This window comes from Streptosporangium sp. NPDC006930 (assembly GCF_040635605.1).
Taxonomy (GTDB): Bacteria; Actinomycetota; Actinomycetes; order Streptosporangiales; family Streptosporangiaceae; genus Streptosporangium.
This window is the reverse complement of record NZ_JBEYID010000026.1, coordinates 56678-113926: the sequence shown is the minus strand read 5'-3', so window position 1 is coordinate 113926 and position 57249 is coordinate 56678. Positions and strand designations below refer to the sequence as shown.

51 protein-coding genes (2 of these 51 only partly in view) are annotated in these 57249 nt (G+C 70.2%); 26 read left to right on the top strand and 25 right to left on the bottom strand.

Features of this window, described 5'->3' with window-relative positions; all coding sequences use genetic code 11:
- The 12 genes from ABZ664_RS33690 to ABZ664_RS33635 all read left to right on the top strand — a co-directional run.
- Positions 1 to 939, top strand: partial view of a beta-ketoacyl synthase N-terminal-like domain-containing protein gene (locus ABZ664_RS33690; RefSeq protein ID WP_362519239.1) — the end only. Its footprint begins 2181 nt before the window's first position; only the last 939 of its 3120 coding nucleotides appear in the window; its start codon lies beyond the left edge, outside the window; the stop codon is at positions 937 to 939.
- Positions 936 to 2855: an HAD-IIIC family phosphatase gene (locus tag ABZ664_RS33685; RefSeq protein ID WP_362519233.1), complete on the top strand. Its 1920-nt coding sequence runs from the start codon at positions 936 to 938 to the stop codon at positions 2853 to 2855. The genes ABZ664_RS33690 and ABZ664_RS33685 overlap by 4 nt, the downstream gene beginning before the upstream one ends.
- 76 nt (positions 2856 to 2931) lie before the next feature.
- Positions 2932 to 3918, top strand: coding sequence for an LLM class flavin-dependent oxidoreductase (locus ABZ664_RS33680; protein WP_362519228.1), 987 nt, complete (start codon positions 2932 to 2934; stop codon positions 3916 to 3918).
- A 143-nt stretch (positions 3919 to 4061) separates the two neighbouring features.
- Entirely contained in the window at positions 4062 to 5720 is a 1659-nt protein-coding gene (locus tag ABZ664_RS33675) for an ABC transporter substrate-binding protein (protein ID WP_362519226.1), read from the top strand.
- The gene (locus ABZ664_RS33670; RefSeq protein WP_362519223.1) at positions 5705 to 6706 is read left to right on the top strand and encodes an ABC transporter permease; all 1002 of its coding nucleotides are present in this window, start codon (positions 5705 to 5707) and stop codon (positions 6704 to 6706) included. Before ABZ664_RS33675 ends, ABZ664_RS33670 begins: the two co-directional genes overlap by 16 nt.
- Entirely contained in the window at positions 6703 to 7503 is an 801-nt protein-coding gene (locus tag ABZ664_RS33665; protein WP_362519220.1) for an ABC transporter permease, read from the top strand. The genes ABZ664_RS33670 and ABZ664_RS33665 overlap by 4 nt, the downstream gene beginning before the upstream one ends.
- Positions 7500 to 9182 carry an ABC transporter ATP-binding protein gene (locus ABZ664_RS33660; RefSeq protein ID WP_362519215.1) on the top strand — a complete coding sequence of 561 codons (1683 nt, stop codon included), beginning with the start codon at positions 7500 to 7502 and terminating at the stop codon, positions 9180 to 9182. Before ABZ664_RS33665 ends, ABZ664_RS33660 begins: the two co-directional genes overlap by 4 nt.
- Before the next feature lie 116 nt (positions 9183 to 9298).
- Entirely contained in the window at positions 9299 to 10486 is a 1188-nt protein-coding gene (locus ABZ664_RS33655; protein WP_362519210.1) for a cytochrome P450, read from the top strand.
- 6 nt (positions 10487 to 10492) lie between these two features.
- Complete coding sequence (locus ABZ664_RS33650) at positions 10493 to 10699, top strand: ferredoxin (protein ID WP_350950126.1); 207 nt, start codon at positions 10493 to 10495, stop codon at positions 10697 to 10699.
- A 57-nt stretch (positions 10700 to 10756) separates the two neighbouring features.
- Positions 10757 to 11926 (top strand): acyltransferase, encoded by a 1170-nt coding sequence (locus ABZ664_RS33645; protein WP_362519207.1) that lies wholly within the window; start codon positions 10757 to 10759, stop codon positions 11924 to 11926.
- Positions 11927 to 11944: 18 nt separating this feature from the next.
- Complete coding sequence (locus ABZ664_RS33640; protein WP_362519205.1) at positions 11945 to 12937, top strand: cytochrome P450; 993 nt, start codon at positions 11945 to 11947, stop codon at positions 12935 to 12937.
- An 11-nt stretch (positions 12938 to 12948) separates the two neighbouring features.
- Positions 12949 to 13167, top strand: a complete 219-nt coding sequence (locus tag ABZ664_RS33635) for a ferredoxin (protein WP_362519202.1) — start codon at positions 12949 to 12951, stop codon at positions 13165 to 13167.
- A gap of 75 nt (positions 13168 to 13242) precedes the next feature.
- Here ABZ664_RS33635 and ABZ664_RS33630 read toward each other — a convergent pair whose 3' ends face one another.
- The 4 genes from ABZ664_RS33630 to ABZ664_RS33615 form a co-directional block, all read right to left on the bottom strand.
- A complete protein-coding gene (locus tag ABZ664_RS33630; protein ID WP_362519199.1) occupies positions 13243 to 14241 on the bottom strand; it encodes an aldo/keto reductase in 999 nt (332 codons plus the stop codon).
- A 17-nt stretch (positions 14242 to 14258) separates the two neighbouring features.
- Complete coding sequence (locus ABZ664_RS33625; RefSeq protein ID WP_362519196.1) at positions 14259 to 14807, bottom strand: hypothetical protein; 549 nt, start codon at positions 14805 to 14807, stop codon at positions 14259 to 14261.
- 87 nt (positions 14808 to 14894) lie between these two features.
- Positions 14895 to 17615 carry a LuxR C-terminal-related transcriptional regulator gene (locus ABZ664_RS33620; RefSeq protein WP_362519193.1) on the bottom strand — a complete coding sequence of 907 codons (2721 nt, stop codon included), beginning with the start codon at positions 17613 to 17615 and terminating at the stop codon, positions 14895 to 14897.
- Positions 17616 to 17913: 298 nt separating this feature from the next.
- Positions 17914 to 18510, bottom strand: coding sequence for a TetR/AcrR family transcriptional regulator (locus ABZ664_RS33615; RefSeq protein WP_362519190.1), 597 nt, complete (start codon positions 18508 to 18510; stop codon positions 17914 to 17916).
- A gap of 136 nt (positions 18511 to 18646) precedes the next feature.
- On the opposite strand from ABZ664_RS33615, the gene ABZ664_RS33610 reads away from it, so the two are divergent.
- Entirely contained in the window at positions 18647 to 20068 is a 1422-nt protein-coding gene (locus tag ABZ664_RS33610; RefSeq protein ID WP_362519187.1) for an MFS transporter, read from the top strand.
- A 51-nt stretch (positions 20069 to 20119) separates the two neighbouring features.
- On the opposite strand, the gene ABZ664_RS33605 is transcribed toward ABZ664_RS33610, so the two are convergent.
- The 3 genes from ABZ664_RS33605 to ABZ664_RS33595 form a co-directional block, all read right to left on the bottom strand.
- Positions 20120 to 20878 carry an AfsR/SARP family transcriptional regulator gene (locus ABZ664_RS33605; protein ID WP_362519184.1) on the bottom strand — a complete coding sequence of 253 codons (759 nt, stop codon included), beginning with the start codon at positions 20876 to 20878 and terminating at the stop codon, positions 20120 to 20122.
- Positions 20879 to 21167: 289 nt separating this feature from the next.
- Complete coding sequence (gene rox, locus ABZ664_RS33600) at positions 21168 to 22592, bottom strand: rifampin monooxygenase (RefSeq protein WP_362519181.1); 1425 nt, start codon at positions 22590 to 22592, stop codon at positions 21168 to 21170.
- A 529-nt stretch (positions 22593 to 23121) separates the two neighbouring features.
- Entirely contained in the window at positions 23122 to 24156 is a 1035-nt protein-coding gene (locus tag ABZ664_RS33595; protein WP_362519178.1) for a LacI family DNA-binding transcriptional regulator, read from the bottom strand.
- 293 nt (positions 24157 to 24449) lie between these two features.
- Here ABZ664_RS33595 and ABZ664_RS33590 point away from each other — a divergent pair, with 293 nt between their 5' ends.
- The 4 genes from ABZ664_RS33590 to ABZ664_RS33575 all read left to right on the top strand — a co-directional run bounded on the left by ABZ664_RS33590 (position 24450) and on the right by ABZ664_RS33575 (position 29402).
- Positions 24450 to 25715, top strand: a complete 1266-nt coding sequence (locus tag ABZ664_RS33590) for an extracellular solute-binding protein (protein ID WP_362519175.1) — start codon at positions 24450 to 24452, stop codon at positions 25713 to 25715.
- Positions 25716 to 25743: 28 nt separating this feature from the next.
- Complete coding sequence (locus tag ABZ664_RS33585) at positions 25744 to 26724, top strand: sugar ABC transporter permease (RefSeq protein WP_362519172.1); 981 nt, start codon at positions 25744 to 25746, stop codon at positions 26722 to 26724.
- Positions 26721 to 27539, top strand: coding sequence for a carbohydrate ABC transporter permease (locus ABZ664_RS33580; RefSeq protein WP_362519169.1), 819 nt, complete (start codon positions 26721 to 26723; stop codon positions 27537 to 27539). Before ABZ664_RS33585 ends, ABZ664_RS33580 begins: the two co-directional genes overlap by 4 nt.
- 105 nt (positions 27540 to 27644) lie before the next feature.
- Positions 27645 to 29402, top strand: coding sequence for a trehalase family glycosidase (locus tag ABZ664_RS33575; RefSeq protein WP_362519166.1), 1758 nt, complete (start codon positions 27645 to 27647; stop codon positions 29400 to 29402).
- Positions 29403 to 29467: 65 nt separating this feature from the next.
- Here ABZ664_RS33575 and ABZ664_RS33570 read toward each other — a convergent pair whose 3' ends face one another.
- Positions 29468 to 30244 carry an alpha/beta hydrolase gene (locus ABZ664_RS33570; RefSeq protein ID WP_362519163.1) on the bottom strand — a complete coding sequence of 259 codons (777 nt, stop codon included), beginning with the start codon at positions 30242 to 30244 and terminating at the stop codon, positions 29468 to 29470.
- 57 nt (positions 30245 to 30301) lie between these two features.
- On the opposite strand from ABZ664_RS33570, the gene ABZ664_RS33565 reads away from it, so the two are divergent.
- Positions 30302 to 30775, top strand: coding sequence for a MarR family transcriptional regulator (locus ABZ664_RS33565; protein ID WP_362519160.1), 474 nt, complete (start codon positions 30302 to 30304; stop codon positions 30773 to 30775).
- Between the two features lie 107 nt (positions 30776 to 30882).
- Here the strand turns inward: ABZ664_RS33565 and ABZ664_RS33560 are convergent, their stop codons facing one another.
- Positions 30883 to 31899, bottom strand: coding sequence for a LacI family DNA-binding transcriptional regulator (locus tag ABZ664_RS33560; RefSeq protein ID WP_362519156.1), 1017 nt, complete (start codon positions 31897 to 31899; stop codon positions 30883 to 30885).
- Positions 31900 to 32563: 664 nt separating this feature from the next.
- A complete protein-coding gene (locus ABZ664_RS33555) occupies positions 32564 to 33028 on the bottom strand; it encodes a hypothetical protein (protein WP_362519152.1) in 465 nt (154 codons plus the stop codon).
- A gap of 170 nt (positions 33029 to 33198) precedes the next feature.
- Between ABZ664_RS33555 and ABZ664_RS33550 the strand changes: the two genes are divergently transcribed.
- Both ABZ664_RS33550 and ligA read left to right on the top strand, forming a co-directional pair.
- Positions 33199 to 33513: a helix-turn-helix domain-containing protein gene (locus ABZ664_RS33550; protein ID WP_362519147.1), complete on the top strand. Its 315-nt coding sequence runs from the start codon at positions 33199 to 33201 to the stop codon at positions 33511 to 33513.
- A 111-nt stretch (positions 33514 to 33624) separates the two neighbouring features.
- Positions 33625 to 35736 carry an NAD-dependent DNA ligase LigA gene (gene ligA, locus ABZ664_RS33545; RefSeq protein ID WP_362519144.1) on the top strand — a complete coding sequence of 704 codons (2112 nt, stop codon included), beginning with the start codon at positions 33625 to 33627 and terminating at the stop codon, positions 35734 to 35736.
- A gap of 93 nt (positions 35737 to 35829) precedes the next feature.
- Here the strand turns inward: ligA and ABZ664_RS33540 are convergent, their stop codons facing one another.
- From ABZ664_RS33540 to ABZ664_RS33530, 3 genes are read right to left on the bottom strand one after another with little or no spacing between them, the layout of a single operon-like run.
- Positions 35830 to 36831, bottom strand: coding sequence for a HEAT repeat domain-containing protein (locus tag ABZ664_RS33540; RefSeq protein ID WP_362519141.1), 1002 nt, complete (start codon positions 36829 to 36831; stop codon positions 35830 to 35832).
- A 7-nt stretch (positions 36832 to 36838) separates the two neighbouring features.
- Positions 36839 to 37507 (bottom strand): HEAT repeat domain-containing protein, encoded by a 669-nt coding sequence (locus ABZ664_RS33535; protein WP_362519136.1) that lies wholly within the window; start codon positions 37505 to 37507, stop codon positions 36839 to 36841.
- A 58-nt stretch (positions 37508 to 37565) separates the two neighbouring features.
- Positions 37566 to 38081 carry a MarR family transcriptional regulator gene (locus ABZ664_RS33530; protein WP_362519132.1) on the bottom strand — a complete coding sequence of 172 codons (516 nt, stop codon included), beginning with the start codon at positions 38079 to 38081 and terminating at the stop codon, positions 37566 to 37568.
- Between the two features lie 228 nt (positions 38082 to 38309).
- Between ABZ664_RS33530 and ABZ664_RS33525 the strand changes: the two genes are divergently transcribed.
- Entirely contained in the window at positions 38310 to 39662 is a 1353-nt protein-coding gene (locus ABZ664_RS33525; RefSeq protein WP_362519129.1) for a PHB depolymerase family esterase, read from the top strand.
- Here the strand turns inward: ABZ664_RS33525 and ABZ664_RS33520 are convergent.
- On the bottom strand, positions 39652 to 40518 hold the full coding sequence (locus tag ABZ664_RS33520) for a PaaX family transcriptional regulator C-terminal domain-containing protein (protein WP_362519125.1): 867 nt from the start codon (positions 40516 to 40518) through the stop codon (positions 39652 to 39654). The two genes, ABZ664_RS33525 and ABZ664_RS33520, sit on opposite strands and share 11 nt — an antisense overlap.
- A 39-nt stretch (positions 40519 to 40557) precedes the next feature.
- Here ABZ664_RS33520 and ABZ664_RS33515 point away from each other — a divergent pair, with 39 nt between their 5' ends.
- From ABZ664_RS33515 to ABZ664_RS33505, 3 genes are all read left to right on the top strand, one after another.
- On the top strand, positions 40558 to 41424 hold the full coding sequence (locus tag ABZ664_RS33515; RefSeq protein WP_362519122.1) for an amidohydrolase family protein: 867 nt from the start codon (positions 40558 to 40560) through the stop codon (positions 41422 to 41424).
- 91 nt (positions 41425 to 41515) lie between these two features.
- Positions 41516 to 42847, top strand: a complete 1332-nt coding sequence (locus ABZ664_RS33510) for an MFS transporter (protein ID WP_362519118.1) — start codon at positions 41516 to 41518, stop codon at positions 42845 to 42847.
- Entirely contained in the window at positions 42840 to 44354 is a 1515-nt protein-coding gene (locus ABZ664_RS33505) for a long-chain fatty acid--CoA ligase (protein WP_362519115.1), read from the top strand. Before ABZ664_RS33510 ends, ABZ664_RS33505 begins: the two co-directional genes overlap by 8 nt.
- A gap of 26 nt (positions 44355 to 44380) precedes the next feature.
- Here the strand turns inward: ABZ664_RS33505 and ABZ664_RS33500 are convergent, their stop codons facing one another.
- Together ABZ664_RS33500 and ABZ664_RS33495 are read right to left on the bottom strand one after the other, a co-directional pair.
- Positions 44381 to 45139, bottom strand: a complete 759-nt coding sequence (locus ABZ664_RS33500) for a sulfite exporter TauE/SafE family protein (protein WP_362519112.1) — start codon at positions 45137 to 45139, stop codon at positions 44381 to 44383.
- Between the two features lie 91 nt (positions 45140 to 45230).
- The gene (locus tag ABZ664_RS33495) at positions 45231 to 45671 is read right to left on the bottom strand and encodes a MarR family transcriptional regulator (RefSeq protein ID WP_362519109.1); all 441 of its coding nucleotides are present in this window, start codon (positions 45669 to 45671) and stop codon (positions 45231 to 45233) included.
- A gap of 258 nt (positions 45672 to 45929) precedes the next feature.
- Here ABZ664_RS33495 and ABZ664_RS33490 point away from each other — a divergent pair, with 258 nt between their 5' ends.
- On the top strand, positions 45930 to 47009 hold the full coding sequence (locus ABZ664_RS33490) for an epoxide hydrolase family protein (protein ID WP_362519106.1): 1080 nt from the start codon (positions 45930 to 45932) through the stop codon (positions 47007 to 47009).
- A gap of 78 nt (positions 47010 to 47087) precedes the next feature.
- On the opposite strand, the gene ABZ664_RS33485 is transcribed toward ABZ664_RS33490, so the two are convergent.
- Positions 47088 to 48650, bottom strand: coding sequence for an FAD-dependent oxidoreductase (locus ABZ664_RS33485; protein WP_362519104.1), 1563 nt, complete (start codon positions 48648 to 48650; stop codon positions 47088 to 47090).
- Between the two features lie 103 nt (positions 48651 to 48753).
- Between ABZ664_RS33485 and ABZ664_RS33480 the strand changes: the two genes are divergently transcribed.
- Positions 48754 to 49407: a helix-turn-helix domain-containing protein gene (locus tag ABZ664_RS33480; protein ID WP_362519101.1), complete on the top strand. Its 654-nt coding sequence runs from the start codon at positions 48754 to 48756 to the stop codon at positions 49405 to 49407.
- 55 nt (positions 49408 to 49462) lie between these two features.
- Here the strand turns inward: ABZ664_RS33480 and ABZ664_RS33475 are convergent, their stop codons facing one another.
- The 8 genes from ABZ664_RS33475 to ABZ664_RS33440 all read right to left on the bottom strand — a co-directional run.
- Entirely contained in the window at positions 49463 to 50914 is a 1452-nt protein-coding gene (locus ABZ664_RS33475; protein ID WP_362519098.1) for an amidase, read from the bottom strand.
- Positions 50915 to 51681: 767 nt separating this feature from the next.
- Complete coding sequence (locus ABZ664_RS33470; RefSeq protein ID WP_362519095.1) at positions 51682 to 52623, bottom strand: hypothetical protein; 942 nt, start codon at positions 52621 to 52623, stop codon at positions 51682 to 51684.
- A gap of 75 nt (positions 52624 to 52698) precedes the next feature.
- Positions 52699 to 53439, bottom strand: coding sequence for a LuxR C-terminal-related transcriptional regulator (locus ABZ664_RS33465; protein ID WP_362519092.1), 741 nt, complete (start codon positions 53437 to 53439; stop codon positions 52699 to 52701).
- A gap of 25 nt (positions 53440 to 53464) precedes the next feature.
- The gene (locus tag ABZ664_RS33460; protein ID WP_362519088.1) at positions 53465 to 54424 is read right to left on the bottom strand and encodes a nucleoside hydrolase; all 960 of its coding nucleotides are present in this window, start codon (positions 54422 to 54424) and stop codon (positions 53465 to 53467) included.
- 31 nt (positions 54425 to 54455) lie between these two features.
- Positions 54456 to 55181 carry a GntR family transcriptional regulator gene (locus ABZ664_RS33455; protein WP_362519085.1) on the bottom strand — a complete coding sequence of 242 codons (726 nt, stop codon included), beginning with the start codon at positions 55179 to 55181 and terminating at the stop codon, positions 54456 to 54458.
- On the bottom strand, positions 55178 to 56110 hold the full coding sequence (locus ABZ664_RS33450; protein ID WP_362519082.1) for a PfkB family carbohydrate kinase: 933 nt from the start codon (positions 56108 to 56110) through the stop codon (positions 55178 to 55180). Before ABZ664_RS33450 ends, ABZ664_RS33455 begins: the two co-directional genes overlap by 4 nt.
- A gap of 66 nt (positions 56111 to 56176) precedes the next feature.
- A complete protein-coding gene (locus ABZ664_RS33445; RefSeq protein ID WP_362519079.1) occupies positions 56177 to 57088 on the bottom strand; it encodes a hypothetical protein in 912 nt (303 codons plus the stop codon).
- A 1-nt stretch (position 57089) separates the two neighbouring features.
- Positions 57090 to 57249 carry the end of a N,N-dimethylformamidase beta subunit family domain-containing protein gene (locus ABZ664_RS33440; protein WP_362519076.1) on the bottom strand. It continues 1976 nt past the right edge of the window, so only the last 160 of its 2136 coding nucleotides appear in the window; the start codon falls outside the window, past its right edge — the gene reads right to left on this strand; the stop codon is at positions 57090 to 57092.

Genomic DNA, 57249 nt, shown 5'->3' with positions numbered 1-57249 from the left:
GCGGTGCGGGGACTGGCCGCCCGATGGCGCTCCCGTGGGGTGCGTACGAAGGCGCTCGCGGTCGGCCAGGCCTTCCACTCGCCGCACATGGACCCCGCGCTGCCGCGGCTGGTGGAGGCGGCGACGGAACTGGACGTCGGCGAACCCGCGATCCCCCTGGTCTCCAACACCACGGGCCTGGTGGCGACGCGGGACGAGCTGGCCGCGCCGGACCACTGGGCCGCCCAGGTGCGCGGCACGGTCCGTTTCCACGACGGCGTGCTCACCCTGCGGGGCCTGGGCGTCGACACCTTCGTCGAGATCGGCCCCGACACCACGATGACCGGCATGATCGCGGACTGCCTGGCAGGGGAGCGGGACGGCGTGTCGGCGATCCCGCTGGTGCGAGACCCCGGGGCGGAGGCCCGGTCGGTGTTGCGCGGTGTCGCGCAGGCCCATGCGCGCGGTGTGCGGATCGACTGGGAGAAGGTGCTCGGCGAGGGGCCGGTCGCCGATCCGGCCACCGTGCCGACCTACCCGTTCCGGCACGAACGCTACTGGCTCATCCCGCCGAGGAGGCACGGACGGGACCTGCCACCGTACGAGCCGCACGAGCCGACGACGGCACCGGCCGCCGCGCCGTCGCCCGCGCCGTCATCCGGGCCGCTGTCCGGCCTGCCTGAGGGCGAGCGCCACGACCTCCTGACGTCGCTGGTGCTGACGGCGGTGGCCGACGCGCTCGGGCACTCCCACGGAGCGATCGGCCCGGCGGACGACCTGACCCAGATCGGCATCACCTCCTTCGGCGCGCTGGAGATCGCCGCCAGGCTCTCCGGGGAGATCGGCGTCGACGTGCGGGTGGGACTGGTGCTCGACCACGGCACCGCCCGCGAACTCGCGTTCCGGCTGGAGGAACTGCTCGGCCCGCAAAACGCGCCGGCACTGCTGGAGAAGCGATGACCTCGAAGAGCGCCGAGGCGCGCGCGTGCCTGCGCTCGCTGCACCGCGAGGGGGCGCTCGCGGCGCGATACGACGAGGTCGCGGCACTGCTGGCCGCGATGGACGAGGAGGACGCCGCCCCGTCGGCGCGACTGCTGGAGCGGGTCGACGTGGAGGCCGTTCGCGAACACCATCCGGGGCTTCCGCTCGCGGCCGTGACCGTCACCGGACACGGCACGCTCGGCGCGCTGCGTACCGCGCTCACCGGCGAACTGGCCCGCCACGGGTATCTGCCGGACGTCCGGCTCGCGGACTTCGGCTCGTACGCGTTCGAGCTGGGCGATCCCGGCAGCGCCCTGTACGCCGGACGACCCGACGTGACCGTCTGCGTACTCGACCACGCGGCCGTGTTCGACGAGGTCGGCGTGCCGTTCACGGTGGACGACGTGGAGCGCGTGCTGGAGGAGAAGCTGGCGCTGTGGCGGCGGCTGGCGGCGCGGTTCGGGGAGAGCGGGTCCGGCGCGCTCGTGTTCAACACCGTCCCGCTGCCCCGGGTGTGGCAGGCGCAGTTGCTGGACCATCCGTCCAGGGCGCGGCTCGGCGCGGTCTGGCGGCGGGCCAACGCCGAACTGCTGGCGTTCGGCGAGTCGGTGCAGCCCGTCGTGGTGATGGACCTCGACCCGCTGCTGACGGCGCCGATCGAGCTGTCCGATCCGCGGTTCGAGGTCTACGCGCGGGCGCACCTGTCGGACGCCCTGCTCGGCGCGTACGCCCGTGAACTGGCCCACCTGGTGCGGGCCCGGACCGGGCGTGCCAGGAAGGTGCTCGCCGTCGACCTCGACCAGACGCTGTGGGGCGGCGTCCTCGGCGACGACGGGGTGGAGGGCATCGAGGTGGCCCACGGCCGGCGGGGTGAGGCCTTCCAGCGGTTCCAGAAGGTGGTGGCGCAGCTGCAGTCGCAGGGCGTCCTGCTGGCCGCGGTGAGCAAGAACGACCAGGAGACCGTGCTCGCCGCGCTGCGGGAACACCCCGACATGGTGGTGCGCGAGGACGCCTTCGTCCGCATCCTCGCCAACTGGCGGCCGAAACCGGCCAACCTGCGGGTCCTGGCGCGGGAGCTGAACCTGGGCGGGGACAGCGTGGTGTTCGCCGACGACAGCGTCCACGAGTGCGCCGCGGTCGCGGCGGAGCTGCCGGAGACGGCGGTGATCCACCTGGACGGCGACCCGGCGCTGCACGTGACGCGGCTGCTGGCCGACGGCTGGTTCACCGTGAACGAGGTGACCACGGAGGACCGTGTCCGGACGCGGCGCTACCACGAGGAGGCGGCGCGTTCGGAGTTCCTGTTCGCGGCGGGGTCGGCCGAGGAGTTCCTGGGCGGACTGGGGGTGTCCGTACGGCTGGCGCCCGCCACCGGCGCCGACGTCGCGCGGCTGTCGCAGCTCACCTTGCGCACCAACCAGTTCAACCTCACCACCGAGCGCCTCTCCCCGGAGGCGGTGCGTGAGCGGGCGGGGCGGCCCGGCTCGCGGGTGCTGACGCTGTCGGCGGCAGACCGGTTCGGGAGCAACGGGATCGTCGGAGCGGTCTTCCTGCGGGCGCTGCCGGAGGGGTTGCTGATCGAGAACCTCCTGCTGAGCTGCCGGGTGTTCGCCCGGGGCATCGAGCAGGCGTGCCTGGCCGAGGTGCTCGGCCAGGCACGCGCCGCCGGTTTTCCCGCCGTGCACGGTGACTACGTGGCGAGCGCGAGGAACGCGAAGGTCGCGGACTTCTACCCGCACTACGGGTTCACCGTGACGGAGGTGACGCCGCGGCGGTCGCGGTACGCGCACGACCTCGGCGAGATCGTCGGCGTGCCCGGCCATCTCACGCTGGAGGTCGCGGGCCGGGTGGTGCCGACCCCGGCCGGGCCCGCGGAGGCGGCGTTGACAAGCTGAGGCATCCTCGATTTAACTTGCGGACATAACGTGAGGAAGCCTCCGTATATGTGTGAACGGGATGAGGGAGAGGGCATTGCCTGAGGGAATCGCGGTCTCGGTGCACGACACCGCGCCGGTCTGGCGAGGTGACACGGCGGGTGACGCGCTGCGCCGTTCGATCGATCTGGCCAAGGCCGTGGAGGCGCTCGGTTACCGGCGTTACTGGGTGGCCGAACACCACAACACGCCGGCGCTGGCGGCGTCGAGCCCCGCGGTGCTCGCCGGGCCCATCCTGGAGGCGACCTCCAGCATCCGGGTCGGCTCGGGCGCGGTGCTGCTGCCGAACCACTCGCCCCTGGTGGTCGCCGAGCAGTTCGGAGTCCTGGCCGGCCTCTATCCGGGCCGGGTCGACCTGGGGCTCGGGCGCGCCCCGGGCGGCTCGGGCGAGATCACGGCCCGCATCGGCGACCCGCGCCGGCTGGACTTCGGCGACGCGCTGCACGAGCTGCGCGAGTACTTCGCCGGAGGCAGCGGCGGCGTGCGGGCGATCCCGGAGCCGGCGATCGCGCCCGAGCTGTGGATGGTGGGCTCCAGCGCCGGCAGCGCCGCCTACGCGGGCCGGGCGGGCCTGCCCTACGTCTACGCGCACGCGATCGTGGGGGGCGGCGCCCCCGAGGCGCTCGACGCCTACCGCCGGGCCTTCCGGCCCTCGCCGTGGCTGTCCGAGCCGCACGCGTGCGTGGCGGTGATCGTCGTCGCCGCCGACACCGACGAGCGGGCCCACCGGCTGGCCGCCTCCTTCGTGTTCGGCCAGATCCTGATGCGCACCGTGGATCCGGGCACCGTGCTGCCCACCGAGGAGGAGACCGCGGCGCACACGTTCACCCCGCAGGAGGAACGCTTCCTGCGGGACCGGCTCGAACCGCAGTTCGTCGGCTCCCCGGAACGGATCACCCCCCGCCTGACCGAGCTGCTGCGCCAGACCCGCGCCGACGAGCTGTTCGTGCTCACCCAGGTGCCCGACCACACCGCCCGGATCCGCTCGTACGAGTTGCTCGCCAAGATCGTCTCATCCCTGTAGGTCCGCACGGGCCGGTGCGCCCGAGCACCGGCCACAGCTCTCCTCAGCCCGCGTTCAGCCCGGCTTTAGAACCGCCGAGCACTGTGTGTCCAGCCGGAGAACGACCTCCGGCGCAATCCGGCGTTCGAACGATGAGGATGAGGATGGCTGCTGCTACGAGGTCCCGGTCACGCAAGCCCGCCGCCATGGCGGGGGCCGCCACGTTGATGCTGGCACTGGCCACCGCATGTTCCTCCGGCGCGGACGGTGCCACGACAGGGGAGGGGAGCGCCGCAGCGCAGCCCAGGAGCGGCGGCACGCTGCGCCTGGCCGTCGAGAAGGAACCCGAGTGCCTGGACCCGCACCAGAGCCCCACCGAGTCGGCCAGGGCCCTCACCCGGCCGATCCTGGACTCGCTGGTCCACCAGGACGCGCAGGGAGCCGTCGGTCCCTGGCTGGCCACACGCTGGGAGGTCTCGCCGGACCGGCTCACCTACACCTTCGAACTCCGTCAGGGCGTGACGTTCACCGACGGGGAGAGGTTCGACGCCCAGGCGGTGGTCGCCAACCTCGACCACGTGGTGGCTCCGGAGACGAAGTCGCTGCTCGCCGGAAGCCTGCTCGCGGCCTACCGGTCGGCCAAGGCCGTCGGCCCCTTCACGGTCGAGGTCAGGCTCAAGCGGCCCGACTCGGGTTTCCTCGCCGCGCTGGCCCTGCCCAACCTGGGCATCCAGTCCCCGCCCACCCTCAAGGGGTCCCCCTCCGCGCTGTGCGCGAAGATCGTCGGAACCGGCCCGTTCCGCAGCGACACCGGGCTCGTGCCGCAGAAGGGCATCGACTACGTCAGGAACCCCTCCTACGACTGGGCGCCGGAACCGCGTCGCGGCCCGGCGCGGCTGGAGCGGATCGAGGTCAAGGTCGTGCCGGACAACGCCGCCCGGCTGGGTGCGCTCACCAGCGGCCAGGTCGACGCGGTCACCGGCCTGTCGCCGACGAGCCTCAACACGGTGAAGAGCCTGCCCGGGTTCACCCTGCACTCGACACCGTTCCCCGGGATCAACTACAGCTACTGGCCGAACACCGCGAGCGGCCCGCTCGGCGACGTCAACGTGCGCAAGGCGCTGCGTACCGGCATCGACTGGGCGCAGATCGTGAAGAACGTCTATTTCGGCGTGTACGAAGGCGCCCAGGGGGTGCTCTCGTCCGGCACACCGGGCTACGACGGTTCCCTGGCCCCGGCCTACGCCCACGACCCCGCCGAGGCGGAGCGGCTGCTCGACCAGGCGGGCTGGACCGGGCGCGACGCGGCCGGATACCGGACGAAGAACGGCGAACGCCTCACTCTGCGCCACATGTGGTCCGACGGATCCGTGGCCAACCTCGCCACGCAGATCCAGTCCGCGGCGAAAGGACTCGGCGTCGAACTGGTCGAGGAGAACCTCGACGGCGGGACCTTCGTCAAGCGCCTGCTGGACGGTGACTACGAACTGATCGACACCAGCTTCTCCGCGCCGGGACCGGACGTGTTGCGCGTCCTGTTCGGCGCCGACAACATCCCCACGCCCAAGCGCGGGATCAGCAACAACATGGCACGCTACGACAACCCCGAGGTGGAGGCCGCCTTCCGGCGCGCGCTCGGCGCCGAGAACCAGGCCGAGCGGCACCGCGCCTACGCCGAGGCGCAAAAGCGCATCACCGAGGACGCCGCGGTCCTGCCGGTCTACTCGCCCCTGTCCACGGTGACCGTACGCGAAGGCGTCCGGGAGGTCGGCTTCAACGCCGACGGCACCCCCGACCTGTACGGCGCATGGCTCGCGTCCTGAACGCGCCCGCCGCCGAGGCGGCGGGCGCGGCCCCCTCACGCCGCGCGAGCGGGGCGGCGCGTCTCGTGCTGGTGCGCGTGGCCGCCTCGGTGGCCGTGCTGTGGGGAGCGGTCACGGCGACGTTCCTGCTGCTGCGGGTGATGCCGGGCGGCACCGCCGACGTGCTGCTCGCCCGCTCCGCCGTCACCCCGGAGGTACGCGACCGGATCATCGCCGAGTACCGGCTCGACGATCCGCTCGTGGCGCAGTACCTCGCCTACCTCACCAGGATCGCGCGGGGGGAGTTCGGCGAGTCGTACGTGCTGCGCAGGCCGGTGTGGGACGCGATCGGGTCCCAGCTCCCCGACACCCTGCTGCTGGTCCTGGCGACCCTGCTGGTCACGCTGGTCGCCTCCGTCCTGCTCGCGGTGGTGAGCGCGAACCGCCGGCGGTGGGTGCGCTCGTCGTTCTCCGCGACCGAGTCGCTGGTGGTGGCGCTGCCGCCCTTCTGGCTCGGGCTGCTGCTGCTGACGGTGTTCTCCTTCAACCTGCACTGGTTCCCGGCCATCGGCTCCTCCTCCCTGTCCGGTCTCGTGCTGCCGACCGCCGCGCTGGCCGCGGGGCCGGTCGCGGTGATGACGGGGGTGCTGCGCGACGGGTTGCTGCGCGCGCTGGAGGACCCGTTCGTGGTGACCGCCCGCTCACGGGGCATCGGCGAGCTCGCGCTGCGCCTGCGGCACGTGCTGCGGCACGCGCTGCTGCCCGCCACCACGCTCCTGGGCTGGATCGCCGGCTCGCTCATCGGAGGTGCGGTGATCATCGAGATCGTCTTCTCCCGGCAGGGGATCGGACGGCTGGTGTTGTTCGCGGTGGAGAACAAGGACATGCCCGTGGTGATCGCGATCGTGCTGCTCACCGCGGTGGTGTTCGTGCTGGTCAACATCGTGGTCGACATCCTGGTCTGGGTGATCGACCCCAGGACGCGAGAGGCGGGGAGCCGGCCGTGACCAAGAGCTTCTGGCCGGGGGCGATCGTGCTGGCACTGCTGGCCGCGATGGCGCTCTTCCCTTCGCTGTTCACCGGGACGGACCCCGACGCGGCCGACCTGAACGCGACGCTGCGGCCACCTGACGGCACGCACTGGTTCGGCACCGACCAGAACGGCAGGGACCTGTACGCCAGGATCGTTCACGGCGCCGGTCCCTCCCTGCTGATAGGCGCCGGTGCGGTCGGGCTCGCGCTGGCCGCGGGCGTCCTGGTCGGGGTCGCCGCCGCGCAGCTCGGCCGGACCATGGACCAGGTGCTCAGCAGATCGCTCGACGTGGTCCTCTCCGTCCCCGGCCTGCTGCTGGTGTTCCTGGTCGTCGCGGTGCTGGGACCCGGCGGCGGCCCGGCCAGCGTGGGCCTGGCGGTGATCTCCCTGCCGGGCTTCGCCAGGGTGACGCGCGCGGAGGTGATCAGGCTGCGCGGAGCGCACTACGTCGAGGCGGCCCACGGGTTCGGCTGGTCGCGCGCCCAGGTGGTCCTGCGGCACATCCTGCCCAACGCGCTCGGCCCGGTCATGGTACTGGCGACGGTGACCCTGGGAGCGATGATCGTGGCGGGCTCCTCGCTGAGTTTCGTGGGCCTGGGCCCCCAGCCGCCGACCGCCGAATGGGGCGCGATGCTGGCCGACAGCCAGGAGTTCCTCGCGATCGCCTGGTGGCCGGCGGCGTTCCCCGGAGTCGCCATCACGATCGCGGTCCTGTCCATCACCGTCGTCGGCGGGCACCTGCGGCAGCGGATCGAACGGGGGCGGACATGAGCCCGGTATCCGGCGACACGACGAACATGAGCCCGGCGCCGGGGGACACGAGGGAACTGCTGCGCGTCCGGGACCTCACCGTCGGCTTCTCGACGGGCCGCGGGCACGTCGACGCGGTGCGGGGCGTGTCCCTCCGCGTCGACCGCGGGCAGGTGGTGGCGATCGTCGGTGAGTCCGGCTCCGGCAAGAGCGTCACCGCGCGCAGCCTGGTGGGGCTGGCCGGCGACGGTGCCGACGTGCGGGCGAAGGAGCTCGTGTTCGGCGGGCTCGACCTGCGCCGGGTACGGGGCCGGGGCTGGCGTGCGCTGCGCGGACGGCGCGTCGGCTTTGTCCTGCAGGACGCCCTGGGCTCCCTCGACCCGCTGCGCCGCGTCGGCGCCGAGGTGGCGGAACCTCTGCGCGAGCACCGGACCGTGCCCACGGGCGAGATCGGCGACGAGGTCGTACGGCTGCTCGACTCGGTGGGCGTCCCGCTGCCCGAGAGCCGGGCACGGCAGTACCCGCACGAGATGTCGGGCGGGCTGCGGCAACGCGCCCTGATCGCCTCGGCCCTGGCCGCGCGGCCCGACCTGCTGATCGCCGACGAGCCGACGACGGCGCTGGACGCGACGGTGCAGAGGCAGGTGCTCGCGCTGTTGCGCGAGCGCGCGGGCGACGGCACGGCGATCCTGCTCATCAGCCACGACCTCGGCGTCGTCGCGGAGATCGCCGACCACGTGTACGTGATGAAGGACGGGCGGTTCGTCGAGGACGGCCCGACGCGCGAGATGCTCCAGGCGCCCTCCCACCCCTACACCAGGACCCTGGTCGCCGCCGCGCTCGGGCAGGGACGGGGCCTGGCGCGGGGCGCGGGCACCGCGTCGGCCGACCCCGATCCGCGTCCCGGTCCCGGACGGGTGGTGCTGAGCGCCGAAGGGCTGGTCAAGAGGTACAGGCTGCCGGGCAAGGGCGCGTTCACCGCGGTGGACGAGGTGTCGGTCGAGGTACGGGCCGGTGAGACGCTCGGCATCGTCGGAGAGTCCGGGTCGGGGAAGACGACCGTGGGCCGGCTGCTGCTGGGCCTGGCCGCGCCGGACGCCGGCCGGGTCGAGGTGAACGGGCGGACCTGGAGCGAACTGCGCGGCCCCGAACGGCGGGCGGCCCGCCGCCGGATCCAGATGATCTACCAGCACCCGCTCGCCTCCTTCGATCCCCGCTACACCGCGAGACGGCTTCTCGAGGAGCCCCTGCGCGCGCAGGGCACCCCCGGCGCCGAACGCGCACGACGGGTGGCGGAACTCCTGGAGCACGTGGGCCTGGACGAGGAGGTGCTCGGCCGGCGGGCACGTGAGCTGTCCGGAGGCCAGCGGCAGCGCCTCGCGATCGCGCGGGCACTAGCCCCGCGACCGGACGTCATCATCTGCGACGAACCGGTCTCGGCCCTGGACGCGGTGATCCAGGCACAGGTGCTCGACGTCCTGACCGACGTTCAGGAAAGGCTCGGCGTGGCCTACGTATTCATTTCCCACGATCTGGGCGTCGTCCACAGGATCAGTCACGAAGTGGCGGTCATGAAAGACGGGAAAGTGGTTGAGTCCGGCGACGTGAGAAAGGTATTCGAAGCTCCGGAGCATCAATACACAAAGACCCTCCTGGATGCGGTTCCCCGGCTTCACCGGGCCGCTCGGGGCAGCGCATAAGCAATTCTTAATCAACGCTGAACCGGCCTTGCCCAATATTTCGTTCCTGCCTAATGTCGTTGTCGTCGCACGGCACCGGCGGCGCCCTTTTCTTGTCTCGCCGAAGGATGAAGGAAATGACGGAAGCTCCGCCGTATCCGCAGAAACGCACCTGCCCGTACGAGCCGCCACCCGGATATCGGGAGATCGGTGAGCGGGGGCCGGTGCTCAAGGTGACGCTCTTCGACGGCCGCGAGGCGTGGATGGTGACGGGGTACCGGGAGTCGCGGGAGATCCTCACCCACCCGAACCTGTCCTCGCAGCGCACCCACCCCGGGTTCCCCATCGTCGCCCCCCGCTTCCGCTCGCAGATCGCCCGCACCCTCGCGCTCATCGCGATGGACCCGCCCGTCCACGACATCTACCGGCGCTATCTCAACCCGCACTTCAGCCTCAAGACGGTCCGCGGAATGCGTCCCCAGCTCGAGGACATCGTGTCCGGATACATCGACGCGATCATCGACCACGGCCCTCCCGCCGACCTGGTGCCGCTGCTCGCGGTGCCACTCCCGTCCCTGGTGATCTGCCGGCACCTCGGCGTCCCCTACGCCGACCACGACTTCTTCCAGGACGCCAGCGGCAAGGTGATGCTGGGCACCGAGCAGGAGTCGGCGACGGCGGCCCAGGACCTGGCCGACTACATCGACCGGCTGGTGGCCGCACAGATCAAGGAACCCACCGACGGCCTGCTCGGCACGCTGGTGAGGGAGCGGGTCATCCCCGGCGACGTCGGGCACGACGAGCTGGTCTCGATCGCGCTGGTGCTCCTGATCGCCGCTCACGAGACGACCTCCTCCTCTCTCGCCCTTGGCGTCATCACGCTGCTGGAGCACCCGGACCAGCTGGCGCTGGTGCTTCAGGACCCCTCCCGCCTGCCCGGCGCGATCGAGGAACTCCTGCGCTACATCGCGACCACGGACCTCGTCGCGACCAGGGTCGCCAAGGGGGACATCGAGATCGCGGGCCATCTCATCCGGGAGGGGGAGGGGGTGCTCGTCTCGGGCACCCTGGCCAACCGGGACGAGCAGGTGCACCGGCGGGCCCACGAGTTCGACGTCCTGCGCGAGGACACCCACCACCTCACCTTCGGGTTCGGCATCCACCAGTGCCTCGGCCAGAACCTGGCCCGGCTCGAACTGGAGGTCGCCCTGCACCAGCTGCTCACCCGGATCCCGGGGATACGGCTGGCCGTACCCGTGGACGAACTGCCCATCCTCGGCGCGGGCACCGTACAGCGGGTGCTCCAGCTACCGGTCGAATGGTGACGCCGGATGTGGGTGCGGGCGGATCGGGAGCGCTGCATCAGTGGCGGGCGCTGCATGGCCGCCACCTCCGAGGTCTTCGATCAGGACGATGACGGCCTGGTCGTCGTGCTCACCCCGCGGCCAGAGCCGCAGCAGGAGGAACGGGTCCGCAGGGCCGCCTTCCTCTGCCCGGCGCAGGCCATCCGGATCAGCGAGAAATCACCGGGGGACTGACCTCCCCACAGGTTCGGGCCGGCCCCGTACAAAGGCCGGCCGAAGAAAGCAGAAAAGATGACTCACTCGACGCACCCGTCGAAGGAGGCCGCGCGGCTCCCCTCGCTCACCGGGATGAGATTCGTGGCGGCGTTCCTGGTGTTCGTGTGCCACGCCTGTGTCCTGGGTTTCTTCCACCGGGAGACCGCGGCCTCCCTGCAGACCTTCGCCTTCGCCTCGGGCTGGCTCGGTGTGGAGTTCTTCTTCGTGCTGAGCGGGTTCGTGCTGACCTGGTCGGTGCGGGAGGGACAGTCCAGGGCGAGCTTCTGGCGCCGGCGCCTGGTCAAGGTCTACCCGGTCCACGTGGTGACCTGGCTGGCCGCGCTCGGCCTGGCCGTGTGGGCGGGCCAGGCCGTGGACCTGCCCAAACTGTTGCCGAGCCTGCTGCTCGTGCACACCTGGTATCCCCGGATGGACGTGGTCATCACGATCAACGTCGTCACCTGGTCCCTCGCCTGCGACCTGCTCTTCTATCTGGCCTTCCCCTTCCTGCACGCGCTCGTCCGCAGGATCTCCGCCCGGCGGCTGTGGTGGGCGGCCGGCGCCGTCGCCGCCGTGATCGCCCTGCTGCCCGCCGTCGCCCTCCTCGCCCTGCCGGGAACACCCCGGCTTCCCGGCCAGGACATGTCGTTCGTGCAGAACTGGTTCCTGGTCTCCTTCCCGCCGATCAGGGCGCTGGACTTCGTCCTCGGCATCATCATGGCCCGCATCGTGCTGGCGGGCCGACGGGTCCCGCTGGGCGTGGGCAGGGCGCTGCTGGTCCTGGCGGCGGGGTTCGCCCTGCAGATGTACCTGTGGCCGAGCGTGTACGGGCTCACCGCGACGATCGCGCTGCCGCTGGCCCTGCTGATCGCGGCCGTGGCCGTCGCGGACGAGCGGGGCGTCCCCACGCCGTTTCGCGGCCGGATCCTGCGGTGGCTGGGCGGGGTCTCGTACGCCTCCTACCTGGCGCACTTCCTGGTCCTGCACTTCGGGCACCTCGCGATCGGCGCCGACCGGACATGGGACGTGCCGGCCGCCCTCGGCGTCATCATGGTTCTGTTCGGGGTCACCACGGCGGTGGCGTGGGCACTGAACCGCCTCGTCGAGGAACCCGCCATGCGCGCGTGGGCACAGCCGCGCACCCACCCCCTGCCGTCCGGCGGCGCGCTACGACCGGAGACCCCTGCCCCGGAACCGGCGGGCTGACCGCCCTCCCTGCCCCGGTTGGACGCCCCCATCTTCAAGCCCATCGCCATCATCGGGTTCGATCCGCCCGTACACGACATCCATCGCCGCCTGCTCGCCCCCGATTTCAGCCTCAAGCAGGTGCGCGCCCTGCGCGGAAGCGTCGAGGAACTCGCGGGCAGGCTGGTGGACGAACTGCTTCGGAAGGGGCCGCCCGCGGAGTTGGTCGAGGACTACGCGCTGCCGATCCCGTCCATGGTGATCTCGGAGCTGCTCGGCGTGCCGTACGACGACCACGCGTTCTTCGAGGCGATGACGAACGGGCTGCTTCAGGCCAAGAGCGCGCAGGACGCCGAGGCGGCGGGCCAGGCGCTCTGGGACTACCTGGACGGGCTGATCACCACCAAGGAACGTGAGCCCGGTGGGGCGGGGGTGCTGAGCAGGCTGGTGGGTCAGGTCGACGAGGACGGCGACCTGACCCGGGAGGACCTGGTGCGCATCGCGCTGGCGCTGCTGATCGGAGGGCACGACACGACGTCCCAGATGATCGCGCTCGGGGTGGTCACCCTGCTGGAGCACCCGGACCAGCTGGCGGCGCTGCGCGCGGACCCGGGCGTGCTGCCCGCCGCGGTGGACGAGTTGCTGCGGATGGTGTCGGTGACGGACGTCTCGGGAGTACGGGTGGCGACCGAGGACATCGAGATCGACGGACACGTCATCCGGGCCGGAGAGGGAGTCCTGGTCTCCTCCTCGATGACCAACCGCGACCCCGCGGCCTTCCCCGACCCGTACCGGTTCGACATCCGCCGCGCCGGCGGGCACAACGCCGCCTCCGGTCGTCATCACCTCACGTTCGGGTTCGGCATCCACCAGTGCCTCGGCCAGAACCTGGCGCGGATGGAACTGGAGGTGGCGTTCTCCGTCCTCTTCGACCGGATTCCGGACCTGCGGCTCGCCGTGCCGCTGGACAGGCTGCCCACGCGCGGCGGCGGCACGATGCAGGGCGTGCACACCCTGCCCGTCGAGTGGTGAGAGGAGAAACGATGAAGGTGACCGCCGATCGGCGTCGCTGCATGGCCGCCGGCCACTGCGCGATCAGCGCGCCCGCGGTGTTCGACCACGGGGAGGACGGCCTGGTCGTCGTCCTGGACGCGGATCCGGGGGAGGACGTCCGGGAGGCCGTGGAGACGGCCGAGGACCTGTGCCCGTCCCGGGCGATCGTCGTCGCGCCCGCGGGCGCCGATCGGATACCGAGCGGGTGACGCCGGGATCGGTGCGCCGGTGTGGGCCGGTGGAACGCGGCGCGGCGTTCCACCGGCCCACACCGATCCCGTCCCTCAGCGGTCGACGAACCGCATGCTCTGCTCGTTCCAGCGTTCCCCGTAGACCTCGTCCGAGGGAACGGCCGCCTCCACGGCGGCGAGATCGGCCGGGGTGAGGCTCAGGAAGGCGGCGTCGACGTTCTCCTCCAGATGAGCGCGGTGCCTCGTTCCCGGGATGGGGATCACGTCCGCCCCCCGGTGGTGCAACCACGCCAGCGCCAGTTGCGCCGCCGTGACCCGCAGTGAGGCGGCGAGCTCGACGAGACGGTCGGCCAGGGTGAGGTTGCGCGGCAGGTTGTCCGGGGCGAACCGGGGCAGCCCGAAGCGCCGGAAGTCGCCCTCCTCCAGCTGCTCGGGAGAACGGATGGCACCGCTGAGGAAGCCCCGGCCCAGCGGGGAGTACGGCACCAGCGCGATGCCCAGCTCCCGGCACGTCGCCACGATCCGGCGCTCGATGTCTCGCGACCACAGCGACCATTCGGTCTGCAGCGCGGCGATCGGGGCCACCGCGTGGGCGCGCCGGATGGTTTCGGGACCCGCCTCGCACAGTCCGATCTCGCGGATCTTGCCCGCGGCGGCGAGTTCGGCCATCGCGCCGACGCTCTCCTCGACGCCGACCTCGGTGTCGACGCGGGTGAGGTAGAACAGGTCGATGTGGTCGACGCCGAGCCGCCGCAGCGAGGCCTCACAGCTTCGCCGGACGTAGCGGGCGTCCCCTCGGACGGCGGCGCCGACGCCCGGTCCTGGGCGTACCACGCCGAACTTGGTCGCCACGATCGCCGTCTCCCGCCGCCCGGCGACGGCCTTGCCGACGAGTTCCTCACCGGCGCCGTGGCCGTAGACGTCGGCGGTGTCCAGCAGTGTCGCCCCGAGGTCGAGGGCGCGCCGGATGGTCGCGATCGACTCGGCCTCCACCGTGGCGCCGTAGAACTCCGACATGCCGAGGCAGCCGAGGCCCTGCGCGCCCACGGTGAGGGATCCGATCCTGCGAACGGGAAGTCGTGTCAGGGTCATCTGCGCTCTCCGTCCCGTTACCGCAGGTAGACGACGATCGTCGACTCGTAGGTGTCGTGGGCGTCCTTGACCAGCGGCCGGAACTGGCGAAAACCGATGGCGCCGCGCAGCGGCCCCGCGACGACGACGGCGGGGAAGGTGGCGGCCTCGCCTGCGGTCAGCCGGGCGTCGTCGACCAGTCCTCCTGAGCGGATGACGTTGCCGTCGTTCAGCCGGATCTCCTCCCCGAAGTAGGCGATGAAATGCCCGTCGTGCTCCTGGCGGTAGAGCATGCGGCCCGCCCCTCTGGTGTGGCCGAGCGGCTCGCCGTCCGAGCCGAATATCTCAAGCCTCACGGTGGCGAAGTCCTTCTCCGTGGGTGTCGTCCCGGTGGGGTCGGGATTACTGGAGTGGTATTCGACGACTTTCTCGGTGAGATCGCGCAGGATCAGCGACCGGCCCGGCCGGCCGAGGGCGCCGACCCTTTCCGAGGTGGTTTCCGGTGGCGCCGCCACGAGTGGCAGGGCCCAGGAGTTCACGGTGTCGAGCACCGGTGAGATCCGAGCGGAAAGCACGCGGAAATCCATGGTCGCCTCCTGGGCGGAATTCCGAGCCGCCGTCCGGAACGCGGAGGCTCGCAGGAACCGACATTAGAAAGAACGGCTCAAGTGGTCCTAAAAGCGCGTGGCGTAGTCGCGGTCGGTCGTTTTCCGCCGGGTCGCCAGGGCGAGCTCCATCCGGGAGCTGACACCGGTCTTCCGGTAGATCCGGGTCAGGTGAACGTCGACGGTCCGCATGCTGATGGTGAGCCGGTCGGCGATCTCGCGGCGCTTCATGCCCGTGCAGATGAGCAGTGCGATCTCACGCTCGCGGTGCGTGAGCCGGCCGAACATCTCCACGGAGCCGGTCTCGGGTTCGAGTTCCGCGGTGGCCGGCCCGCTCGTCTGCCTGCCGAGCCAGTCGAGCATGGTCACCGCCCCTGACCGGCGTGCCATCTCGGCGGCGAGCCTGGCCGTGCGGGAGGACCGTTCGGCGTGCCCCAGCTCGCCGAGCACGCGTGCGGCCTGTCCCAGCGCGTAGCACTGCTCGATCCCCATGCCCGCCGACGCGAAGCGATCGGCCGCGTCCTGATAGCACCTCGCCGCCTCGGAGAGCGAACCCCGCACGCGGTGCAGATGTCCTCGGGTGAGGTCCGCGTAGGCGAGGTTGTGCGGCATCGGAACGGCACGGGCGTGTTCCTGGCTGTTGCGCACCCAGCCGTCCAGGGGCATGCCGGCGTCCATTCCGGCGGCGCACAGCATCTCCCAGGCGGTGTTGCGGTAGGCCATGGGAATGGTCCGCAGCTCGGACCCCTTGCCCTCGTTGAGCAGGAGGGCGACGCAGTGCGCGGGGTCGCCGTCGAGCCACGCGCATCTGGCGAGGGTCAGCGCGGCGATCGAGGCGCTGCCGTTGACGTTGGCCTGCGACGGTGACTGCCGGGCCAGTGCCTGCTGCGCGAGGGACCTGGCCTTCCCGCTGCCCACCGGCTGCATCCAGACCTCGGCCGCGGACTTGAGCGCGACCGCCTGGGTGTGCCGCAGAGAGTTGTCCGGGCCGGACTCGATGATGGCGGCGTTGGCGGCTTCGCGGGCCTGTTCGAGCTGTCCGAGGTGGCGTTCGGCCTCGCTGAGCAGGACCAGGAGCGCCGGGAGCAGGAAGATCCGCTGGCGGTGGCGGGCGACGTCGACGCCCCGCCGCACCTGCCGCTGGGCCTCCACGTAGCGGCCCAGGTAGAGATGGGCGAGGACGACCACGAACAGGCTCTCCAGGTGACGCGCCACCAGGTGCTCCGGCGCGCGGTCCAGCAGCTCGCTCGCGGTGGTCGTGTCGGCCAGTGCCCGGTCCACCTCACCGGAGAAGGTCGCCTCCAGCGCCCGAAGAGCGAGCAGGCCCGCGGCGGTGAGGTCGTCGTGGCCGGTACGGGCGACCTGAAGGGCCTGCTCCAGCTCGCTCTTCCCCGGTATTCGGCCGAGCATGGTCGTGCGGAAGCCCTGCGCGAACACCAGACGCGGCCAGACCGGTGAGTGTCGCAGGTCCTGCCGGGCGAGATGCTCGTTGAGCAGGCCGAGGGTCTGCGCGTCCTGACTCAGCACGGCCTCGACCATCGACACGGAGGCGACCTGCCCGGCCAGCATGAGCGGGTCCACCGAGCCGCCGGACTCGTGCACCAGGAAGAGCAGGTCCCGGCTCTCGGTCATCCGTCCGATCCGCCCGAACGCGGTGCTCAGTGCCAGCCGGGCGCGCATCCCGATCTCGCTGGAGACGGGTGCCTCGGCGATCACCGGCGTGAGCCAGGAGACGCACTCGGCGACGTCCGTCTCCATGATCTCGTAGGACGCGTCCACGATCCGCGTCAGCTCGCTCGCGCGGACCCGTGACAGCGAGCTGACCAGGTGGAAACCGAGCTGCTTGCCGGCCTGGCCGCGGGCGGAGAGCAGGCTCAGGGCGCGCTGGTGGGCGCGGGTGGCCCAGCAGGGGTCGATCGTCCTGCGCAGCAGCGTGCCGAAGACCTCGTCCCGAATGGAGAACAGCGTGCCGATCGGCTCGACCCGCACCAGGTCGCGGCGGACCAGGCCGCGCAGGGCGGCGGAGACCACCAGCGCGTCCAGTTCGGCGATCTCGGCGAGCAGCTCGACGTCGAACCGCGAGCGCAGGATCGCCGCGGCGTTCAGCACGTAGCGCTCGTTCAGCGTGAGGCCCCGGACCTCGGTGAGCACGGTGAACTCGAACGGGGCGACGGCGGTGTCGCTCCCGGACCACGTGCTGTGGTCGAGGGCCTGCAGGGCGCGGAGGCTGAACGGGTTGCCACGGCTACGACGGCGAAGATCGTACGGAGCGGGGACGGGCGTCATGGCGAGCATCTGCTCGTCGCTGAGCGGCGCCAGCTCGATGCGTGCGGTGCGGCCGAAGGCCACGCCGAGGGAGACGGCCTCGGCCAGCGCCTCGGGCGTCTGCCGGGGACGCAGCGACACGACCACGTCCACCAGCGGCGGGGAGGCGCCTTCGGCGATCCCGGCCAGTTCGTGAATGGTTCGCTCGTCGGCGAGGTGGGCGTCCTCGATCACCACCAGCTCACGGTCCGGCTGCCGCCGGTGCCGTGACAGGCCGGCCACCCCCGGCGGCTGATGGCGTTCCGAGGACAACCGGGCACGCCGCAGCATCCTCCTGACGCTGTTCATCGTGCCCTCTCGATCGCCGCGCGAGCAGCGATAGACGGCGGCGGGCAGTACGGTCCACTGCCGGTCCCGCACGAGTGTGGAGAGCAGATGCGTCTTGCCGGCCCCCGGTTCGCCGAACACGGCGACGAGACGCCCTTCGCCTCCTGGTTCCCAGGTCAGGTGCTGCAATCTGTCCATTTCGGCGGTGCGTACCACGGCGACCGAAGCGGTGTCGGAAAGGCTCTCTTCGTACGAACTCATCTCTGTGAAGACCCCAGGCGTTCGTGAAGGAAAGACGACGGGTGGCCCTGGCCGCGCTCCCTTGTGCGTACGGGCCGGTTTTTCCTGTGGTGCCGGTCCCCTGGTCCGGCGCCGACAATAACTACTATTAGCCTACCTAATTAGTTGGTTTTTATCACCACTCGTCGTCGAGGGGTCGTGTGGCGAGACCGGTCGCCCGCCGTCGAGGGGATGGGTGGTCCGGTCGCGGGCTCGCTCAGGGCCGGTGGTCGTGCGTGGTGATCCCCTCCAGGACGAGGCGCAGGAGGCGAGGGGTGTCGTCCCTGTCCGGCAGGGACTGCTCGCGCACCCAGGCGGCGCCGCTGAGAAGGTCGAACAGTTCGCCGGGGGTCAGGTCGGCGCGCACCAGACCGGCGGCCTGTGCGGCGCGAAGCAGGTCCGCGCCGCCGTGATGCATCGCGTTGCACATGGCGTACGAGGGGGTCCCCTCGTCGTACATGCTCTGCGCGAGGATGCCGACCAGCCCTCGGAAGGTGCTGAAGTGCCGTACGGCCCGCTCCATCCACTCCGCCAGGGCCCCCAGCGGGTCGGGGGAGGAGAGCAGTCGCTCGGCGTGGGCGACGAGATCGGCCAGCCCGTCCCTGGTCGCGGCCTCCACCAGGGAGGCGCGGACGGGGAAGTGCCGGTACAGCGTGCCGATCGCCACGCCGGCCTGGGCGGCGATGTTCTCCAGGGACGCCTCGGAGCCGTCGGCCTCGAACGCCTTACGGGCCGCGGCCAGGATCGCGTCGTAGTTGCGCCGGCCGTCGGCGCGTTTGGGGCGCTGGGCGATGTGGGGCGTGCCGGTCGTCATCGAACCTCCCGCTTGACATCCTGAGGCGGCCTCAGCTTGACTCTTCTCATCCAAGCTGAGACGTCCTCAGTATAGTTCCGGCCTCTAACCTGAGGATGCCTCAGTATGTGTCCGGGTGATCGGCATCGGAGGTTCCATGAGTACCGACAGCGTCTCCGAGGGGATTCCGGCCAGGGACGCCCCTGCCCGGCCGTGGGCCCTCACGCTCACCGCGATCGTCGGCGCGGAGTTCATGCTGCAGCTCGACGGCACCATCGTGAACGTCGCGCTGCCGACCCTGCAGTCCGACCTGGGACTCTCGATCACCGGTGGGTCGTGGGTGCCGAACGGTTTCCTCCTCGCCTTCGGCGGGCTCCTGTTGCTCGCGGGCCGGCTCGGTGACGTGCTCGGCCACCGCCGGGTCTTCCTCGCCGGAATCGGGCTGGTCGTCGTGGCCTCGCTCATCGCCGGTCTCGCACCCAACCTGGAGGTCCTGCTGCTCGGCCGGGTCCTGCAGGGGGCCGGCGCGGCGATCGCCGGTCCGACCGGTCTGGCGCTGCTCGCGATCGTCTTCGAAGGAGAGCGCCGCCAGCGCGCCTTCGGCCTGTACTCCACCGTCACCGGCCTGGGGGCCTCCGCCGGCATGGTCCTGGGCGGTGTGCTGACCTGGGTGGGGGACTGGCGCTGGAGCCTGCTGGTCAACGTGCCCATCGGCCTGCTCATCATCGCCGTCTCCGCCAAGGTGCTGGGTCTGCGTGACGAGGCCACCCGGCCGCGCCCGCTCGGCCTGCCGAGCGCCCTGCTGGGTACCGCAGCCGTCACCGCCGCCGTCTACGGGCTGGTACGCGCCGCCGAGAGCGGCTGGGGCGACACCGGGGCACTGAGCTCACTCGCGGCGGCGGCCCTGCTGGCGGCGGCGCTGCTGATATGGGACCGGCGCACCGAGGAGCCGCTTCTGCCGCTGGTGGTCTTCGCCGGCAGGCAGAGGGCGGGAGCCCTCCTGTGCCTGCTGCTGCTCGCGGCGGTGCTCACCGGTTTCCTGATCTATCTGGTCCAGTACCTGCAGGGTGTGCTCGGGCTGGACGCGCTGCGCAGCGGGCTGGCCATCCTCCCCTTCGGCCTGGCGCTGCTCGTCGTCACCCAGCTGCTCACCAAGCACATCGCGAGCGTGAGCCTGCAGACCCGAGCGGTGCTCGGCCTGGTCGTGGTGCTGGCCGGGGTGGCCTGGCTGACCCGCCTCGACGCCGGCAGCACCTACCTGACCGGCGTGCTCCCGGCGCTCGTCGTCATGGGGCTCGGCGTCGGAGTCGCCATCATCCCGTTCAACATGATCATTCTGACCACCGCCCCGCCCGAGTACGCGGGCGTCACCGCGGGCCTGCTGCAGACGGCGCTGACCGTCGGAGGGTCACTGGGCCTGGCGGCCCTGCTGATCCCGTTCACCGAAGAAGGCGGTGGCGTCGCGGCGAACATCTCGTCGGTGTTCGTCTGGGCCTGCGCGGCGATCGTGCTGGCACTGGCGGTGGCGCTGCTCTTCTGGTTCGGTCCCGGGGCGCGCCGGGCCGCGGCTCAGGGCTGAGCGGGAGGTGAGCTCCGGCACCGTCCCGCGAGGGGGACGGTGCCGGAGGCATCAGCCCGCGATCGCGTAGTCGGTGTCCGCCTCGAGGATCGCGAACTGCAGCCTGCGCATCGTCCTGCGCGGATCGAGGCCGAGTTCCTCCCGCAGCGCCTGCCGGGCGGACTGGAAGACCTCCAGTGCCTCGGCCCTCCGGCCGGAGCGGTAGAGGGCCAGCATGAGGTGCTCGCGGAGGTTCTCGTTCAGCGGGTACTCCTCGACCCACGCCGACAGGTCACCGATCAGCTCCCGGTGCCTGCCGAGCCGCAGCGAGCAGCGCGCGACCGTCTCCAGGCACTCCAGTCGCACCTCCTCCGCCCACCGGGCGAAGGTGCCCACGATGAGCCCGTTGTTGATCCCCGCCAGGACCGGCCCGCGAAACAGGCCGGCCGCGGCGGCGGAGACCTCCAGCGCCCGCTCGGGCTCGCCCTCCGGTACGGCCCGCGCCTCGGCGTGCAGGGCCCGCAGGAGGAACACGTCGACCGACGACCTCTCGACCTCCAGCAGGTATCCCTGCGAGTGGGTCCGGATCGTCGCGCCCTCGACCGCCGGCTGGACGAAATTCTTGCGCAGGTGGGAGATGTAGACGTGCAGCGCGGCACGGGCTCGCCGGGGCGGCTCGTTCCCCCACAACTCGTCGATCAGCTCATCCGTCGAGACCGGCTGGTGCGCGCGGATCAGCAGGGCGGCCAGCAAGGTCTCCACCTTGGGCGCGTTGACCGTGCGCGTTCTCTCGTCCACCAGTTGCAGCGGCCCGAGCAGTTCGTATCTCATCTGTCTCCCGAGTGGCTTGAGCCTGGCATCAAGTGGTGATCGACCTTTTTTTGCCGGGTAGCGCCATTCTTGCGACGAATGAGCCGGTTGCCATCAGCGGAAGTGCGTACGAACCCACCGCCGAGTGCGTAGTCACCGCACTCGCCGGAACACGCCCGGCTCCCGCCCCGGGGGCCGATCTCCCGCACCGGTCACCCGGGGCGGGAGCCGGCCGCGACGCCGTGGCCCTTCCCGGTGAGAACGCAACTCGAGGGCCGAGCCGGCCGCCCCGGGCGCCGGGATCGCACGCTCAGCCGGCGGCGCCGAACCACCTGGACAGCCGGCTGAGCAGCTCCTGCTGGTCCTCACCGACCCACGCCACGTGGCCGTCCGGCCGCAGCAGCACGGCGGGCACGTCCAACTCCTCGCCGCCGTCGACGACGTGGTCGACCCGGCCCTCCCAGCCCGCCACCGAGAGCCGGCCGGTCTGGTCGAGCAGCAACCCGCGGCCGCCGTGCATCAACTCGTAGAGACGCCCCTCCTTCAGCGCCACGTCCCGCATCCGCCGGCCGAGCAGTTCGTGCCCCCCGCCGAAGTCGTAGCGGACCCCGATCGCGACGATTTTTTCGATCAGATACCGGTTCACCTCCTCGAAGTCCATCAGTTCCGACAGCAGGCGGCGCACAGAGCGAGGGCCCGGCTCGGTGGACAACAGCTCCATCTGGGCGCGGGTGTTGTCCAGCACGTCGGCGGCCACCGGATGCCGTTCGGTGTGGTAGCTGTCCAGCAGCCCCTCCGGTGCCCGGCCGCCGACCTCGGCGGCCAGCTTCCAGCCGAGGTTGAACGCGTCCTGGATGCCGAGGTTGAGCCCCTGCCCGCCGACCGGGGGGTGGATGTGGGCCGCGTCGCCGGCCAGCAGCACCCGGCCGGTCCGGTAACGCTCCACCTGCCGGGTGGCGTCGCCGAAGCGAGACAGCCAGCGCGGTGAGTGCACGCCGAAGTCGGTGCCGGCGAAGACCCGCAGCTGTCGCTTGAACTCCTCCAGCGACGGTGGGACCGAGCGGTCCTCGACCACTCCCTCGGCCGGAACGACGACGCGGTACACGCCTTCCCCGAAGGGGCCGAGGCCGAACCGCAGGTTGGTCTTGCGGACTTCGGTGACCACGGCGGCGACCGTCTCCGGCGGCACGGCCACCTCCATCTCGCCCAGCAGCGTGTCGTTCCTGGAGGGCTCGCCGGGGAAGGCGACGCCGAGCAGCCTGCGCACCGTGCTGCGGCCACCGTCGCAGCCGACGAGGTAGCGCGAGCGCAGCCGCGTGCCGTCGGCCAGCTCGGCGGTCACCCCGTCCTCGTCCTGGCTCAGCCCGACCAGTTCGTGGCCGCGCCGGATCTCCGCGCCGAGTTCGGTGGCACGTTCGGCCAGCAGGCGATCGGTGACGGGCTGCGGGATGCCGAGGACGTAGGGATGCGTGGTGTCCAACCGGTCGGGCGCGGGCTTGGCGAGGCCGGCGAAGAAACCGCCGAGCGGATGCTTGTTGCCGTGCGCGAGGAACCTCTCCAGCAGGCCACGCTGGTCCAGCACCTCGATGCTGCGCACGTGCAGGCCGAGCGCGCGGACATATCGGGCCGGCTCCGCCTCCTTCTCCAGTACGAGCACGCGCACCCCGTGCAGCCGCAACTCGGCGGCGAGCATCAGGCCGGTCGGCCCGCCGCCGGCGATGATCACGTCGATCATGAAGATCCCCCATTCGACAAAGTTCGCTTTTCGGCCGGCTGCTCCGCGTGGTCCGGCGGCGAGCACACCCACGTCTTCGCGCCGGGTGCCCACGACCGCACCGCGAGTTCCACCGGTGGTCCGGCGTCTCGCGTGACCCCTACGTCGATCGACGAAGAACGCGTACTTCGCGGATCCCTGATTTCCCCAGGTTCCGGCCTCGGGCGATGATTCTGTGGCATGACCGGGGTCTTGCCGCAAGCCCCCCGGTGCGCTATACGTTGAGAGTGGCAAGTAGAGGGTGATTTCCCGAACTTCGCCGTTTGTCGAATTCGCCGTTTGTCGTTCGTCGCGGCCGCGCGGTCTTCTCCCAAAGCGATGACGCGCCGCGCACGGCGCCCGTCCAGCTGAGTTCGTCCCCGGCCCGTTCGCCAGGTTATGGCCGCGATCGTCCCCTGATCTTGTCTCCCGTCCGTTGCCGGAACCCGCCGATCAGGCCGGGCGCCGGACCGGGCGCCGCGAGATTCACGGCGGTGTCGTCAGAGAGTCCTCAGGGTGTGGCCCCGTCGGCGGAGCGGCGCAGGGCGGGGGCGGTCGTGAATCGGAGGGAGATCGGGGGAGCGAGGAGAAGGTGCCGGACCGGGGTGTCGGGGTTGGCGATGCGCTGGATGAGCAGGTCGACGGCGTGGGCACCGAGTTGGTCGGCGGGTACGTCGGCCGCGGTCAGGGGCGGGTGGAGGTTCTCCGCCCAGTGCTGGGCGGCGACGCCGGTGACGGAGAAGTCCCGGGGGATCTCCAGACCGGCGTGGCGCAGGGCCCGGTAGACGCCGGGGAGCGCTGCCTCGTTGATGGTGGCCAGAGCGGTCACCTCGGGGTGGTCGGCCAAAAGCCGCTCCACGCACGTGTGCCCGGCTGAGGCGTCGTCGGCACAGCACAGTTCGACGCCTGTCAGGCCACGTTCGGCGATGGTCCTGGCGAAGCCCGCCTGGGCGCGGTGGCCCGGCCCGTAACCGGCGGCGACGAGTTCGGCGGAGCGGTTGACCAGCGCGATGTGCCGGTGCCCGAGATCGGCCAGATGCTGCACGCATCGGGAGATCAGCGTCTCGTAGTCGACGTCCACCCAGCACATGTCATCGGGCTCGGCGGTACGGCCGATGCCGACGAACGGCAGGCCGGTCTGCTGGAGCCGGGTGACCCTGTCGTCCCGCAACCGGATCTCCATCAGAATGATCCCGTCCACCCGGCTGCCGGTGACGACCCGCTCGAAGGAGCGGTCATGCTCGCCGCCGGAAGGCGAGAGCAGGACGTCGAGGTCGGCCCGGGCCGCGGCGTCGACCACGCTGGCCACGAATCCCAGTTGCATGTCGGTGAGCCGCTGGCTGGCCGGCGGGATGACCAGGCCCAGCGTGCGGGTGCGGCCTTCCTTCAGCGCCCGGGCGCTGGCGTTGGGCCGGTAGCCGAGCTCGTCGATGACGTCCTGGATGCGTCGCCGGGTCTGTTCCGACAGCGAGCGCTTGCCGCTGAGCGCGTAGGACACCGTGCTCCGCGAGACCCCTGCCCGCCGGGCGATCTCCCCGATGTTCATCGAGACTCCTCAAAAATCCGGGTCGACACAGACACATGATAGGTCGAATCGGTTCACCAGGGGAAAGCGGTCGGACACGCCATGTGAACGACGTGGCGTACGGGCTTCCGAGGTCGCCGCCACGAAGGGCGGGCGGAAGGCGGGCCGAAACCCTCGGGGGCCATGCATGTCGGTCCAGGCGCCCCATTGACCTTCGTCGCGGCGAGGCCTATGTTCATCGAATCGGTTCGACAAATTGATTCGACATGAGATCGAAACAATCCGGAAAAGCCCGTTGGCGGAAGGAAGACCCGATGAGATCAGCGGAATGGGGGCGGCGCGGCGCCGGTATGAGCCTGGTGATCTTCGTGCTCACGAGCGGCATGGCCGCGTGTTCGTCCTCCGACGACGGTTCCGGCGGAGGGTCCGCCGACGCCTCCGGCGGCACCTACACGATCTGGGATCCGTATCCGCAGTTCGACGGCACCTCCGAGTGGGTGAAACTGCTCACCAAGTGCGGTACCGACGCGGGAGTCTCGGTCACCAGGACCGGCTACGACACCAGCGACCTGACGAACAAGGCCCTCCTCGCCGCACAGCAGGGCAACTCCCCGGACGTGCTGATCGTGGACAACCCGGTGGTCTCGACGCTGGCCGAGGCAGGAGTGCTCGGCACGACCGAGGAGGCGAAGATCGACACCTCGGCGATCGATCCCAACCTCCTCGCGGCAGGTCAGAGTGGTGGCAAGACCTACGGGATCCCCATCGGGGCGAACACGCTCGCCCTCTACTACAACAAGGCGGTGCTGAAAGAGGCCGACGTCGACATCGCCACCGTGAAGGACTGGGCCTCGCTCACCGCAGCGCTGGCCAAGGTGAAGGACGCCGGCAAGAAGGGCATCACCTTCTCCGCCATCGGCACCGAGGAGGGCAGCTTCCAGTTCCTGCCCTGGTTCTGGGGCTCCGGCGCGAACCTCACCCAGCTCGACTCCCCGCAGGCCGTCTCCGCCCTGGCGTTGTGGACCGACTGGCTGAAGAAGGGCTACGCCCCCAACTCGGTCATCAACAACACCCAGACGACGAGCTGGCAGGAGTTCGCGACCGGGGACTACGCCTTCGCCGAGAACGGCACCTGGCAGCTGGCCAACGCCAAGGAGGCCGGCTTCGAGTACGGCATCATCCCGATCCCGGCCGCCGACGGCGCCACCGCGCCCGCACCGACCGGTGGCGAGTTCGTCAGCGTGCCGGTGCAGAAGGACACCGGCCGCTACGCCGTCTCCCAGAAGCTGGTGAGCTGCCTGACCAGCGCCGACAATTCGCTCACCACGACGACCACGCTGTCCTACATCGCCCCCACGGCGGAGGTTCAGGCCAAGCAGGTGGCCGCGACGGCCGACCTGAAGGTGTGGGTCGACGCGGTGAAGGCGGCGAAAGGCCGCACGAGCGACGACCTCGGCACCAAGTACCCCAAGATCTCGCAGCCGCTGTGGACCGGGGTGCAGAGCGCCCTCAGCGGTTCGAAGACCCCGCAGGAGGCGTTCGCGGAGGCCCAGAAGGCGGCGTCCGCCGCCACGAACTGATCGCGTCGGAGACTCGGCGAAGGACGTCATGAACAACCCCACACAGACCGCGGCCTCCCGCTCTGTGCCCGAGCGTGGTGGGGCGGCGCGCGTCGCCGCCCCACCACGCTCGCGTGACCGGCGGCGGCCACGCTCCACCCAGTGGGCGGCCTGGGCATTCCTCGCCCCGGTGACCACCTACCTGATCGCCTTCTACCTCTATCCGCTCTACCGCAACATCGACCTCAGCCTGCGCGACTACACGGTCCGCTCGTTCGTGCAGGGCGGGGCGGAGTTCAGCGGGCTGGACAACCTGCGCGAAGTGCTCGACGACCCGACCTTCGGACCCGCACTGACCCACACCGTCGCGTTCACCCTGGTGTCGCTGACCTTCCAGTTCGCCATCGGCCTGGCCCTGGCGGTGTTCTTCAGCCAGAACTTCAAGCTCTCGGCCACACTGCGCGCGCTGTTCCTGGTGCCGTGGCTGCTGCCCCTGATCGTGTCCGCCTCGACCTGGTCGTGGATGCTCAACAGCGACTCGGGCATCGTGAACGCGGCCCTGGGCTACGCGGGCCTGGGACCGGTCAACTGGCTCACCTCCCCCGACTGGTCGCTGGTCTCGGTGACCATCGCGAACATCTGGATCGGCATCCCCTTCAACCTGGTCGTGCTCTACAGCGGTCTGCAGGCGATCTCGCGCGACGTCCACGAGGCCGCCGAGCTGGACGGAGCAGGCGGCTGGCAGAAGTTCTGGCGGGTGACCTTCCCCCTGCTGCGGCCGGTGTCGGCGATCACGCTGTTGCTGGGCCTGGTCTACACGCTGAAGGTGTTCGACATCATCTGGATCATGACGAAGGGAGGTCCGGCGGACTCCTCGACGACCTTCGCCACCTGGTCCTACCGGCTGGGGTTCGGCAACCTGCTGCCCGCCTTCGGGCCGGGCGCGGCGGTGGGCAACCTGCTCATCCTGATGGCCCTCGTCTTCGGCCTGATCTACATCCGCGTACAACGAAGGCAGTCACGACCATGACCGGCAAGAGGGTGTGGTGGAAGAGCGTCCTGGGAGTGGTCCTGACCGGGCTGATGCTGTTCCCGGTCTACTGGATGATCAATGTCTCCTTCACCCGGGACCGGGACATGCGCAAGAGCCCGCCGCCCTGGTTCCCGTTCGACGGCACGCTGGACGGCTACCGGGCGGTCCTCGACCAGCAGATGCCCTACCTGGCGACCAGCCTGATCGTGGGCCTGGCCACGGTGGTGCTGACCGTGGCCATCGCCGCGCCCGCGGGCTACTCGCTGGCGAAGCTGCGTCCCAGGGGCGGCGGCGCGCTGAGCTTCGCGCTGCTGATCGCGCAGATGATCCCCGGAATCATCATGGCGATGGGCTTCTACGCGATCTATCTGAACCTGGGGGTCCTCAACTCGCTGCCCGGCCTCATCGTCGCCGACACCACGATCGCCGTCCCGTTCGCCGTGCTGGTCTTCACCGCGTTCATGTCCGGAATACCCCGGGAGATGCTCCAGGCGGCCACGGCCGACGGGGCGGGGCCGGTGCGTGTCTTCTGGTCGATCGTCCTGCCGGTCAGTCGCAACGCCGTCGTCACGGTCTCCCTGTTCGCCTTCCTCTGGGCGTGGTCGGACTTCGTGTTCGCCAGCACACTCGACGGCGGTGGCACCCTGCGGCCGATCACCCTGGGCATCTACCACTACATCGGCAACAACAACCAGCAGTGGAACGCCATCATGGCGACCGCGGTCGTGGCCTCCCTTCCGGCCACGGTGCTGCTGATCATCGCGCAACGCTATGTCGCCGCGGGCGTCACCGCCGGAGCGGTGAAGGACTGACCGCTCCTCGCCCTTTCCCGCGGCGGCCGCCAGGCCCGGCCGGCCGCCGCGGGCCGCAGGCGTCGCCGCCATGCGGAACCCACATCGAGAAAGAGAGCTGACTTCATGACCGTCGCCGCACCAGGCCCGGAGTTCTCCGTCCAGGAGATTCCCTTCAGCTTCCGAGGGTCCTGGTTCAACTTCTCACCTGTGATAGCGGAGAAGACCTACGCGGATGACGTGCATCTCGTGTCGCACCAGACGGGACTGCACCCGATCCTGCGGCTGATACCCACCACCGGGGGAGTACGCGCCGAGACGACCGTCGCGGCCACGCCGCACCGGCTCACCTGGACCCATGACAGTGGACAGATGGAACTCGCCTACGAGCGGCCGGACACCGCGCGGCTGCGAGGGCGGGGACTGGGGCTGCGTCTCATCGCGGCCAACCCCGACCTGACCCCGTTCAGCGGGCCGTACCTCTACCGGGATCCGGTCGACGGGGCCCATGTCTTCACGGTCTACGAGACCGGGCGGCGCTATCGGGTCACCGTGTTACGCGGTGACATGACCGACTGCCCGGGGGCGCAGGCGCTGGGCTCGGGGGAGCGCGGCGTCGTCCTGTCCGGTGACGGCGAGCCGTGGGAGATCGCGATCGAGGAGTACGGGACCTCCCGCCCGCCGTACCTGTCGGCGGGCACCTTCGAACAGGCGGTCAAATCGGCGAGGGCCGACTTCGAGTCCTTCGCCGAGGCGCTGGCACCGTGGCGCGGCGCCGAGACGCCCGCCGCGGATCTGGCGGCCTACGTGCTGTGGTCGGCCACGGTGCGGCCGACCGGGTTCATCACCCGCCCCGCGGTGTTGATGTCCAAGCACTGGATGGACAAGGTCTGGAGCTGGGACCACTGCTTCAACGCGATCGCGCTGGCCGAAGGGGTGCCCGACCTGGCGTGGGACCAGTTCCGGCTCGTCTTCGACCACCAGGACGAAGGTGGCGCGCTACCCGACTCCATCACCCACTCCGAGGTCCTCTACAACTTCGTCAAGCCGCCCATCCACGGCTGGGCGCTGCGCCACCTGCGGGAGCGCATGCCCCGGCTGCCCGCGGCCGAGCTGGCCGAGACGTACCGGAAGCTGGAGCGCTGGACCGGGTTCTGGCTGACCGCGCGCCGTGTTCCCGGGCAGGAGTTGCCGCACTACCAGCACGGCAACGACAGCGGCTGGGACAACGCGACCACCTTCGACCCGGAGCGGGTCGTCGAGACCGCCGACCTGGCGGCCTTCCTCGTACTCCAGATGCGGGAACTCGCCCACCTCGCGGGCGAACTCGGGCTCGCCGAGAAGTCCGCCGCGTGGTCCCAGGCCGCCGATCGGATCCGTGAGGCGCTCCTCGAAGAGCTCTGGGCCGGCGACCGGTTCGTCTCGCGCGGCGCGCACTCCAGGCGGACCTGGTCCAGCGACAGCCTGCTGGACCTGATGCCGATCGTGCTGGGAGCAGAGCTGCCGGAACCGGTGCGCACCACGCTGGCCAGGAGGATCGAGACGCACCTCACCGCTTACGGGCCCGCCACCGAGCTGCCGACCTCCGAGCACTATCGAGACGACGGCTACTGGCGGGGACCGATCTGGGCGCCCTCGACCGTCCTGATCGAGGACGGCCTGCGCCGCGCCGGTTTCGCCGAACTGGCCGACAAGATCAGCACGCGGTTCCGCGCGCTGTGCGAGAAATCCGGCTTCGCGGAGAACTTCGACGCCCGAAACGGTGCCGGGCTGCGCGACCGTGCCTACACCTGGACGGCGAGCGGCTACCTGATCCTGGCCGCCGCGAACGAACGACGCCGATCCGGCGGTCTTCTCCCGAACGTGCCCCCGGCCGCCGGGTAGCCCTGCGGCGGTTCGTGTTCCCGCTGTCCCGCTCCGGCAGTGGAGACCTCCCACGGACGCTGGGATCACAGGGCACGCAGGAAGCCTTCGAGGATCTCGTTGAAGACGTCGGGGCGCTCCATGTTGGGGTAGTGAGCGGTCCCTTCGACCGGGATCGCCCGGCCGTTGGCGACGGTGTGGGCGAGGCGTTCGGCCATGCCGATGTGGTCGGGGGAGTCGACGGTGCCGTTCACCGCCAGCAGGGGGACGTCGATCCCGGCGGCGCGCTCCCAGGTGTCGCGTACCTGGACGAGCAGGTTGGGTTCGCCGGCGGTGTGCTTGGACATGGTGTCCCCGGTCATCCGGCGCAGGCGGGCGACGACCTCCGGGGCGAGATCGTCGAGGGTGCGGTACGGACCGGCGGCGAAGAGCGTGAACGCCTCGATCGAGGCGTTCAGGTCGCCGGCGGCCATCGCCGAGTGCCACGCGGTCATGGTCTGGACGGTCCAGGGGTCGGTGAAGTACGGCTCGCTGGTCCCGGCGCCGCTGACGACCACGGCGCTGACCAGTTCCGGGTGCTCAAGCGCTGTGTCGACCGCGACGCCCGCCCCCATGGAAACCCCCACCAGGATCGCGGGGCCGGTGCCCAGATGACGCAGCAGGGCGGCCAGGTCGTCGGTGGGCCGGAACGGCTCGGTGGCGTTGGCGGTCCGGCCGTGACCACGGGCGTCGGGTGCGATGACGCGGTAGCGGGAGGCGAGGAACGGAATCTGGTCCTCCCACATGCCGTGGTCCAGGAAGCCGCCGTGCAGCAGGACGAGGGGCCGGCCGGTGCCGGTGTCGAGCCGGAACAGGTCACTCATGACAACCAGGGTGTCATTATTGGTCGACAATGACAACCCAGGTGTCATCATGGTGAGGTGAGGGAAAAAGACCGCAACCCCGCGTCCGATGAGCGGGCCGACCGGCTCGCCGAGGTGTTCGACCTGGTGGGGCCGTTGTACCGGCGTGCCCAGCGAAAGGTGGAGCAGGACGCGCCCATCGAGGGGTTGTCCGTCGGAGTACGGGCCGTGCTCACCATGCTCTGCGAGCACGGGCCGATGACCGTCCCCCAGATGGGCCGGGCTCAGGCGCTGAGCCGCCAGTTCGTACAGCGCATGATCAACGACGCCGCCGCGCGGAACCTGGTCGAGTCCGTCCCCAACCCGGCGCACAAGAGGTCCTCGCTCATCCGGCTGACCGAGGAGGGCCGGGCCGCCGTCACCGCCCTGATCGACCGCGAGCGCGCGCTTCTCCGCCAGGCGGGCGGAGATCTGAGCGATGCCGAGGTCGCCGCCTGCATCCGGGTGCTCTCACACCTTCTCCGGTTCCTCGACCACGTCGAGGTGGACTAGAGCCTGTACGAGATGCGGTTGCGTCGAAGCTGTCCGGTCGAGGGTGCCGGTCACTTCGGTGGCCGGTTCGAAGCGCCCGGTTTCCGTCCGCATGGTGCCCGGCGCGTCTAGGGGCGTACCGGAGCGGGGCCGGTGCTGGCCCGTAGCGAGATCGACGGCTGCAGCAGAACCTGGCGCGGGGGAGCGTCCGGTGATGAGATCCGTTCCACGAGAAGCTCCACGGCCTGGGTGGCCATGGTCGCGACAGGCACATCGGCGGAGGTCAGCGGCGGGTGGAAATCCTCCGCCCATTGCCGGGCGACCACTCCGGTGATCGAGAAGTCGCCGGGCACCGCAAGTCGCCGGCCTCGCAGAGCCCGATCCACACCCGGCAGGGCGGCCTCGTTGAGCGTGACGACGGCGCTGACGGCCGGGCTCAGGCGAAGAAGGTCCTCGACGCGTTCCTCGCCGGCCGTCGCCTCGTCCGGGCAGCACACCGAGGTGGCGCTCAGGCCGCGTTCGGTCGCCGACGCGGTGAAACCGTCCAGAGCCCGGCGGGCGGGACCGTAACCGGCGGCCAGCAACTCCTGTGGCCGGTTGAGGAGCGCGATGGCGCGGTGTCCGAGGTCGGCCAGGTGGTGGACACAGCGGGAGGTCAACGCCTCGTAGTCCACGTCCACCCAGCAGTCGGCCTGGGAGTCCGCGGTATGACCGATCGTCACGAACGGCAGGCCGGACCGGCGCAGCCGGTGCGCTCGCGGGTCCTCCAGTCGGACCTCCATCAAGATGACACCGTCGACCCGGCGGCTGCTCACCATCCGTTCGAACGACCTGTCGTGCTCGTCACCACTGGGTGAGAGCAGCACGTCGAGTCCGTGACGGCCCGCGGCCTCCACCACGCTCGCGACGAAGTCCAGCTGCATTAAGGTGAGGTTCCGGCCGGCGGGCGGGACCGCCAGCCCGAGCGTACGGGTGCGCCCTTCCGCCAGTGCCCGGGCGCTGGCGTTGGGACGGTAACGCGCCTCCGCGATCACCTGCTCGATCCGCCGGCGGGTCGCCTCGGACACCGCCCGCTTGCCGCTCAGCGCGTACGAGACCGTGCTACGTGACACGCCGGCGCGCCTGGCGATCTCCCCGATGTTCACTGTGGCCTCCCCGTGGCACCGGATCGAGCCCGCGCCTTGCGACCCCTGGTTCGAATCGATTCGATGCGAGGCTATGGGCCGGAAAGGGGGGTGTCAAAGCAGCTCAGCGTGCTGCGGCGAGGATGTGCCGCCTCTCGGAGGGAGGGGGAGTGGGGTAGTGCGTCGTCGGCGACCCGGGCTCTCCGTCAAACGCGTCTCGCCATTGGCCGGTCGGTCATCCGGCCTTGGGGCGCCACCTCACGGAGGGGGCAGATGCCCCCCGGATCGATTCGTCGAGCCGGTCGACAGAGGACTTGCCCCCGGAGTCGGCGGGCGTCAACTGACGGCTTCCGAGGCAGTTATAAATCTACATTGTAAAGGACGTGGGTTCGTTAAAAAACACTTCAAGATCAAAAACCCACTCCATCTAGGGAAGAACGCAACGCGGCAGGTTTCGCCCCCTCCTTGGTCGTCGATACCTCTCATGGTTGAAGGACGGCCGCCAGGTTCACCACGCGTATCGCGTCGCCCTGCTTCCGGAAGATGACACCACTGCCTGCCGCCGCCCGCCACCGGGGGTCCTCGACGGTCACGGTCGTCTTTGGACGGCCGGCTGGGTTCAGGTCGTCGGCGGCGGTTGGCCACGCAGGGCGGCAGGCCCTCGGGCTGGGGCGGTTGGGGGTCGTCATGCGCACTTGTCGAGGACGTCCGTCCGGTTCAGCAGGCCGAGTAGGCGGCGCATGCCGGTCGGCACGTTGATCAGGTGGGCCATGCCGTCGCGGCACAGGTCGGTCAGCATGCGCAGGCTCGCGGCGTCGACGAACTCCAGGCGTCCGACGTCGATGGTGAGGATGTCCTCGGCGGTGCGGGTCTGGGTCAGGGTCCGGGCTGCCGCCTGGGTGTTGGTGGCGTCGAGTTCGCCGATCAGCTGGACTGTGCTTATGGGTGAGGCCAGGCTGTAGGTGATGCGCAGTGTGCGGTCGAGGTAGAGCACGGCGTCGGTCCAGCGTTCGCCGGATGTGACCCGTTCCTGGAGGGGGGCGGCTTCACCGTCGGGCGTTCGTCGTGAGTCGGTGGCCAGTGGGGTCGGCAGCCGGTGTTGCCGGGCGTGGAGGCCGACCGGTGCTGGCCGGTGGTGCACGACAGTCATGTGATCGATCCCTTTGTGTGCCCTGGTGCATGCCGATGGGCCTGGACGCCATCCATATTACGTCGGAACAAAGATACATGAAAGATATTTCCGGTATAGTTCTTCGCGTGGTGGTGTCCTGCCTGACCGTTGCGTAGCGGCCCGCCCTGGCGAGGCCGAGAGGATATGACATGGCCGAGAACAGTCCCGATCAGCCTTCGTCCTCGTGGACTTTCCTGACCCATCACGCTCGGGTGCTGCTGGAGATCGCCCGGGACCCGCAGGTGCGGCTGCGCGACATCGCGACCGTCATCGGTATCACCGAGCGCGCGGCACAGGGCATTGTGACCGACCTGCACAAGGCGGGCTATCTGACCCGCTCCAAGGTGGGCCGCCGCAACCACTACACGATCAATCCCGACCGGCATTTCCGCTATCCCACCGAGGCGGATGTGCCCATCGGTGTGCTGCTGGACATCTTCGCCCGTCACGACCAGGTTCTGTAGTAAGTCGGCACCGCTAAAGGCGAAGGACGTCTCCGTCCCTTCCTGTCGGCCATTTGGGCTGGGGGCGTTCGGCGGCCGGAAAATGTCGGTGCCGGGAGAGATGATGGGATCATGACCGACGCGCCCCCCAGTACTCTTCTCGCTGATCAGACCGCCTATGCCGAAGCCGTCCAGCTTGCCTTGGACGCTGCTGCGGCCTACTACGGTGACGGCACTTCCACGTTGGATGACGACGCCTATGACCGGTTGGTCCGGGGCATCGAGGCTTATGAGGGCGAGCATCCTGAGGAGGTGCTGGCGACCTCGCCGACGGGCAAGGTGGCCGGGGGTGCGGTGGTCGGCGATGTGCCGCACGCGGTGCCGATGCTCAGTTTGGACAACGTCTTCGGTGCCGGGCAGCTGGCCGACTGGGCCGCCTCGCTGGAGCGCAGGCTTGGGCGTCCGGTGGCGGCGTGGAGTGTCGAGCCCAAGCTCGACGGTCTGGCCATCTCGGCTCGTTATCGTCATGGCCGCCTGGTGCGGCTTGTGACCCGTGGTGACGGTACCGCCGGTGAGGATGTGTCCCACGCGATCGGCACCGTCGTGGGGCTGCCTTCCAGGCTGGCCGAGCCGGTCAGCGTTGAGTTGCGCGGTGAGGTGCTCATGACGGCGTCGCAGTTCGAGGAGGCCTGTGCCAAGCGGCAGGCGCATGACGGCACCACGTTCGCGAACCCGCGTAGCGCCGCCGCCGGTACGCTGCGCGCCCAGGATCGGCCGTATGTGTGCGAGTTGACTTTCTTCGGCTATGGGGCGCTGCCGTATCCCGATGACACCTCCGAGACGGCTGAGTGGCTGCGTGGGTTGCCGCACAGCGAGGTCATGGCGTGGGTCGCGGGGCAGGGGGTGCAGACCACTGCGGCCACCTCGGTGGCCGGGATCGTCGCCGAGGCGTTGGAGGGGGTGCGGGAGCGGGTCGAGGAGATCGCCGCGGTGCGGCCGGAGTTGCCATTCGGTATCGACGGCATCGTGATCAAGTGTGATCTCGCCGCGGACCAGGCGCAGGCCGGTTTCAGCTCGCGTGCTCCGCGGTGGGCCGTCGCCTACAAGCTGCCCGCCACCGAGAAGATCACCAAGTTGGTCGGTGTGGAGTGGAACACCGGCCGTACCGGTGTCATCGCCCCGCGTGCGGTGTTGGAGCCGGTCGAGCTCGATGGCAGTGTCGTCACCTATGCCACGCTTCACAACGCCTCTGACATAGCGCGTCGGGGTTTGATGTTGGGCGACAGTGTGACCGTCTACAAGGCGGGTGATGTGATTCCTCGTGTGGAGGCGCCGGTGGTGCACCTGCGCACCGGTGATGAGCGGCCGATCGAGATCCCGAAGGTCTGTCCCACCTGCGGTGATGCGATCGACACCTCGCAGGAGCGGTGGCGGTGCGTGCGTGGTCGTGCCTGCCGGACGATCGCCTCCATCGGTTATGCCGCGGGTCGTGACCAGCTTGACATCGAGGGTTTGGCGGAAAATCGTATTCTGCAGTTGTTGAACGCGGGGTTGATCGCCGACTTCGCCGACCTGTTCTTCCTGACTCGCGAGCAGGTGCTGGGCCTGGAGCGGATGGGGGAGACGAGTACCGACAATTTGCTCGCCGCGATCGAGCGGGCCAAGGCGCAGCCGCTCAGCAGGGTGTTCTGTGCGCTGGGCGTGCGCGGTACCGGCCGGTCCATGAGCCGTCGCATCGCCCGGCATTTCGGGAGTATGGCCGCCATTCGCGCGGCCGATGCGGGGGCGATCGAGGCGGTCGAGGGCATCGGCCCGAAGAAGGCTCCGGCGGTGGTGGCCGAGCTCGCCGAGCTCGCGCCGTTGATCGACAAGCTGGTGGCGGCCGGGGTCGCCATGAGCGAGCCCGGCTGGACGCCTCCTGTCGCGCTCGTCGACCCTGTCGTCACCGGTGTCGAGGGGGGCGAGGTCGCCGCGCAGCCGGGTGGCACGTCCGGGTTGCCGCTGGCCGGGATGTCGGTCGTGGTCACCGGCTCCATGAGCGGGGCTTTGGAGTCTTTGACCCGCAACCAGATGAACGAGCTGATCGAGCGTGCCGGGGGCAGGTCCTCCTCGGGTGTCTCGGCGAAGACGTCGTTGCTGGTGGCGGGGGAGAAGGCGGGTTCCAAGCGGGCCAAGGCCGAGAGTTTGGGGGTGCGGATCGTCGGTCCTGAGGAGTTCGCCGGGCTCGTTGGCTCGTTTTTGTGATCCGGTCGTTCGTCGCGTGTCGGTCGGGGCGGCGTCGCTTCGGCGGACGGTTGCGGGCGAGACTCCGTCGCCCGCACCGGCGCGTCTTCGTCCTCAGGCGTGGCGCATCTTGAGGATGTAGGCCGCGGTGAGCGCGACGGCGCGGTCTTCGTCGTGTGAGAGGTCGGCGAGGGCGCGTGAGGCGGTGGTCGCCGGGATGTCCGCGAGCGCCTGCGCGAGGCGTCGGCGTGCCGGCGGTTCGGCGGTGCCGGGGGTGAGGCGGTCGATGAGGCCGGTGGCGATCTGGTCGGCCAGGGCGGGGCTGCTCGCCAGGGTGCTCAGCGCGTCGGCCGCGTCGACGTCGTTGGGGCCTTCGACGACCATGTCGATGAGTGTCGGGATCGCCTCGGTCACGCCGCGTGTCCCGAGCGCCAGGGCTGCGTGTTTGCGGACCACGGGGTCGGGGTGGGCGAGGGCGTCGCGCAGCAGTGTGGTCGCCTTGGCGTCCGGGATCTCGGCGATGGATTGGACGGCACGTTCGCGCACTTCGGCTGTCGGTGAGCCGAGGCCTTTGGCCAGCAGCGCCGCTCCGCTGTCGCCTGATCGCGCCAGGGCCCATCGAAGGGCTCCGGCGACGTTGGGGTCTTTCTCGCCGAGCACTGCCTCGACCAGTGCCTCCACCGGCACCGAGGCCTCTTGGGTCGAGGACAGGGCCGCGTGCTGGCGCTTGCCGGCGCTTTTTGATCTCAGCGCTTGGAGGAGTTCGACGGTGTGGAGGACCTCCTTCCAGTCGGCGGGTTGCGCGGCGCCGATGCGGCGAAGGCGTGTGAGCAGCTCGGTCTGTCTCGCGATGCGTTCCTGGGTCTGGCCGATGAGGTGTTCGACGAGTTGTGCGGGGGTGAAGGCGGGGTCTTCGAGCGCGCGTCCGACGTCGTGCAGTGACAGTCCCAGCGATCGCAGGCTCTCGATGTGGAAGATCCGCTGGATGTCGGCTGCGGAGTATTCGCGATAGCCGGCGCCGGTGCGGCCTGTTGGCCGCACCAGGCCGAGTGTGTCGTAGTGCCTGAGCATGCGGGCGCTGACTCCGGAGCGTCGTGCCACCTCACCGATCAACACCGTCTCATCATCCCTGCCTTCCGGTTTCGCCGAGGGCCACGACGCGCTTGGCCTGCTCGATCGCGAACTCGAATCCGGCTTCTGGGTCGCGCAGCAGTCGCTCGGTGGCGATCGCGTGCGCGCGCACGCGGGGGTCTGCTCGCGTTCGGGCGGCGTGCAGGATCGGTGAGATCACCTCGCCGAGGGCGATGAGCGCCCGGCTGAGGCTGAGTTGTGTCTCGCGTTCGCCGCGGCCGAGTTGTGTCGACAGTGCTGCGGCCAGTTCGGGCTCCTGGCCTTCGGGTACGAGCACGACGGCCGCTCGCCAGGCGCTGCGTGCCACCTCGTCGTCGGTGTCGGACAGGAGTGCCTGGGTGATCGCCGGCCATGCCCGCCGATCTCCGATCTTGGACAGGGTGTGCAGGGCCTGGCTTCGTGCCTGGGCGCGTGGTGAGCGGGCCTCGTCGAGGAGCCTGGGGAGTGTCATCGATGCGGGGTGGCGGGTGAGTGCCCAGGTGAGCGTGTCGCGTACGGGGAATTCGTCTTCGATGGCGCATCGTTCGATGAGCTTGTCGATGAAGCGCGGGTCGGGGGTCGTGCCGAGCGTCAGCGCCGCTCGCAGCCGTACCGACGGGTCGTCGTCCTGCAGTCCCTGGAGGGCTGGAATCGGGTTGGTGTCCTGTTGCGGCATGGTCATGGGGGCCACCTCCTGGCCCTCAGTGAAGACCTTGTCACTGTGTCAAGGTCAAGCCGGATCACGCCGTGAGATCGTCAGGCGTCTTCGCCCGCCGAAGTCCGGCGCTTGTGGGCTCAGGGGGGCGCAAGGCGCGGGTGCAGAGGGTGAGGCCCTCCATCAGCGTGGTGCGTGTGCTGTCGTCGACGTCGGCGAGCATGTCCTTTTCGATGCGGTCGAGTGCTCGGTCGCAGTGCCGTAGTGCGGCCTGTCCTTCGCGGGTGAGGTGGGCGCGAAGGACCCGGCCGCCGTCGGGGTGTGCGTCGCGGTGGATCAGGCCGCGTTGTTCCAGGTCGCGTACGACCAGGTTCATCGCCTGTGGTGTGACGAAGGCGATGCGGGCCAGTTCGGCCGAGGACAGTCCGGTGCGCATGCGCAGTTCGCTGAGTGCCATGTATTCGGTCGTGGTGACGCCGTAGTGCACGAGTGCCTCGTCGAGTCGGGCGCGGATGCGACGCTCCAGCCGGTAGACCAGGTAGCTCAGGTGAGGCGCCGTTTTGGGCGGCTGGTCGGCTGCGGGGTCGTGGCGTGAGGTCACCGGATGACGATAACGGGCGATGTAAGTTTCGCGCCTCAAATATCAAGCTACTTGATAACAAATCGCTTGATAACCAGCGCAAGCAGCATTTCTCATCGTTTGGGGGCCATGATCCAGGACGGGGGAAGCTTGACCGCCTGGCGACGCGCCCCTATACCGGCTGATGTCAGGGCGAGTCGGCGGCGCTGCGGCTCGTGCACCGAGCGAACGTCAAGCGAAGGAGAGCCGATGAGGCAATGGAGTGCTGTGCTCGCGGCCGTCTGTGCCGCGATGCTGTGTGCCGCCACGATCCTGGTGGGCGGGCAGCCCGCCGCCGCCGCCACCCTGACCGAGGTGACGAGTTTCGGCGCCAATCCCGGCAACCTGCGGATGCACCTTTATGTGCCCGACAACGTCCAGTCCAGCCCCGCGATCGTGCTCGCCATGCACGGTTGCGGCGGCACCGGGCCGGGCTTCTTCTCGGGGTCGGAGTTCCGCACCCTGGCCGACCAGCGTGGCTTCATCGTCATCTACCCCTCGGCCTCCAAGAAGGGCAACTGTTTCGACTCCTGGTCGGCGGCCTCGCAGGTGCGCAACGGCGGCAGCGACCCGGTCTCCCTGCTGTCCATGATCACCTACACCCGGCAGCGGTACAACGGTGACGCCAACCGTATCTACGTCACCGGCTCCTCGGCCGGCGGCATGGAGACCAACATCATGCTCGGCAACTATCCCGACGTCTTCAAGGCCGGGGCGGCGTTCATGGGGGTGCCGTTCGCCTGCTTCCCGAACGAGGCCGACTACGTTCCCTCGCCCGGCGTGAGCAACTGCGCCTCCGGGCGGATCAGCAAGACGCCCCAGCAGTGGGGAGACCTGGTGCGCGCCGCCTATCCCGGCTACAGCGGTCCCCGGCCGCGCGTCCAGCTCTGGCACGGCACCAACGACAACCTCGTGTACTACGCCACCCACCAGCAGGCGATCGACCAGTGGACCAACGTCTTCGGTCTGAGCCAGACGCCCACCAGCAGCGACACCCCGCAGGCGAACTGGAACCGCCGCCGCTACGCCGACGCCTCCGGCACGGTGCAGGTCGAGGCCTACAGCATCCAGGGGGCCGGTCACAGCCTGCCGTCGAGCGGGATGGCCGCCGCCGCGATCCAGTTCTTCGGCCTCACCGGCGGGCCGAACCCGTCTCCCACCCCCACACCCACCCCGACCCCCACCCCGACCCCCACACCCACTCCGACCCCGACCCCGTCGCCGACCCCGACCCCCGGCCCGGGTGCCGGGTGCCGGGTCACCTACCTTCCCAACACCTGGAACAACGGCTTCACCGCCGATGTCACCGTGACCAACACCGGGTCGACCCCCGTCAACGGCTGGACCGTGACCTGGACGTGGCCGGGCAACCAGCAGGTCACCAGTGCCTGGAACGCCACGGTGACCCAGTCGGGCTCCCAGGTCAGCGCGCGCAACGTCTCCTACAACGCCACCATCGCCCCGCAGGCCCGCGGTAGTTTCGGGTTCCAGGGCACCTACAGCGGCACGAACTCGGCTCCGGCGGCGTTCGCGCTGAACGGGACCGCCTGCGTCATAGGGTGAGTTCGTCCAGCAGGCCGCCGGCCACCTTCAGCGCGGGCCGTTCGTACTGTTCGGCCCGCGCGCGGAAGACCTGCTCGGCCCTGATCGCCGGCCAGTCGCCAGGCAGGTGCTCGGCCGGCAGATGAGGGTCCTGGCGGACGAGTTGCAGCCAGTCGGTGTGCAGCACCAGTTGCCGTACGAGATCGTCCGGCGCGTCGGGCAGCGGCCGGGTGAGGTCCCACCTGGCGAGGAAGGCCCGATAGCGCTGGGCGATCTGCTCGATGTCGAAGGCCTTGGCCACCAGGTCGGCGGCCTCGGTGGGTTTGAACGCCCTCGCGGTCAGCACCGTGACGTGATCGTCGACCTCCAGCGACTCCAGCACCCCGCAGACCTCTTTCGCGCCGGGAGCGATCCACAGTCCGCTCTGCAGCGGGCCGAATCCGGCCCAGATGAGCCGGGAGCGCAGGTCGTGGCGGGTGCTGCGGCGGCTGTCGGGCAAGGAGAACCCGACGACCGTCCAGGTGCCGTCCCAGTCGCGGTTCACCGCGCCGGTCTCCCAGATCCGCCGGCGTCCGTCGCGCAGCACCGCCTCGGCGTGCGGGGTGAGCCCGACATAGACCCTGCGCCCCACCCGGTAGCGGGTCAGAAGGTCGCGCTTGACCATGCGGGCGAGCGTGGAGCGGACGGCCTCCTCCGAGACGCCCAGGCGGGCGAACACCTCGATGATGCTGCCCGAGGAGATGGCGGTGCCGCGATCCAGGGCGTGGATGCCGAGGAAGCTGAATATCAGGGACTGCGGGCGCGCGGACGGCGCCGCCGGTCCGTCTTCGCCGCCGATGTTCACACCGAAAGCGTAGACGGGCCAGATGTCAGGCACATAATTGACGGAAGTCAAATATGTGCACAAGGAGAGTTCATGAACGTCGACGAACTGGTCGCCATCGACGTGCACACGCACGCGGAGGTCTCCGCGGACGGGCACGCCTCGCTCAGCGACGAGCTGGCCGGAGCCTCGGCGAAGTACTTCAAGGGGCACTCTCGGCCCACCATCGCCGAGATGGCCGCCTACTACCGCGAGCGCAGGATGGCGGCGGTGGTGTTCACCGTCGACGCCGAGCACGCCACCGGGCATCGGCGCATCTCGAACGAGGAGGTCGCGGCGAGTTGCGCCGCCCACGCCGACGTGCTGATCCCCTTCGCCAGCGTCGATCCGTGGAAGGGCAGGGCCGGTGTCCGCGAGGCGCGCCGGCTGGTGGCCGAGCACGGGGTGCGTGGTTTCAAGTTCCATCCGAGCGTCCAGGGCATCGCGCCCGACGACCGGGTGGCCTACCCGCTTTACGAGGCGATCGAGGAGATGGGCGTGCCGGCGCTGTTTCACACCGGCCAGACCGGCATCGGTGCCGGCCTGCCCGGCGGGGGCGGGATCCGGCTGAAGTACTCCAACCCCATGCTGGTCGACGACGTCGCCGTCGACTTCCCCGAGCTGCGGATCATCCTCGCCCATCCGTCCTTTCCCTGGCAGGACGAGGCTCTGGCGGTCGCCACGCACAAGCCGCAGGTCTACATCGACCTGTCGGGGTGGTCGCCGAAGTACTTTCCCCCGCAGCTCGTCCGGTACGCCAACACGCTGCTGAAGGACAAGGTGCTCTTCGGATCCGACTACCCGATGATCACGCCGGATCGATGGCTCGCCGACTTCGACGCCCTCGACATCAAGCCCGAGGTCCGCCCGAAGATCCTCAAGGACAACGCCGTGCGCCTGCTCGGGCTCGGCACCTTTTAATGCTGGGCAAAGGATTGACGTCCGTCACAAAAATGCCTAACCTCCGGGCAAGCAAGCGCAGTAGCTCGCTCTCGGACTGAGGAGCTCAGTCATGACGAACCCGTCGGTCTTTCCCCCCAACCAGGTTCAGCTGCGCCGCGCGGTGGCCTCCAGCTTCCTGGGCAGCGTGATCGAGTACTACGACTTCCTGCTGTACGCCACGGCCTCGGCGGTGGTCTTCAGCAAGATCTTCTTCTCCTCGCTCGACCCGCTCACGGCCACGGTCGCCAGCTTCGGCACCTTCGCCACGGGGTACCTCGCCAGGCCGCTCGGCGGAGTGATCTTCGGCCACTTCGGCGACCGGCTCGGCCGCAAGCGCATGCTGGTCTTGACCATGACCCTGATGGGTGTCGCCAGCTTCCTCATCGGCGTGCTGCCCACCTACGAGCAGATCGGCGCCCTGGCCCCCGTCGCCCTGGTCGCCCTTCGCGTACTGCAGGGCGTGGCCATCGGCGGCGAATGGGGAGGCGCCGTGCTGATGTCGGCGGAACACGCGAGCAGCCGCCGCGGCCTGTGGGCGAGCTTCACCAACGCCGGCGCCCCGTTCGGCATGGTGCTCTCCACCGGCGTGCTCAGCGGCACCGCGGCCGTCGTGGGTGAGCAGGCCTTCCTGAGCTGGGGCTGGCGGGTGCCGTTCCTGCTCAGCATCCTCCTGCTGGGGGTCGGCCTGTTCGTCCGGTTGCGGGTCGAGGAGACTCCCGTGTTCGAGGCGGCCGGCACCGGCGGCCGCGCCGCCCGGATGCCGTTGCTGGAGGTGTTGCGCAACCACCCCAGGACCCTGCTTTTGGGGGTGGGTGTCGGGCTGTCGGCGTTCGTGGCCCAGGGCACGCTGACCACCTATCTCATCGCCTACGGCGTCCGGACCGGTTTCACCCGCCAAGCCGTGCTGAACGGCCTCACGCTCTCCTCCGCGCTCGCCGTGGTGAGCATCATCGCCTGGTCGGCGCTCTCGGACCGGGTCGGACGCCGTCCGATCGTGCTGGCGGGCGCGCTGCTCATGGCCGCCTTCGGCTTCGTGCTGTTCCCGATGGTGAACGCCGGCAGCGTCGCGCTGCTCGTCATCGCGCTGGTGCTCGGCCAGGCGCTCATCCACCCGATGATGTACGGCCCGCTCGGGGCGCTGTACGCCGAGCTCTTCCCCACCAGGAACCGCTACACCGGCGCCTCGCTCGGCTACCAGCTCGCCGGACTCGGCGCGGGTCTGGGCCCGCTGCTGTTCGCCCAGCTGGACGCCTCCTCCGGGGGCGGCAGCACAACGACGATCTCGGTGATCATCGCCGCCTGCTGCCTGCTGACCGTACTGTGCGTGCTGGCCCTGCGTGAGACCAGTGGCGACGACCTCACCTCCGGCGCCCCGGCGATCCGTGCCGCCACCGATGCGTAACGCCGGGCTCGGCGGCTGGCCCGCCCGCCGAGCCCAGATGAGCCCTCAGCGCACCGCGTTCGTCCTCGCGGGCCGATCCGTCAGCTACGCCGACGTCCACCGGCGGGCGACCCGCCTGGCCTCACGGATGCGCGAGGAGGGAATCGGGGCGGGGGATCGAGTCGCCTACCTCGGCCCCAACCACGTCGCCTTCGCCGAGACCATGTTCGCCACCCACCTGCTGGGGGCCGTCTTCGTCCCGCTGAACTTCCGGCTGACCGCGCCCGAGATCGGCTACATGCTCCGCCACTCGGGCGCCTCACTGCTGGTGTACGACCCCGGCTGCGCGCAGACGGTGCGCGCCCTGCCCGGACCGTACACGCTCGTGGCCCTGGGCTCGCCCGCGCCGGGGGAGCACGACTTCGAGACCTGGGCGTCGCGGGGCGAACCCGATCCCATCGACGTCCCGGTGGCGCTCGACGACCTCGCCCTCATCCTCTACACCTCCGGCACGACCGGCAGCCCCAAGGGGGCGATGCTCAGCCACGCCAACCTGGTGTGGAACTGCTTCAACATGATGGTCGGCGTGGATGTGACGAGCACGGAGGTGACGCTGATCAGCGCGCCGCTCTTCCACGTCGCGGCCCTGAACCAGACGCTGCTGCCGACCTTCCTCAAGGGCGGCACCTCGGTGATCATGCCGTCCTGGGACGCCGAGGTGTGCTACGACCTCATCGAGAAACACCGGGTGACGTGGATGTTCGGCGTCACCACGATGTTCGCCGACTTCGCCAGGTCACCGCGCTGGGCCGAGGCCGACCTGTCGTCGCTGCGCACCCTCATGGCCGGCGGCGCGGCCATCCCCGTGGCGCTGATCCGCACCTACCAGGAAAGGGGCCTGGTCTTCTGCCAGGGCTACGGACTGACCGAGACCGCCCCCGGCGCGACCTTCCTGGAGGCGGGCGAGAGCGTGCGCAAGGCGGGCTCGGCCGGGGTGCCGGTCTTCTTCTCCAGCGTGCGGGTGGCACGCCCCGACCTCACGACGGCACCGGTCGGGGAGCCGGGCGAGGTGCTCATCCAGGGGCCGAACGTCACCCCCGGCTACTGGCGGGACCCGCAGGCCAGTGCCGCCGCGCTGACCGAGGACGGCTGGTTCCGCTCCGGCGACATCGCGATCATGGACGAGGAGGGCCATCTGAGCATCGTCGACCGCATCAAGGACATGTACATCTCCGGCGGGGAGAACGTCTACCCGGCGGAGGTCGAAGAGGCGCTCTTCGCGCATCCGGCCGTGGCGGAGGCCGCCGTGGTGGGGATGGCGGACCAGAGATGGGGAGAGGTGGGCCGCGCTTTCGTCGTGCTTCGTCCCGGCGCCGGCGTCGCCCCCGGCGAACTGACGGGCTTTCTGCGTTCCCGGCTCGCGAAGTACAAGATCCCCGTCCGTTTCGAGATCGTCGACGCGCTGCCGAAGACGGGGTCGGGCAAGATCCGCAAATCCGAGCTCCGCGACCGCCCCTTGCCCGGATAATCGGCAGACGACGCGAGGTGGCCCGCTCACAGCTCCCACAGTCCTTTGCCCAGCGTGGTGAGCCCGCCGCCCAGCGCGAGCAGCAGCACCACCAGCCGGGCCGGCCTTTCCGGAACCCGCCGAGCCAGTGCCGCGCCGATCGCCGAGCCCGCCGCGATCGAGGCCGCGACCAGCAACCAGACCGGGGCGGGCAGCTGCGGCACGCCTTTGGCCGTCACGGAGAAGGCGTTCACCACCACCCCGTAGAACTGGGCGTTCGGCACGAACTCCCGTACCGTCCAGCCCGCGTTCACCGCGTACAGGGAGACCGCGGGGCCGCCCACTCCGGCCGAGGAGTTCATGAACCCGCTCGCGGCACCGGCGGCCACCGCGCCTTTGACGCCGCGCAGGGCCGGCACCCGGGCACCCCACATCACCAGCGCCACGGCCACGCTCACCAGCACCCCCATACCGGCCAGCAGCACCGGCTCGGGCAGGCGGGCGGCCACCCAGGCCCCGGCCGGTACCGTGCAGGCGGCCGCGACGACCAGCGGGACCATCGCGGCCAGGCGCACCTGGCGCCAGGTGCCGGCGAGGCCGACCGCGCTGATGGCGCCGGCCGCGCAGTTGGCGAGCACCACGCCCTCGGCCGGGCCCAGCAGCAGCACCAGCGCGGGCACCGACACGAGCGCGAACCCGATTCCCGCCAGCCGCTGCACCGAGGCTCCCGCCACCATGATGACGCCCAGCACGAGGACGACCATCAAGCCACTCGCCACGACCGGCTCCTCGCGGGTTCTCTTCACCAGTGATTTGGTACAGCTTTCCCTCGCGCGGCGAGGGTGATCAACGGCTTTTTCTCCGTCCCGGCCGGCCTCGGCGCGATCCGTGCGCCGCTCACCCCCGCTGGTGGTGTGCGAGCAGCTGGGTGAGCAGACGGGTCAGGACCTGCCGGTCCTCGGCCGCGAGCGGTCCGAGCAGGTCCTCCTGCGCCTTGTCGAGCGCCCGGTCCAGGCGCCGCAGCTGCCGATCACCCGCCGGGGTGGGGGTCACCAGGTTGCGCCTTCGGTCATCGGGGTCCGGTGTCCGCTCGACCAGGCCCTGCCCGGCCAGCTCGTTGATCGCCGCCACGACGTCACTGCGGTCCATGTTGCACCGGCGGCCGAGCTCGGCCTGACTGGCCACCCCGAACTCCTCCAGCGCGGCCAGGATCCGGTAGTGGTATCCGCGCGCCCCCACCTCGGCGAAGCCGTCGGAGGCCAGGCGGTGGGCGTGCACCGCCAGCTGGGTGAGCAGCCAGCTCGGCTTCGCAGCTAGGCGGGCGGGTGTTTTTTCCACACCAGCCACCATACATCGTTGGTATGACCAATAAATCTGTATATAGTGGGCGACGCCAACGTTGGTCACGCCAACAAAACGATGCCGGCCACGACCGTCTGAACACGCGAGAACCGATCACTTTCCGGCACGCCGCGGACACCCGCGCGAGCGTGGTTCGAAACCGGCACCCGCCGCCCCTCGCCGTCCGCACCGACCTCATCGACACCGGCCCGTCCGAACATCCGGGCGCCGGGCGAATCCCCTGGAGCCAAGACCATGATCAAGCCGTTCCGCATCGACATCCCCCAGGCAGACCTCGACGACCTGGCCGACCGGCTCTCGCGCACCCGCTGGCCCAACGAGGTCGCCGAGGCCGGATGGGACTACGGCTTCCCGCTGGCGCGGCTGAAGGAACTCGCCGAACACTGGCGCACCGGCTACGACTGGCGGGCGCACGAGGTCAAGCTGAACGAGCTCGCGCACTTCACCACCGAGATCGACGGCCAGAACATCCACTTCGTCCACGTCCGCTCTCCGAGGCCGGACGCGCTCGCGCTCGTCCTCACCCACGGCTGGCCGGGGTCGTTCCTGGAGTTCCTCGACGTGATCGAGCCACTGTCGCGCGACTTCCACCTGGTGATCCCCTCCATCCCGGGCTTCGGCTTCTCCGGGCCGACCCACGAGCGCGGCTGGGACATCGTCCGGGTCGCGCGGGCCTGGGCCGAGCTGATGCGCCGTCTGGGGTACGAGCGCTACGGCGCACAAGGCGGCGACTTCGGCTCGGGCATCTCGATGGCGCTCGGCTCGGTGGCACCCGAGCAGGTCGTCGGGGTGCACGTCAACTACCTGCCGACCCGGCCGGACCCCGACGCCGGCCTTGAGTTGTCGGAAGCGGACGAGGCCCGGCTGGAGAAGGTCAGGCGGTTGATGGCCAACCGCCCGCCGTACCAGGCTCTGCAGGCCACCACCCCGCAGACCATCGGTTACGCGCTCACCGACTCGCCGGTCGGCCAGCTGGCCTGGATCGCCGAGCGCTTCGCGCAGTGGACGGACCCGCGCTCGCGGATCGGCGACGAGCGGATGCTCACCGACATCTCGCTGTACTGGCTGACCGCCACCGCGGCCTCCTCGGCGCGGCTGGCACGTGAGGCCGCGCGGCGGGTCGAGCCGTGCCCGGTGCCGGTCGGCGTGGCGGTGTTCGCGCACGACATCACGCAGTCGGTGCGACCGCTGGCCGAGCGGCTGTACGACATCAGGCACTGGTCGGAGTTCGAGCGCGGTGGCCACTTCGCCGCGATGGAGGTGCCGGAGCTGCTCGCCGGGGACGTCCTGGACTTCTTCACCCACATCAGGTAGGGGTCCGACGAACCATGTTCAGTGCCACCTCTCTTGATGCTCGGGGCCGGAACGGATGCCGGACCGGCGCCGGCTGCCTCAGGTGTGGGCAGGCTTGGTGACTCCGAACCACCGCCGCAAGGCTGCCCGGAGTGTCGCGATCTCCGTGGGATCGGGCCGGGGTGACGCGGATGCCCAGGCCACATAGCAGTCCGGTCGAAGGAGCAGGGCGGTGGGCGCGGGGGCCTGGGAGCGCGCCGTGACGACATCGACCTGGTCGTGCCGCAGGGCGAGGGCCTTTGCCAGCGACGCCTCTTCGGTCAGGTCGAGCAGCAAAGGGCGTGCGGTTGTGGTCAGCTCGGCCAGCCGGACCGGACCGGCCGGGGTGTGCAGGTCCAGGTCCGGGGCGAACCGTCCGGTCAGAGGATGCGCCTCGCCTGCGCCCATGTCGTAGCGGACGTCGGCGCCCGCGGTGAGTTCGGCCAGGCGCCGCACGGTGTCCGGGTCGCGGAGCAGTTCGGTGAACACCTCGCGCAGTCCGGTGACATCGCTGCCGGGGGCGATCAGGGCCGCCTGCGCCTGCGCGTTCAGCACCATGCGCCGGGCGGCCGATCGCCGCTCCGTCTCGTAGCTGTCCAGCAGTCCGGACGGGGCGCCCGCCCGGATCTCGGTGGCGAGTTTCCAGCCGAGATTGACCGCGTCCTGCAGGCCGAGGTTGAGCCCTGGACCGCCCCCCGTGGCGGCGTACACGTGAGCGGCGTCGCCGATCAGGAACACCCGGCCGTCGGCGAAGCGTTCGGCGACCCGGGTGTTACCGCCACTCAGCCGGCGCAGCACGTGCGGTCCCTGGCCGTCGGGCGGGCCGAGCGGCACCTCGACGCCGAGCACGCGGCGGATGCTCGCCCGTAACTCCTCCAGGCTCATCGAGGCCTCGGTCATGGGCTGGTCCCACTCCGTGGTGCTGAGCAGCGGCGGGTGGCCGGGCATCGGCGCGTAGGAGAACCCTCCGTGCTCGGTGCGGTGGGGCATGAACGGCGAAACGGCGCCGTAGCCGGGCACGTTCAGCGCACCGGTCGCGGGATCGACCCGGTCCGCCGGGACCGTCACATGCGCCGAGCGCACGGTCATCCGGTCGTAGGTGACTCCGGGGAATCCGATGCCCGACAGCTTGCGGGTGACGCTGTGGGCTCCGTCCGCGCCGACAAGGTACCGGGCCCGCAGGTGGTAGGTCCCACCCGGGCCCGCGACGTCGACGGTGACCGCCTCGTCGTCCTGCGACAGGCCGACGACCTCATGTCCGCGCCGGATCTCCACGCCCAACTCGACGGCGCGCTCCTGCAGAACCTGCACGATGCGTCGCTGCGGCACCGGCAGGGCGTAGACGGGGCTGTCCTCCAGCAGACTCAGGTCCAGGCCCAGCGCGCCGAACATGAAGTAGGCGGAGTTCGGCCGTGGCGGCTCCGGGCTGCCGCTGAGACGTTCGTACAGCCCCCGGCGGTCGAGCAGCCTGACGACCTGGCCGAGCAATCCGTTCGCCTTCGGTTCCTCGCTCGGCTCCGGCAACCGCTCCAGCACGACCGGCCGGACCCCCGCCAGGCTCAGCTCGCAGGCCAGCATCAGCCCGTTCGGACCGCCGCCGACGATGACGACATCCGTGATCATGTGCACTCCCTTGTTCGCCCGAGGTGAGAGGACGCCCAGGCTAGGAAAAAAGTTGCGTGTAGGCAAGTTTGCGTACACGCATTCAAGGTGAGATGCTGAGACGGTGACGACGAGACGCACGGGGCTGCGCGAGCAGAAGAAGCAGGCCACCCGAGAGGCCCTGCGCACGGCGGCCCTGCGGCTGGCTCTTGAGCGTGGACCCGACAACGTGCGCGTCGATGACATCGCCGAGGCCGCCGGCGTCTCACCCAGGACGTACAACAACTACTTCTCCAGCCGCGAACAGGCGATCGTCGCCGCCGTCGCCGGCGAACGGGAGGCGCGGGTCGCGGCGGCGGTGACCGGCCGGCCCCGCGGCGTCGGCCTCGCCGACGCCGTCATCGAGGCGATCGTGGATCAGTACACCGCCCCGGACGAATCCGGCCAGGGCGCGCTGCTGCTGATCACCACCCGCCCCGCGCTGCGCGACGCGTTCGTCGAAACCACCACCGCGATCGAGCACCCCCTCACCGATGCGATCGCCGAACGTCTCGGCGACGGCGACCCGCACACCGCACGGGTGCTCGCGGCGAGCGTGGCCGCCGCGGTTCGCGTGGCGCTCGAGCAGTGGCTGCAGACGACCGTCTCGTCCTCCACGACCAGCGGGCTCGTCGTGCCGTCCGGCTCACTACCGGACCTCCTTCGCGCCACGCTCGCCCCCCTCACACCCGCACTCGACGTCGCCGAGCAGCGAGCACTCCGCCACCGGCGTCGGTGAACTCCCTTCCCGGGAAACGGCGCCCCGGCAGCCAGCGGATACCCGGCGATATGCTCTATCTCGGTGAGTGGAAGCCGCCGATCTTCTGCTCGAGCAGTTCGGCCAGCCGCAGCGGGGTGCGGTCCTCGAACATCGGACCGATGAGCTGCACTCCCACCGGCAGACCCTCGGGGGACCGGCCCGCCGGTACGGCAGTGGCCGGCAGGCCGGGCATGGTGGCCAGACCGGCCCAGACGAGCTGGTCGAAGTACGGGTACTCGACGCCGTCGATGTCGATCCACCGTTCCAGCGGATTGGGGCTGTGGTCGTGCGGGAACGCGGGCGTCGGCGTGATCGGACACACCACGACATCGAACTCGGCGAACAGTTGCCGCCAGCCGTGGCGGTGGACCTCGCGACGGTTGTCCGCCTCCATCCAGTCGCGGTGGCTGAACACCATGCCGCGCAACCGCACGGCGTCAAGACTGCGGTCGTCCGCGCTCAGTCCGGCGGCGCGGGTCCGCAGCCGCTCGTGCGATTCGACGGGAAAACGCGCGACGGAGCCCGAAACCAGCAACTGCATGTAGAGCATCGCGGCTTCGGTCAGATCGGGCAGCAGCGGACTGCGCCGTTCGACGCGGGCACCGCCGTCGACGAGCGCGTCTGCCACCCGGTTCACGCCCGCCCGCACAGCGGACCCGGTCGAAATCAGCGGATGCTCCTCAAGGACCAAGACCCGGAAATCGCAGAGCCGCTCGTGGCGGGCGGGCGGCAGCGTCAAGTCGTGCGCCACGCCGAGCGTCAGCGGGTCCGGTCCGGCCATGACGTCGAGCAGGAGCGTGAGGTCACGGGCGGTGCGCGCCATCGGGCCGACGACGGCGAGGTCGAGGTCGATCGGCAATGCCGGCTCGGACGGCGGGACCATACCGCGGTTCGCCGCCAGTCCGAGTGTCGGCTTGTGCGCGTAGACACCGCAGAAATGCGCGGGGGTGCGCAGCGAACCGGCGAGGTCGGAGCCGATGGACAGCGCGCCGAACCCGGACGCCAGGGCCGCCGCCGATCCGCCGGAGGATCCGCCCGGCGTGCGACCGTGATCCCACGGGTTGTTGGTGGTGCCGTGGATCTCGTTGAAGCTCTGTATGTCTTGCAGCCCCAACGGCACGTTGGTCTTGCCGAGCACCACCGCTCCCGCGGCCCTGAGTCGCGACACCTGTACCGCGTCCTCGGCCGGCATGTAGCTCCGGTGCGCCGGCATGCCCCAGGTCGTGGGCAGCCCGGCGACGTTGTACGACTCCTTGACCGTCACCGGAATGCCGAGCAGCGGCCGGTCCTCGCCCCGGGCGCGCGCCAGGTCGGCACCGTGCGCGGCGGCCCGCGCACGGTCGAAGTCCGGTACGCAGATCGCGTTGATCGCTTTGTCGTCCCGCTCGATACGGGCGATCGCCTCGTCGGCCAGTTCCACCGAGCTCACTTCACCGGCACGCAATGCAGCTGCGAGGTCTTCGGCCGCTTGAAAGTTCCATTCCATGAATTTGACTCTAATGGCGTGTCGCGAACGCTCATCCCCCCGCAAGTCGCCCGCATCATCCGGAAAGTCGAAACGGCCGCCTTTATCCGTCGAAGTCACACACCCGTTCTGCTGGCCAAAGGCGGCTTTTCGCAGTTCAGCAAGGTCGGCAGCAGGTCAGAGCCCTTGGCGAGGGCATGAAATTCCGTTTCGCGCAACGAGACGGATGTCTCAACGCCCGTCATATCTCTCGCCGGCCACAGGCTATTCGCTCGACCGTAGGCCATAGCGCGCGGGAATTGTCCAGTAATCCGGTTGACTCTTTTTAAACGGGTTGACCATTGGTTGGAGACATAGGTGTGGGTGGACAGCACCTGGCCGCCGTGAATGACCGTGTTCCGGCCGCCCGTGCCATTGCCGCGGGCGGCGCGGCGGTCACGTCGCCGGGCACGAACCCGAGCCAGGGCGGGGTGCCCGGCTGGACCGGCATGCCCAGCCGGTCTACCGGTCCCCGCCCCTTGCCCGGATCGACGAAGGCCACACTCGCCGTCGGCGGCGTGAAATACCGGATCGACTCATCGCCGGTGAACTCCGGGGACGAGCGCGGCTGCTCCAGCCGCTCCTCGGAGAACATCTTCTCGGACGACGCACCACCTGTACCTGCCGTACCGGACGAAACCGGAACGAACGTAGCGGCAGTGATCAGCAATCCGTCAAACGCGGCCGTCGCCGCAGGTCAGATACTACTTCGTGGGGAATTTCCTCGTCACTACCAGGACCTCTCTTCGTCAGGACTCCGGCTGCCGCTCGCCCAGGCCCTGGAACCGGCTCTCGATGAAGTCGCCCCACGTCGCGTCGAGCGTCACCACCTCACCGTCGACCATCTTCCACTGGGGTGCCTTGTGCGGAGGGTAGGCGAACAGCACCGACGACAGACGTTCGTAGCCGGACGGCATGGGCTTGGTGTGCACCCGGTGCGTCGACGGCCGAAAACGCCCGTCGGAGGCACTCGTCAACATCCGGCCGATGTTGCACAGGACCACGTCGGTGCCGGCGATCACCGGCTCCACCCAGGTGCCGTCGTGCAGCACGTACTGCAGCCCCTGGTCGGAAGGCGGCAGCTGCAGGCCGAGCATCTGGATGCCCGAGTGCTCGTGCGCCAGCACCTCGCGGTCGCCCACGTCCCGGTAGCGGATCACCCGCAGGTTCGTGGCCTCCCGCGACAGGTCCAGCTCGGGGGTGCCGGGCGCCATCATGCCGCGGACGACCTCGCCGAACAGGGAGATCAGCCGGAACGCGGTGTCGAACACGCCGGCCGCCGCCGCCCCGAACGCCGGGAAGGCGCGCAGGACGTCACCGGCGCCGGGCGGCTGGTCGGCCAGCAGCGCCCCGCTGACGTGAATGAACTCCTTGGGATCGGGCACGCCGTTGGCCAGGCGCGGGATCTCGGAGTTGTAGGGGAAGAACCCGTGCGTGCCGCCGACGGACAGCTGGGGTACCGACGATTGCGCGTAGTCGGCCAGCCGCGGCTCCGCCGATCGGCACGCCGAGGCGAATTCCTCCATCATGGTGCGGACGCGTGCGCCGAGGCCGGGGACCTCGGCGGCCATGAAGCCCCAGTCGGTCAGCTGGGTCCTGATGGCCTGCGCCGCCTTCTGCATGTCGGCGTCGAGATCGTCGGCGCGCACGAGGGGAACGCGACCACTGAGTTCCATGGGGGGGACGTCCATTGTCGCTCCACTTCTCTTCGGTCACTGCGGGGTACGGGCGATATGCGAATTCGGGAAGGGCGGCGGTGCCGCCCTTCACCTGACCGCCGGGTTGACGCGGGGGACACCGGTGGCGGAGCTGAGTCCCAGCCGCTGCGCGACCAGCGCCACCTCCGTCCGGTTGGAGCAGTCGAACTTCACGAGCAGGTTCGAGACGTGCCGTTTGACGCCGTGGATCGAGATGCCCATGGCGCGGGCGATCTGGTTGTTGCTCATTCCGCGCAGCAGCAGGGCGAGCGCCGTGTGCTCGCGCTCGGTCAGCCGGTCGGTCAGCTCGGCGCCGGCGGTCTGGGGGGAAGACGCGACCGGCGGCGCAGACGGCGACACGGACGGCGCGACCGGCAGGGTGGGCAGGTCGCCGCTGAGCAGGTGCGCGAAGGCGTCGGACAATCCGGCGACGTTGACCACGTCCCACAGCAGGCAGCCGTCGACACCGTGGTCGCCGGCGACGGGGGACAGGTGGCGCGCCTCCTCCGTTCGCATCAGTGCCAGCACCCTGGTGCGGCCACAGGGCGTACCGGCGGCGGCCACCACCTGCGGCACCGTCGCGACCGGCAGCACCACCACGTCGAAGTCCCCTCCGCCGAGCGCCTGGCCGGCCTCCGTCACGCTTCGGCCGACCGTCGCCCTGACCACGTGCGGTACCCGGCACAGCAGCAGCGGCAGCCCGTAGAAGGAGATCTCGTCCTCGGCCAGCCAGAAGACGGACAGGATCCGGCGGCGGCCGAAAAGAGGCGCGGCGATCCGCTCGCCCGCATCCATCGTTCTCGTGCTCATCGCATGATCCTTTCTGTCGTTGAGGTCATCGCCCGCGCGGGGCGAGGGTGGTGACGAAGTGCCGGTAGAACCGGTCGGCGTCGACCGACCGGGCACAGCGGACCGCGCGCCCGCCGGCACTTCGTACGATTCGTCCCTGGCTCGCGCTCCGGGTCACGACATCGCAGCGCACCGTCTCGAAGGTGCAGATGTCCTGGTCGGCGAGGTAGGAGGTGGTGAGGCTGTCCCAGCAGCAGTAGGGCAGCCCGGTGGTCTCCAGCGTGCCGAAGGTGAGCGCGAGCAGCGACCCGGCCAAATCGCTCACGTGCTCGCCGTACGCACGGCCGAAGATCTCGACGAAGTCGGCGGTCACCGGCACCCGGTTGGTCACATCCAGCGGGAACATGGTGATCGGCACGTCGGAGTCGAACACGCACTTGACGGCGTCGGGATCCCAGTAGACGTTCCACTCGCCGGTGCCGTCGTGGCCGGGCTGGTGGACGTTGCCCGCGACATCCAGGGCGCCGCCCATGAACACGATCTCCTCGATGCGCGCCGCGAGCCGAGGGTGGTGCTTCAGGCACCAGGCGATGTTGGTCAGCGGGCCGGTGGCCAGCACGGTGACCGGTCCCGGCGCCTGCGCCAGCCAGGTGGCGAGCTGCTCGTGCGCCGGGGGCGCCTGACCTGTGGGGACGGTGCGGCCGCGCTGGTTGAGCACGGGCAGCGCGTCCGCCCGCAGGGCGTCGATCCGCCAGGCGAGCGGAAAAGGGTTGCGGCCGGGCAGCACGCCCAGCGCCGTCGGTACGTCCCGGCCCACCAACGCGAGGATCTTGCGGGTGGCCGACAGGCCGGGCGCGGGCAGGCAGTCGGCCGGGGTGACGGCGACACCGCGCAGATCGACGTTCTCGTAGCGGGTCAGCAGCAGCAGCGCCAGCAGGTCGTCGGGCGCGCCGTCGTGGTCGAACACGACGTGGCGGCGGCGCGCGCCGGTCACAGTGCCGGTCACAGTGCCGGTCACAGTGCCGGTTACCGGGGGGTCAGTCACGGCGCCTCACCAGGTGGAAGGAGAAGTCGGTGCCTCGGTGGTAGTCCTGCGAGAACAGCAGGGGCCGCCCAGCGCTGTCGTGGTGGGTCTGGATGAGCAGCAGCCACGCGCCGCCGGCCTCGGTGCCGCCGATGCGCTCGGCCTGCGCCGAGTCGAGGGTGACGGCACGGACCTGGGTGACCGCGTACGCGATCGTGTGACCGTGCTCGGTGAGCAGCTGAAACAGCGACCCGGACCAGTCGACCTCGTCCAGCGGGAGACGGACGAGCCGACGCGGAAACAGGTCGATCGAGTAGAGCAACGCGTCGTCGCGGTGCCGGCGCAGCCGCTCCAGGCGCACGATCGTCTCACCGGGCGCCAGCCGCAGCACCTCGCGCTGATGGCGGTCCGGCTCGACCGAGGCGACGTCCAAGACGGTGTCGTCGGCGGTGAAACCGCGGCTGGCGAGCATCTCCGTCACGCCTTCGAGGCGGGTCAGCGGACGATCCAGGCTCGGCTGCGCGGTGAGGTAGCGGCCGTCGCCGTGACGCGCCTGGATGACGCCCTCCTGCTCCAGGAGCTTGAACGCCTCGCGGATGCTGGTGCGGCCCGCGTCGAAGAGGTTCATCAGCTCGTTCTCCGACGGCAGCTTGTCGCCCGGGCGCAGGCCCTGCTCGACGATGAGGAGGCGGAGCCGGTCGCGGATCCTGACGGCCAGGGTGTGCGGTCGTGGTGTCATGGGGATATCTCCTGCGCCGGTGGACCGTGGAGAGGGGCTAGGCCGAGCTCTCCGGCGGACGGGTAACTGGGCGCGCAGAAACGGCGCGTGACCGAGACTGCGGCCACCCTGCAGGCGAGTCGGACCCCGGCCGCCAGGCTCAGCCCGGCGCGCAGGGTGGCGGCCAGCGTACCGGTGAAGGCGTCGCCCGCTCCGGTCGTGTCGACAGCGTCCACGCGGGGTGCGTCGACCAGCATAGTGCCGTGATCGTCGCTCATCTCGGCCCCCCGCTCGCCCCGGGTGACGATCACGGTGCCTCCTTTCGTACGAAGGCCCAGGGACCGCGACGAGTCCGCGGTGCGGCCGCCGGCCAGCACGCCCAGTTCTCCTTCGTTGAGCACCACCACGTCGGCCCTGCTCAGCAGGTCCGCCCCGTCGGCTCCCAGGAACGCCTCGGCCGGGCTGGGGTTGACCAGGACGCGGACTCCCGGCGAGACGGCCGCCGCGGCCGCGCACGAGGTCACCACCGGAATCTCGCCCTGCAGGACGAGAACCGACCCGGCCGGCAGACGCGCGGCCGCCGCGGCCGCCCGCTCCGGGGCCAGCAGGTCGGCCGCCCCCGGCCAGGTCATCACGATCTGCCGCCCCTGGTCGTCGACGTAGACGAAGCTGCGCCCGGTGGCCACGCCCTTGGCGATCGCGCAGTCGTCCACCTCGACGCCGTCGGCCCGCAGCGCCGCCAGCGCCGCCGAACGGTCGGCGTCCTCGCCCAGGCAGCCGGCGAAACGCGCGGGCGCGCCGAGCCGGGCCGCCGCGACCGCCACGTTCGCCGCCTTGCCGCCGTGCGCGGTGGCGTACTCGGCGGCGTTGACGCTCTCGCCGGCCGCCGGCAGACGGCCGCCGAACATGTAGAGGTCCAGGGTGTAGGCGCCGAGCGCGAGCACGGTCACTGGGGCACCATCTTTCTCGCGGCCACCACTACGGCGCCTGGTGAGGGGATCGGGCGAAAGGCGGGGTCATGCGCCCAGCCCCACCGCGCACGGGGCGATGCTGTCGGCGTCCACCGAGACGCGCACGTCGGGGTGCCGGTGCGCCAGCGTGACCGGGAGCGACACCTCAGGTTCGGTCGTCAGCAGCAGCACGCGGACGATGTACCGCTTCCACGCGCCGCCGTCGGTGATGAGGTGCAGCCGCCGGGCGGAAAGGATCTCCGCCATGCCCAGCGTGATGGCCATCGGCGGGATGGGCTGGGTGTAGCCGCCGGTCAGGCGGTGCGAAAGGGCCACGAGCGTGTCGTCGAGCAGGGTGACGATCCGCGTGGTGGATGCGGCGAACTCCTCGACGGTGTACTGGTGCCAGCGGCTCGAGGGCGGCTCGTTGAAGGCGAGGTGCCCCCGGTAGCCGAAGCCCGCGAAACACGTGTCGGCCCCGCCGACCTCGCGCAGGCGGGCGCCGTAGGCGTCGGGGTCGAGGACGTCGGGGTAGACGACGTTGCCGGGGTGAGGGCGCAGCGCGGGGTCCAGCAGCTGGTAGAGGTTGCGGTCGCAGTAGCCGCGGAAGCTGAACGGGTGTGACGGCTCGACGGGGCGGCCCTGCCAGTCGAGGAACTCGTCCATGTGGAAGGCGTGCACCTCGGCCCAGCTGATGCGCTCCTGGTTGCAGATGCGCGCCAGCAGCGGATAGTGCGCCTTGGGGCCTACGGGCAGGATCCAGCGGGTGGGTTCGCCGCGCAGGTTGTTGTCGCGCAGCTCGTCGGCCATCTCACGGGCCAGCCGGTGGTAGAGGGCGGCGGTGTCGGGATACACGGTCACCGGGTGCCGCGCGATCGCCGTGAGCGTCGTGGCGGGCATACTCAGGTGCTCCTCGGTGAGCTCACCGGAGGTGCGGGGATAGGGGTAGGCGTGCGCCTTTGTCCTGACGAAGGTCACGTCACTCCTTGGAGGGTTTCGGTGAAAGGAACCGGGACAGGACGTTTCGAGTGACGCGCCGCACGTCGCCGTCACAGCAGGCGAGGCTGGCCACCCAGTTGACGGATCCGGTGGCGAAGACGGCGCCGCCCGCCCGGGTCAGGCGCAGCGTCATGTCGGCG

Coding starts and splice junctions, on each gene's coding strand:
- ABZ664_RS33685 (WP_362519233.1), top strand. CDS start 936: ATGACCTCGAAGAGCGCCGAGGCGCGCGCGTGCCTGCGCTCGCTGCAC.
- ABZ664_RS33675 (WP_362519226.1), top strand. CDS start 4,062: ATGGCTGCTGCTACGAGGTCCCGGTCACGCAAGCCCGCCGCCATGGCG.
- ABZ664_RS33670 (WP_362519223.1), top strand. CDS start 5,705: ATGGCTCGCGTCCTGAACGCGCCCGCCGCCGAGGCGGCGGGCGCGGCC.
- ABZ664_RS33660 (WP_362519215.1), top strand. CDS start 7,500: ATGAGCCCGGTATCCGGCGACACGACGAACATGAGCCCGGCGCCGGGG.
- ABZ664_RS33655 (WP_362519210.1), top strand. CDS start 9,299: ATGACGGAAGCTCCGCCGTATCCGCAGAAACGCACCTGCCCGTACGAG.
- ABZ664_RS33650 (WP_350950126.1), top strand. CDS start 10,493: ATGTGGGTGCGGGCGGATCGGGAGCGCTGCATCAGTGGCGGGCGCTGC.
- ABZ664_RS33645 (WP_362519207.1), top strand. CDS start 10,757: ATGACTCACTCGACGCACCCGTCGAAGGAGGCCGCGCGGCTCCCCTCG.
- ABZ664_RS33635 (WP_362519202.1), top strand. CDS start 12,949: ATGAAGGTGACCGCCGATCGGCGTCGCTGCATGGCCGCCGGCCACTGC.
- ABZ664_RS33630 (WP_362519199.1), bottom strand. CDS start 14,241: ATGACCCTGACACGACTTCCCGTTCGCAGGATCGGATCCCTCACCGTG.
- ABZ664_RS33625 (WP_362519196.1), bottom strand. CDS start 14,807: ATGGATTTCCGCGTGCTTTCCGCTCGGATCTCACCGGTGCTCGACACC.
- ABZ664_RS33620 (WP_362519193.1), bottom strand. CDS start 17,615: ATGGACAGATTGCAGCACCTGACCTGGGAACCAGGAGGCGAAGGGCGT.
- ABZ664_RS33615 (WP_362519190.1), bottom strand. CDS start 18,510: ATGACGACCGGCACGCCCCACATCGCCCAGCGCCCCAAACGCGCCGAC.
- ABZ664_RS33610 (WP_362519187.1), top strand. CDS start 18,647: ATGAGTACCGACAGCGTCTCCGAGGGGATTCCGGCCAGGGACGCCCCT.
- ABZ664_RS33605 (WP_362519184.1), bottom strand. CDS start 20,878: ATGAGATACGAACTGCTCGGGCCGCTGCAACTGGTGGACGAGAGAACG.
- rox (WP_362519181.1), bottom strand. CDS start 22,592: ATGATCGACGTGATCATCGCCGGCGGCGGGCCGACCGGCCTGATGCTC.
- ABZ664_RS33595 (WP_362519178.1), bottom strand. CDS start 24,156: ATGAACATCGGGGAGATCGCCCGGCGGGCAGGGGTCTCGCGGAGCACG.
- ABZ664_RS33590 (WP_362519175.1), top strand. CDS start 24,450: ATGAGATCAGCGGAATGGGGGCGGCGCGGCGCCGGTATGAGCCTGGTG.
- ABZ664_RS33585 (WP_362519172.1), top strand. CDS start 25,744: ATGAACAACCCCACACAGACCGCGGCCTCCCGCTCTGTGCCCGAGCGT.
- ABZ664_RS33580 (WP_362519169.1), top strand. CDS start 26,721: ATGACCGGCAAGAGGGTGTGGTGGAAGAGCGTCCTGGGAGTGGTCCTG.
- ABZ664_RS33575 (WP_362519166.1), top strand. CDS start 27,645: ATGACCGTCGCCGCACCAGGCCCGGAGTTCTCCGTCCAGGAGATTCCC.
- ABZ664_RS33570 (WP_362519163.1), bottom strand. CDS start 30,244: ATGAGTGACCTGTTCCGGCTCGACACCGGCACCGGCCGGCCCCTCGTC.
- ABZ664_RS33555 (WP_362519152.1), bottom strand. CDS start 33,028: ATGACTGTCGTGCACCACCGGCCAGCACCGGTCGGCCTCCACGCCCGG.
- ABZ664_RS33550 (WP_362519147.1), top strand. CDS start 33,199: ATGGCCGAGAACAGTCCCGATCAGCCTTCGTCCTCGTGGACTTTCCTG.
- ligA (WP_362519144.1), top strand. CDS start 33,625: ATGACCGACGCGCCCCCCAGTACTCTTCTCGCTGATCAGACCGCCTAT.
- ABZ664_RS33535 (WP_362519136.1), bottom strand. CDS start 37,507: ATGACCATGCCGCAACAGGACACCAACCCGATTCCAGCCCTCCAGGGA.
- ABZ664_RS33525 (WP_362519129.1), top strand. CDS start 38,310: ATGAGGCAATGGAGTGCTGTGCTCGCGGCCGTCTGTGCCGCGATGCTG.
- ABZ664_RS33515 (WP_362519122.1), top strand. CDS start 40,558: ATGAACGTCGACGAACTGGTCGCCATCGACGTGCACACGCACGCGGAG.
- ABZ664_RS33510 (WP_362519118.1), top strand. CDS start 41,516: ATGACGAACCCGTCGGTCTTTCCCCCCAACCAGGTTCAGCTGCGCCGC.
- ABZ664_RS33505 (WP_362519115.1), top strand. CDS start 42,840: ATGCGTAACGCCGGGCTCGGCGGCTGGCCCGCCCGCCGAGCCCAGATG.
- ABZ664_RS33490 (WP_362519106.1), top strand. CDS start 45,930: ATGATCAAGCCGTTCCGCATCGACATCCCCCAGGCAGACCTCGACGAC.
- ABZ664_RS33485 (WP_362519104.1), bottom strand. CDS start 48,650: ATGATCACGGATGTCGTCATCGTCGGCGGCGGTCCGAACGGGCTGATG.
- ABZ664_RS33475 (WP_362519098.1), bottom strand. CDS start 50,914: ATGGAATGGAACTTTCAAGCGGCCGAAGACCTCGCAGCTGCATTGCGT.
- ABZ664_RS33470 (WP_362519095.1), bottom strand. CDS start 52,623: ATGGACGTCCCCCCCATGGAACTCAGTGGTCGCGTTCCCCTCGTGCGC.
- ABZ664_RS33465 (WP_362519092.1), bottom strand. CDS start 53,439: ATGAGCACGAGAACGATGGATGCGGGCGAGCGGATCGCCGCGCCTCTT.
- ABZ664_RS33455 (WP_362519085.1), bottom strand. CDS start 55,181: ATGACACCACGACCGCACACCCTGGCCGTCAGGATCCGCGACCGGCTC.